The following is a 55,859-nucleotide window of genomic DNA, read 5'->3' on the forward strand; positions in this document are numbered from 1 at the left end:
TTGGCGGTTCCGGACAGGCGGGATCGGACACAGCCGCCCTGCTGCGGCGCTGGCATCCGACCCTGCCGCTGACGATCGCCGGTCGCGATCTCGACCGTGCCCAGCGGGTCGCCGACGACCTCGGCACCGCCACGGCGGTCACGATCGACCTGCGCCGCCGTGATCTCGGTCTGCCGACCGACGCCACCTTCGCGGCGGTGGTCGCCACCCTGTGGGACGACCGGCTCAACGGCCTCGGCTACGCCCAGGACCACGGGCTGCCCTACCTGAGCATCTCGAGCGGCCTGCTCGACATCGGACCCGAAGTCGTCACCGGCGCCCGACGGGCAAGCGCCGCACCGATTCTGGTCGCGAGTCACCTGCTCGCCGGACTCGCCACGCTCGCCGCCCTGGCGGCCGCGCGCGAGTTCGACCGGATCGACAGCGTCCGGCTCGCCGCGATCCTGGACGAGACGGATACCGGTGGGCCCGCGGGGATCGCCGACCTGGAACGGTGGTCGGCGGTGACCGCGGCGGGCCTGGTGCGCCGCGACGGGGTCTTCACCTGGCTGGCCGCCGAGGACGCGCAGGTGGACGTGCCCGCCGTGGACGGCTCCCGGCTGGCCGGACAGAGCGTTCCCGTCCTCGATGTGCCGAGCCTGGCGCTGGCGACCGGAGCACCGGAGGTCCGGGTGGATCTCGCGGTCGGCGAATCGCCGGGCCGGCGTCGGGGCGACGCGGCCTCGATCGAGATCCGCATCGAACTGGACGGCGCCGACGCGACGGGATCGCCGCTGCGCCGGCGCCGCTACCTGGTCCATCCCGCGGGCCAGCGACCGCTCACCGCCCTCGGCATCGCCCTCGGTGTCGAGCGGCTGATCGGCCTGCGCGGCGACCCGGTGGCCCCGGGGACCCATACCCCGGAGTCGCTGATCGACCCCGGCTACGCCGCGCGGCGGATGACCGAGGTCGGCGCCGTCTTCGTCGACGCCTAGCCGCGAACTACAGCACGGCCTGCGTCTGGGTGGTCTTGCCGACGAGTTTGCCCGCGTCGTCGTGGATCTCGGTCTCCACGACGATGAAGCTGCGGCCCGCGTGCAGGGGACGCGCGGTGGCCACGGCATAGCCGGAGCGCACCGCGCGCACGAAGTTCGTCTTCGATTCCACGGTCGTGGTGCCCTGCTTGCCCTCGGGCAGATTGAGGAACGCGCAGACCGCGCCGGTGGCGTCGGCCAGCGACATCAGGACGCCGCCGTGCAGCGCGCCGCCGAGCGTGCACAGGGACTCGTCCCAGGCCAGCCTGCTGCGCACCACCTCCGGCCCGTGTTCGAGGACCTCGACGCCGAGTCGCTCGGTGAACGGCATGGAGGCGTGGAACAGTGTCGTGCCCTCGGTATCGGCCATGATCCGAGCATGCCAGGACCGACCGACGCGTGGTCCTCGAACACGGGTGCCGTCAGCGCAGCGGCCGGAAGAACTCCCGAATGTCGTCGACGAGCAGATCCGGTGTCTCCATCGCCGCGAAGTGTCCGCCGCGGTCGAATTCGGTCCAGCGCACGAGGTTGTTCTGTTTCTCGGCGATACCGCGAATGGTGGTGTCGCCGGGGAAGACCGCGATGCCGGTCGGCACCCCCGAGCTGGGCAGGTCGGCGCCCCACTGCTGGGATTCCTTGTACAGCCGCATCGAGGAGCCCGCGGTGCGGGTGAACCAGAGCACGGCGATCTCGGCGAGCAGGGCGTCGCGATCGAGGGAGTCCTCCGGGAGGGCGGCGGCCGGGTCCTTGTAGGTGTTGACCACGTCGACGACCCAGCCGAGCAGACCGGCGGGCGAGTCGGTGACGGCATGGGCCAGGGTCTGCGGGCGGGTACTGTGCACCGCCGCGTAGGAGGAGGTCTCGTTGCTGTTCCAGTCCTGCAGCGCGGCGAGCTTCTCCTGGTCCTGGGTGGAGTAGCCGGCGCCGTCGTCGTCCCAGGCGGGAATGGTGATGGCGGCGTTGAGGTGCACGCCGGCGACCCGCTCGGTGTCGATCCGGCCCAGCTGCGGGGCGATGAACGAGCCTGCGTCGCTGCCCTGGGCGCCGTAGCGTGCGTAGCCGAGGCGGCGCAGGAGCTGCGCGATCACGGCGGCGGACTGTTCAGTCGCGGCCTGGCCCGGCAGCTGGGTGGGACCGGAGAAGCCGAAGCCGGGCAGGGTGGGGATCACCACGTCGAACGCGTCGCGCGGGTCGCCGCCGTGGGCGGCGGGGTTCGTCAGGGGGCCGATGGTCGCGCCGAAATCGGTGAACGGCCACCCGTGCACGAGGACCAGCGGCAACGCGCCGGGTTCGGGCGAGCGCACGTGGGTGAAGTGCAGTCGCTGTCCGTCGATGTCGGTGACGAACTGCGGTCGGGCGTTGCGCGCGGCTTCGGCGGCGCGCCAGTCGAATCCGGTGCGCCAGTGCTCGGCCAGACCGCGCAGGTAGGCGGTGGGCAGGCCGTAGGTCCAGCCGACGTCGGGCAGGTCGTCGGCCCAGCGGGTCCGGGCGAGGCGGTCGTGCAGATCGTCGAGGTCGGACTGCGGAATGTCGATCCGGAAAGGGTGGATGTCGTTCATACGGACCACGCTACGAACCACTTAGGTCGACATCGGTCCTAAGTCGAGCGCATTCTGGAGGCATGTCCGAGACCTCCGCCCGCCTGCTCCGTCTGCTGTCGCTGTTGCAGACGCATCGCGCGTGGTCCGGTGCCGAACTGGCCTCGGAACTGGACGTCACCGCGCGCACGGTCCGCCGTGACATCGAGCGGCTGCGCGGTCTCGGCTATCCGGTGCAGGCCTTGCAGGGGGCGGCGGGATATCGGCTGGGCGCCGGGGCGTCGATGCCGCCCCTGCTGCTCGACGACGAGGAGGCGGTGGCCGTGGCGGTCGGTCTGCGGACCACCTCGGGCGGCACCGTCACCGGCATCGAGGACGCGTCGCTGCGCGCGCTCGCCAAGCTGGAACAGGTGCTGCCCTCCCGGCTGCGCCACCGGTTGACCACCCTGCAGCAGTCGATGGTGCGGGTCGCGGCCGAGGCGCCGCGAGTCAGTCCGGCGACGCTGCTGGCGATCGCGGAGGCGTGCCGTCGGCACGAACGTCTCAGGTTCGACTACACCGATCACGCGGGCCGGGTGTCCCGGCGCGACACCGAACCCGACTCGCTGGTCAATGTCAGCAGGCACTGGTATCTGGTGGGCTGGGATGTCGATCGCGCGGATTGGCGGTCGTTCCGGGTCGACCGGCTGGTGCCGCGCGTCCCGACCGGGCCGCGCTTCACGCCGCGCCCACCGCCCGACGGTGACGCGGCCACGTATCTGTCGCGCAGGCTGTCGGTGGCCTCGTGGCCGTGGCGCACCGTCGTCACCCTGCACTGCCCCGCGGCCGACGTGGCCGAGCGGCTCTGGCCGGGGACCGGGGTGCTCGAAGCGGTCGACGACGCGACCTGCCTGCTGCGTCTGGGCGCCGACTCCCCCGCCTCGCTGGCCTGGATGATCACCGCCCTCGACACTGACTTCACCGTCACCGGCCCGCCCGAACTCCTCGCGGCCCTGGAGCGTCTGAGTGTGCGCTGCCGCGACGCCATCCCCATCGCACCTGATGCGTAGTTGCATCGACTGCCGAAACGGGGTGGCGCGTCACGGCTCGTCGACGACTTCCTGGAGCCGGAGCGCGAATGCCGCGGGATCGCCGACGAATCCGGTGTGATCGCCGGGGAACAGCACCGGCTCGCACCGCAGTTCGGCGGCCAGCGCGCGCGAGGTCCGGTCACAGAACTGGCCCGCCGAATCGGCGCCGATCCCGACGATCACCCGGGTGGGCACGGCACGCAGCAACGGCGGGTCGGGCACCCAGCCGGTGGTGGCACGCAGTTCGTGGTCGAACCAGTGGCGTTCACTGGCGACCTGCCGCGGATCGCGGTCGCCACCGAACATGTGCTCCACCACCTCGTCCGGGATCGGCAGGGCGGCCTGGGCGAAGAACTTCTTCCACGCGCCGACCACGTCACCGAGGTCGTAGGTGGCGATGATCTCCTCGGTGACGGCGCGCTGCACGGACGCGTCGGGCAGCAGTTCCCGCAATGGCGGTTCGTGGGCGACGACGGTGGTGACCCGATCGGGATTGGTCTGGGCGAGAGCCAGCGCGCTGACGGCGCCCCCGCTGGAGCCGAAGACGACGGCGGGACCGGCGTCGATGTGAGCGATCAGGCGGGCGAGGTCGTCGGCGCGGGCGAGCACCGTCGAATCCTGCTGCGGATCGTCGAGGGGGCTGGCGAAATGGCCACGTGGATCGGTGGTGAGGACGGTGTTGGTGGCGGCGAGCTGCTCGGCCGCGGCCGCGAACGAGGCGGCGTTCATCGGCGCGCCGACGAGCACGAGCAGTGGCCCCGCCCCGCGGACCTCGTAGTACAGGCGGGCATCGGGCACCTCGAGGGTACCGGTGGTGACGGCGGAACTGGCGGTCATGCGACTCTCCCGGATCTCGGCTACAGGTAGCACTCATTGAGACGGGGCCCGGTCGGTGAACTCATCGCTGCGCGCGAAATCTTTTTCGCACCCGCCGCTTCCGCAGGTCAGGAGGCTTTCGTCGGTGCGAGCCGGGCCGTGGCCAGCACCAGCAGCCCGCAGACCGCCACCACCGACCACCCGATCCGGGCGGAGTGGGCGCCCGCGATCAGCCCGCCGGCTGCCGCGATCCCGACCGCCGCGCCCACCTGGCGGGCGGTGGAGGCGATCCCGCCCGCGACACCGGCCCGGTCGGCGGGTAGCCCGCTCACCGCGGTGTTGGTGATCGGCGCGTTGGCGAATCCGAATCCGATCCCGATCAGTGCGAACGCGATCAACAGCACCGCGCTGCTCGCCTCGTCCCCGGCGGCCACGAGCACCACCCCACCGGCGGTGAGAAAACCACCGGCGAACAGCAGCGGTGTCCTGGCGCCGACCCGGCCGACCAGCACGCCCGACAGCGGCGCGCACAGGGTGGCGGCCACGGCCAGCGGCAGTGTGAAGGCACCGGCCGCGACCGCGCTCAGGCCCCGATCGTGTTGCAGCTGCCAGGTACTCAGCAGCAGCGTCGTGGTCAGCGCGACGAAGACGACGACCGCGCCGGCCACCGCGGCGGTGAACGGCGGCCGCCGGAACAGCCGCAGATCCATCAGCGGCGCCGCCACCCGGGCCTCGACCCGCACGAATCCGACCACCGCGACAACGATTCCGAGGTAGGCCGCGAGTGCGAGCGGCGAGGTCCACCCGATCCGTTGTCCTTCGATGAGCACCGCGATCACCCCGCCCACCACGACGACCAGCAGCGCCTGGCCCACCACATCGATCCGGCGTGTCCGCCCCCGCGACTCCGGCACGACCAGCCACGTCAGCCCGAGCGCGACGACCACGACCGGCACCGCGATCCAGAACACCGACCGCCACCCGAACCAGTCGACCAGCGCGCCCCCGAGCGTCGGCCCGACCGCCATGCTCAGCCCGAACACCGCCGCCCACACCCCGATCGCCTTCGCCCGCTGCCGCGGATCGGCGATCGCGGCGACCACGATCGCCAACGCCACCGGGCTCAGCATCGACCCGCCGATCCCCTGCGCGACCCGCGCGAGAATCAGCACCTCGACCGTCGGCGCGACCGCGCACACCGCCGAGGCGAGCCCGAAGACGGCGAGCCCCAGCCGGAACACGCGCCGCCTGCCGAACCGGTCGGCGAGCGCGCCCGCGGTGATCAGGAAACTCGCCAGGGCCAAGGTGTAGGCGTCGACGATCCACTCCAGTCCCTGGGTGCCCACGTCCACCCCGGCCCCGATCGACGGCAGCGCGACGGTGACGATGGTGGCGTCGAGCCCGACGACGAACAGGCTCAGCGAGCACACGGCCAGCACCGTCCAGGGACGGACGGCACCGGCCGTGGTGTGGGCGCGGGTGGGATTGTCCAGCATGGGAAGACCTCCTCGGAGCAGCGCCCGAGTATCACCACCGCCGCGCCGGGGTGACCAGATTCCTTGCTGGAACGGCAAATCCGAGCCTAGGCGGCGTCGTCGACCACCGCACCGTGACACACCGCCATCCGCTGTCCGCTGAACCGGCGGCGCAGCTGCCGATCGTGGGTGACGATCACCAGCGCGCCCCGGTAGTCGTCGAGGGCCTGCTCGAGTTCCTCGACCAGGGCGGGTGCGAGGTGGTTGGTCGGTTCGTCGAGCAGCAGCAGATCGGCGGGTTCGGTGACGAGGCGGGCGATCTCGATCCGCCTGCGCTGCCCGTAGGACAGCTCGCCGACCCGCAGCCCGAGTTCGGCGGGACGGAACAGGCCGAGCCCGAGCAGCGTGTCCACGTGCTCGTCGGGATGCCCGGGCCTGCCGGTGGCGAAGGCGCCGAGCACGGTCGCCGACGCCGGGTAGCGCGGCGCGTCCTGACGCAACCAGCCGACTCGGCCCGCGATGCGCGCCGACCCGGTGTCGGGGCGCAGATCTCCGGCGAGCACACGCAGCAGCGTCGTCTTGCCCGCACCGTTCGGCCCGGTGACGAGCAGCCGGGCACCCGGTTCGATGCGCAGGGCGGGCACCCGCAGCCGGTCACCGATCCGGAGGTCGGTGAGCTCGGCGACCGGCCCGGTCGGTGTCGGCGCCTCCGTCGCCACGGTCGCGTCGAACCGCAGCGGGTCGACCGGCGCCGCGACCGGATCGGCGTGCAGGCGGGCGACGCGCTCCTTGGCATTGCGGATGCGCGACATCGTCCCGTGTCCACGGCCTCGCGCACGGAAGGGTCCCGCCGCGAACACCGCCAGCGGCAGTTTCCGCGGGATCGCCTCGAGCCGGATCACATTCGATTCGGCCAGCCGCCTGCTGCGCGCCAGTTCGGCCCGCCACTGCTCGTATTCCTGGGCGGCCCGGCGACGTTGGGCCGCCTTGGCCGCCAGGTACCCGCTGTAGCCGTCGCCGAACCGGGTGACCTTTCCAGCGTCGACCTCGACGATGGTGCCGGTGATCCGCTCGAGGAACACGCGGTCGTGGGTCACCGCGACCACGGTGCCCCGGTGGGCGCGTAGCTGCTGTTCGAGCCAGGCGACCGCGGCATCGTCGAGATCGTTGGTCGGTTCGTCGAGCAGTAGCAGTTCCGGGGCCGAGGCCAGGGTCGCCGCCAGCGCGAGTCGTGCCTTCTCCCCACCGGACAGGGTCGCGAGCGTGCGCGCACGGTCGAGCCCGGGCAGGCCGAGCGCGGCCAACGCGATGTCGACCCGGGTGTCGGCCCGGTAGCCGTCGCGCGCCTCGAACCGGGTCGATAGGTCCGCGTACGCGTCGAGCACGGCCGGATCGCCGTGTGCCAGTTCCCGCTCGGTGTCGCGCAACCGCGTTTCGATGGCACGCAGTTCGGCCAGGGCGTGATCGATCGCGTCGGCGACGGTGGCGGTCTCCGGTAGGTCGAGTGCCTGCGGGAGGTACCCGATTCCGCTCGGCGCGACCACGGTGACGCTGCCGTTGTCGGGCTGCTGGACTCCGGCGAGCAGCCGGAGCAGGGTCGATTTCCCCGATCCGTTCTCGCCGATCACGCCGACGGTGTCGCCGGGCGCGATCGACAGGCAGACGGCGTCGAGGACGGTGGTGGCGTCGTAGCGCACGGTGACGTCGTGGAGGGTGAGTTGGGCGGTGCTGGTCATGGCAGCTCCTGTTCTCGGCCGTATCCGGCCGCACGAAAGTCCCCGTGGCGGGGCTGGATCGAGAGGGAACGCACACGCTGCGGGAGAGTGCGTGCGGTGGCGGAACGCGGAGCTCAGCTCGACGCGTTTCGCGCGATCACAAGAACAGGAAACCGATACCCATGAGGTCTCCGACCCTAACGACACCCGACACGGTCCGCCACCCCTATTTTCAGCGCCCGGCGAGGGCTTCGGTGCGGAGCCATCGGAGCAGGGCCGGGGTGTCGGTGGTGGTGATGACGCCCACGGTCCGGTGGATGTGCCGGTCGTCGTCGAGCAGGGCCAGCAGGTAGGCGGCGAGGTCGACGCGGGCGGTGAATCGGCCGTCGGCGTGTCCGTCGACGACCGTGTAGTCGGTGGGCGCGGCCAGGTGATACAGCCCGCTCGGGCGCACGATCGTCCAGTCCAGTCCGCTGTCACCGACCAGCTGTTCCATCCGCCGCATGTCGTCGTAGAGGGTGCGGCCCGCTACCCGCGTCACGTACGGCATCAGTACCCGGTTGAACAGGAACCCGCCGTCGGAGTAGGGATGCGGGTCGACGCCGCTCGAACTCACCACGGCGAGACGGCGGACCGCGTGCCGTCGCATCGCGGCGACGATCGCCGCCGTGCCCTGCGAGTAGGTGGTGATCGGTTCCTTGCCCGGGGGAACTCCGAGCGTCGAGAGCACGGCGTCCTGTCCGGCGATCACCGCGTCGACGGCCGTCGGATCGAGCACGTCGGCGCCTGCGACCCGGAGCCGATCATGGCGCAGCGGAAACGATTCCGGCCGTCTGGTCACCGCCGTGACCTCATGTCCGGCGGCCAGTGCCCGACCGGTCAGCAACCTGCCGGTGGGACCGTTCGCCCCGAAGACGGCGATCCGCCGCGCGACCCCACCTTGTTCCCTGATCTCGTGCTCCATCTCGGTTCTCCTGTCCGCGTATGTGCTGGATGACCACGAGTAGCCCGCGCCCCGGCAGCTGTGACACCACCGTGGTGTGAGCAGCGCCACGCGCCGCCGATGTCACAGAACAGCGGTCGCGGACCACTCGTGTACGACACCTGTCGACACCGTGGAAAGGACCGGCATGAGGGACAGCGAACGCGCCACCGCGGCCTTCGTCGCCCAGCGCAATCTGCTCTTCACCGTCGCCTACGAGATGCTGGGCTCGGCCGCCGACGCCGAGGACGTCCTGCAGGAGACCTGGCTGCAGTGGGCCGCAGTCGACCTCGGTGAGGTCCGCGACGAGCGCGCGTTCCTGGCCACCATCACCACCCGCCAGGCGATCCGGCGCCTGCGTGTCCTCGGCAGGCGCCGCGAATCCTATGTCGGGCCGTGGCTGCCCGAACCGTTGCTGACCGCCCCCGACATCGCCGAGGACATCGCGCTGGCCGACAGCGTGTCGCTGGCGATGCTGCTGGTCCTCGAGACGCTCGCCCCCGTCGAACGCGCGGTGTTCGTGCTGCGCGAGGTCTTCGACCTGGCCTACGACGAGATCGCCGAGGCCGTGGACAAGAGCCCGGCGGCGGTCCGCCAGATCGCCCACCGCTCCCGGGTGCACGTGGCCGCGCGCCGGCCACGCGGAGCGGCGTCACCGGATCAGACCAGGGCCGCGCTCGGGGCGTTCCAGCGGGCCGTCGACACCGGTGACCTGCAGGGCCTCCTCGATCTGCTGGCGCCCGATGTCGTGTTCCTCGGTGACGGCGGCGGTGTCAGACAGGCACTGCTGCGTCCGGTGGTCGGTGCCGACCGGGTGGCCCGCGTGCTGGCCGGTGGTTCGGCGTGGATGGGTGGCACCGCCTCGGTGGAACCGGCGCAGATCAACGGCAGGCCCGCGCTGATCGTCCGGCTCGACGGCGAGATCGACGGCGTGGTGGCACTGCGGATCGACGACGGCCTGATCACCGGCCTGTACTTCGTCCGCAACCCGGCCAAGCTCGCGAATGTCCACCGCGAAAGGTCGCTGGACCGGCACGGAGCACGGCGATGACTGCATCGGGTGCCGCGCGGCGAACGGCCGTGCGGCACCCGATGCGATGCGGAGATCAGTTGTAGGACTTGGCCACTCCGTCGAGCAGGTGCTCGAGGGTGTCGTAGGCGGGGGCGTCGACGACGTCGATCAGGTCGGCGGGCACCGGGACGTTGCGCTCGGCGGCGATCGCCGTGAACTGGGCATTGTCGCCGGTGCGGAAGCCGTGGACGGCGGCGAGGCGGCGCAGTTCCGGGTTCTCGGTGAGCAGCTTGCCGATCTTGTCGCCGGTGCCGGTCAGCGGGACCAGGGTGTGGCTCGACAGCACGGTCGGGGTCGGATAGGTCAGCACCATGTCCGGCTTGATCCTGCCCTTGCCCGCCGCCTCGACGAACTGGGCCTCGTAGATGCACACCAGCGGGGTCGGGCCCATCCCGTTGGTCAGGTACTGGGTGAACGGACCTTCGCTGCTGTTGTCGGTGTAGCCCTGGGCGAGGAACAGTTTCGACAGCGCGGGCAGCACATGCTGTTCGGCAGTGGCGCCGCGCACGATGGTGTGGTCGTTGGCGACGTAGCTCGCGATCGACAGGTACATGGCCGCCGAGTTGGAGCTGCGCGGATCGGTGGTCGAGACGAGGATGTTCTTCTCGACCGGGTAGACGGTGTTGTCGGGCAGGTCGTCCCACTGCACGCCGGTGCCCGCCAGTTCCAGGTACCGGTTCATGTCGAAGGTCGCGACCGGGCCCGGCTTGATCACGCCCGCCGCGGTGAGCAGATCCGCGATCGGCCGATAGGTGGCGATCGCGATCGGCGAGGCGAACGGGGTGTATTTGGTGGTGACATTGCGCTGCCGCTGGATCCGTTCGGCGGCGGGGCTGCTCGACGGGAACGCGAAGTCGTAGCGGTCCAGGTCGACGGTGGTCGCGATCTGCCGCGACCCGGCCGGCTCGACCTCGACCCGGATGCCGTTGTCGGCGAGGACCTTCACCACCTGCTCGTCCTGGAAGAAGGACACCTTCTCCGACCCGACGACACCGCGCACGACCGTCACCGGAGCGCCCGTCGGCGCGGCGGCCGGGGTGTCGCCACCGCCGGGTAGCAGGATCACCGCGGCCGCGACGGCGGCGACGACGGTGACGGCACCGATCGACAGCGGCAGCACGCCACGCCTGCTCACCAGCTGCCCGGCCCGTTCGGCGGCCGAATTCTCCGGCTGCGCGGCGGGCGCCGGTTCGGGTTCGGCGGCCCGGACACCGGCCGCCGGAGCGGGCACCCGCACGGTCGGGTCGGGATCGGCCAGTTCACTGCGCACGATCCGTTCGACCAGAATCGGCACGAACTCCCGGATCGGCTTGCCCGCGAAACGATGGTGCGCGGCACCCACCGCCGAGGTCACCTGGTCGGCGGGGACGTTCTCGGACAGGTCTTCGACCAGACTCTCGGTCATGCGCCGCATTGCCAGCTCTTCACGCTGGACGGTATCGGCGGCTTCGCCGGGGGTTACGCGCGACACCACATTTCTCCTGGGCTCACTTCGGGCTGCGGACGACGGCGCGCGTCCACCGGGCCCTCCCGTGCGCACGCCGCGGGCCACGCTACCGGCGCGCAGCACAGTTACCCAGCGGTGAACGGCCGGGCACGCAGTGTTCAGCACCCGCTCCGCTGCCCGCAATGTCGCGTTGTCCGCGCGTTCGCGTAAACATCGAAACACGCTCTGCGAGTGTGGGATTCACTACCATCGCCCGGCCGTGGCCGACCCGGGGACGGTGCCGGTGTCCGGCTGCGAACGCCGCACACCGCGCAGTGCCGTACGCAGCATCCCACCCGCGAGCTGTTCCAGCACGCCGATCACCACCAGCGCACTGCCGGCAACCGTGGCCAGTCCCGTGACGGTCTCGAACTTCATCGCGATCATGGTGATCCCGATCGCCGTGGTGCCCAGTCCGCAGATCTCGTGCAGCCAGCCGTCGGTCACCTCGGTGTCCCAGGCCGCGACCAGGGCCTGCACGATGCCGCGCACCGACCAGCCGATCCCGATCCACAGCGCCAGCAGCTCGATGTTCCCGCCACCGAAGGCCAGCGCCGCCAGGATGACGGTCAGCACGGCACTCACCACCACCAGGGCCCGCAGCACCAACGCGATCCGCGCCACCACCGCGAGATAGGCCTGGATTCCGGCGCTGAGCAGCAGGGAAACACCGAACAGTAGGGCCAGCGTGGATTCGCTGCGGCCGGGCCACAGCAGCGTCGCGATGCCGAGGACGAACGAGCACCCGCCGGCGATCACCATCGCCTGCCGGGTTCGGTCCGGTACCGGATTCCCCTCCCCGTCGTTCACGGGCATTCCCTCACGATAGGCGCGCCACACCCGATAGCCGCAGATTTGCCCGGCGCGCCGCGCGGTTCACGTCAGCCGCTGCCGCAGAAAGGGCGCGGTCCGGCTGACCGGATCGGCCGCGACCTGCTCCGGTGTGCCCTGCGCGACGATCCGGCCGCCCTTGGCCCCGCCGCCCGGCCCCAGGTCGACGACGTGGTCGGCCTGGGCCACCACGGTCATGTCGTGTTCGACGACGATGACGGTGGCGCCGGAGTCGACGAGCGAATTCAGCTGGGTCAGCAGGACGTCGGTGTCGGCCGGGTGCAGTCCGGTCGTCGGCTCGTCGAGCAGGTAGACCGTCCCCGCACGCCGGGCCCGCTGCAACTCGGTGGCCAGCTTCACCCGCTGCGCCTCACCGCCGGACAGCTCGGTCGCGGGCTGACCCAGCCGCAGATAGCCGAGCCCGACCTCGGTCAGCGTGCGCAACGCCCGGGCGACCACCACGACGTCGGCGAGGAATTCCGCGGCCTCGTCCACCGACATGGCCAGAACCTCGGCGATGGTGGCGTCGTGGTAGCGGATCTCGAGCGTTTCCGGGTTGTAGCGGGCGCCATGACAATCCGGGCACGGGGTGTAGGTGCTGGGCAGGAACAGCAGCTCCACCGTGATGTACCCCTCGCCCTGGCAGGTGGGACACCGCCCCTCGGCGACATTGAACGAGAACCGGCCGACGCCGTAGCCGCGCGCCCGCGCGGTCGCGGTATCGGCGAACAGTTTGCGGACGGTGTCGAACAGGCCCGTATAGGTGGCGAGGTTCGAGCGCGGCGTCCGCCCGATCGGCGCCTGATCGACCTCGACGACGCGCACGATCGTCGGATCGGCAGCGGCGGCGGTCGAGATCGCGTGCAACAGGCTCGACTTCCCCGATCCGGAGACGCCGGTGATCGCCGTGAACACCCCGAGCGGAAGATCAGCGTCGAGGTCGCGCAGGTTGTGGCTGGTGACCGCGCGCAGTTCGAGCGTGCCGTTGGGCGTGCGGCCGGCTCGCGGTGGCCGGGTGACCTCGTCGAACAGATAGGGGCGGGTGACCGAATCGGTGACCGTGCGCAGCCCGTCGACCTCCCCGCAGTACAGCACGCGCCCACCGTGCACGCCCGCACCGGGACCGATATCGATCAGCCAGTCCGCGTGCCGCACCACCTCCAGGTCGTGCTCGACGAGGAACACGCTGTTGCCGGACGCGGTGAGCCGGCTCAGCACCGTCGTCAGCGCGGCGGTGTCGGCCGGATGCAACCCCGCCGACGGTTCGTCGAGGATGTAGACCACGCCGAACAGTCCGGAGCGCAGCTGCCCCGCCAGCCGCAGCCGCTGTAACTCGCCACCGGAGAGCGTCGGGCTCTCCCGGTCGACGCTGAGATAGCCGAGGCCGAGTTCGATCAGGACCTCGATGCGCGCGAGCAGATCCTGGGTGAGCACCGCGGCCGCGCCCGTGCCCTCGGTGTAGGGGCGCAGCACCGCGACCATCTCGCTGAGCGGCAACCCGGCCAGCTCGGTGATGTTGTGGCCAGCGAACGTCACCGCCAGCGCTTCGGGTTTGAGCCTGTGTCCGTCGCACAGCGGGCACGTCGCGGTGTGCAGGTACTCGGCCGCGCGTTTGCGGGTGGCCTCACTCTTGGACTCGGCGTGCGCGCGCAGCAGCAGCCGTTCGGCGCTGGTGTAGGTGCCCTGATAGGGCCGGTGGATCCGATGCGGTTCCCGCTCTGGTTCCACCGTGACCACCGGCTTCTCGTCGGTGAACAGGATCCACTCGCGGGCCTGCGGTGACAGTTGCCGCCACGGCCGGTCGATGTCGTAGCCGAGCGCGGCGAGCACGTCGCGCAGGTTCTTCCCCTGCCAGGCGCCGGGCCAGGACGCGATCGCGCCGTCGCGGATGCTCAGCGACGGGTCGGGCACCATCGACGCCTCGGTCGCCTCGTGGACGACACCCTGACCGTGACAGCGCGGGCACGCGCCCTCGACGGTGTTGGGCGAGAACGCATCCGAATACAGCCGATTCGTGCCCGCCGGATAGTGACCGGGTCCGGTCCTGGCCGGGCCCTCCGGGTAGTCGCCCTCGCGCGACATGAGCAGCCGCATCGAGTTCGAGATCGCGGTGACCGTCCCGACCGTCGACCGCGACGACGGCGAGGATCGGCGCTGCGCAAGCGCCACCGTCGGTGGCAGCCCGGTCACGTCGTCGACATCGGGCGCTTCCACCTGGTGCAGCAAGCGCCGGGCATACGGTGCGACCGACTCCAGATAGCGGCGCTGCGACTCCGCGTACAACGTGCCGAAGGCCAGGGACGACTTGCCCGAACCCGAGACACCGGTGAACACGACCAGGGCGTTCCTCGGCATGTCCGCGTCGACGTCACGCAGATTGTGGACCCGGGCGCCGCGCACCCGAACCGAAGGATCGACCTCGTGCGAATCCACAGCTACCCAGAGTACGCGGCCCGGCCACGCGTTCGCGTGCCCATCAGAAGAACCAGCCCAGCTCCGGCGCGCGCTCGGAGGTGAACGCCGCGTCGAGATCCCGTAGCGCAGCGGCGTCGTCGACCCGGATCCGGTGCGCGGCGGCCAAGCTCGCCGCCCGATGCGCACCGAAGTACAGCGCGCCGAGGACATTGATATCGAGTCCGAGCGCGGCCGGGCGGGTGGTGGGTTCGCACTCGGCGACACCGTCGCGCACGCGCAGGGCGAAGGTGCCACCGGCCGACCGGAACGGGTCGTGCACGGCCAGGACCGTGTCCAGGTCGTGCCGGTAGCGGCGGGCGGTGAGGGCGGCGGGCACATCCATCAGCCGCGCCCACAGCGAATCACCGCGATCGATCACGCGCGCCGCGCGGGAATCGGCGAGCAGGTACGGCAGCGGATCGTCGTCGGCGATCTCGACATCGATGGTCTCGACCAGGTCCAGCCCGAGCAGCACCCGCCACAGCGCGGCGTGCGCGTCCGGGGTGAGCGCACGGTACTCCCACACCGACGCGGTGGCCCGGCCGTCCCGCCAGCGCCGCCGATACAGGGCGTACCCGTCGGGGTGAACCAGGGTGAACAGGGTGGTGGCACCGTCGCGATGGCGTTCCACGTCGGCGAAGAACAGATCCCACTTGGCGTCGGGGCGCACCTGGGCACCCGGCACCGTGGCCTGCCAGCGCTCGTAGACCGCCCGGATGTGCGGCGCGGCCTCGGCCAGGGTGGACATCTCGACGCCACCGGGATCGGGCGTGGTCGAGCGGAACTCGGCGCGGCGACGGTCGATGGAGATCGTGGTGGACAGGATCGCCGGGTCGTAGCCGAACCGGCCATAGATCGTGGCCTCGCTGGCGGTGAAGATCGTCAACGGCAGGCCGTCTGCCTCGGTGCGGGCGTGCTGGGCGGTGTAGAGCTCGCGCAGGATGCCCCGCCGCCGATGCGTCGGCGCGACCGCGACACCCGAGACTCCGCACGCCCGCACCTGCCGATCCCCCGGCACGGTCACCGTCATGGTCCGGTCGACGGTGTGCCCGACGACCCGGTCACCGTCGACCGCGACCAGTGACCGTTCGATCGGGAACAACTCCCACCGATACGGGAGCTCATCGGCCCCGTACCGCATCCCGAACCCGGTCTCCTGCAATCCGATGATCGCGTCCGCGTCCGCACTGGTAGCCGATCGCACGATGATGCTCTTCGCCGATGCCATCCCCGTACCCTCCCACGCCGACCCGGCACGGCACATCTCCTTTTCCCGGAACTAGCCCGGCAGCAGCGCGACCACCTCGACCGCGGCCCGCTGGTCCCCGCCCAGCTCGTAGGGCGCGGCGACAGACCCCGGCGCACCGGACGGCCGCCCCGAAGGAGAACGCGGAAACCGCAGGACAGCGCCCGCGGAACCGAGCGGCACCTCGGTCGCCGTGTCACTGTCGACCGCGGCACCGAGGCCGATGCCACTCGGTAGGATCTCGGCCGGCGTCACCAGGACCGACGGGTCGGGCGTGTCGCTGTGGTTCTGCGCCTGCGCCACCGCACGCCCGCTCAGCAGTTCCACCACCGCCGCGAGGGCGACCGGATCGGCGGTACCGTCGTAGATCCACCGCCTGCCGAGCACCCCGTGCTCAGTGGTTCCGACCAGCGCACGGTCGCCGTCGAGCAACGGGGCACCGCGATAGGTCAGCGGCACGTTGTACAGCACCGGGCCGTCGGTGGAATCGTCGACGACGAGCAGGAACTCGATACCGACCGCACCCGCGGGATCGTCGAGCCGGAACCCGCCCACCTTGCGCAGGCGCGGCGCCTGGCCTCGATACCACGGTCGCCGGGGCAACAGTGTCTCGATCAACGCGAGTTTGCTCGGAGTCAGGGTGGTGCGGTGGATGACGGCCATGCCGAAGGCTACCCGTGGTCGGTCATCGCCCGCAGATCCGGCAGGGAGCCGATGCGCTGGGTGATCGGACGACCCGGCGCCGCGGTCTGCGGTGAGCCGGTGGCGCGCAGCAGCGCCCGAACCTGGTCCGGGGTCGCCCGCCCCGGACCGGTGGCGCGGATGCCTTGGTACGCGGCGACCGCGCCGACCACGATCGGGGACGCGCTGGAGGTGCCGCTGAATTCGTCGGTGTACCAGAGGTCTTCGTCGGCGCCGCCCTGGAGGTCGCCGTAGCCGGTGGTGGTGACCTCGCGGCCCCAGCCCTGGACGTCGAGGCGGGCACCGTAGTTGGAGAACGGGAGCCGCGACCGCGCTGGGCCGTGGTCGCGGCCGTGCAGGCCGGGCGGAGGTGCCCCCGCGCCGACCACGACGGCACCGGAGTCGGTGTCGCCACCGCGGAACGGGTTGTGCCAGGTGGCGGGGAAATCGCCGGGGCGCGCGTCGTAGACGGGGTCGTCGAGGTTCTCGTTGCCGTTACCCGCGGCCTCGACCACGACGATGCCGCGCCCGACGGCGTAGCGGATGGCGGCGAAGTCGTCGGGCCACCATTCGACGGCGATGTAGCCGCGCTGATCGGGTCGGCCCGCGTAGTCGAATCGGGGTCCGGGACGGTGGAGTTCGATGAGCAGGACGTCACCGGGGTCGAGCGCGTCGGCGGCCGAGCGGATCGCGGTCGCCGAGCCGATCCCGAAGATCGAGATCGCCCTGATGTGCGCCTCGGGCGCGATGCCGGTGACGCCGAAACCGTTGCGGTCGCCGCTGATCTCCCCGGCGACGGCGGTGCCGTGATTGCGCCAGCCGAGATCGGCCGACGCGGTGCCGCCGATGACCCCGCCCTGATTCTGCCGCAGGTCCTCGTGCGTGAACCGCCAGGCGCCCTCGACATCGATCACCCGCACCCCGGTCCCGAGTCCACCGGGCCGGGTGTGTGCCCAGGTCGCGTCGATCCCGGTCGGCGCCGGGTCCAGGTAGCCCTGTCGGTCGCGGAAGTCGGGCGTCGCCGCCGGTGCGTCCGGTGCGAGGGTGTTCTCGGCCAGCGGGGCCAGGGGTGGTTCGGCGGCCGGCTTCACATAGGCGGCCGCGACCGTGTCGTCCCGGCGGAGCCGATCCGCGAGTTCGGCGAGATCACCCACCTGCCCGCGCACGGTGTAGTAGCTCAGGTATTCCCCCGCGACCGGTGCCTGCGGCGTCTCGGCCAGCCGCCCCGCCAGGCGGTTGTCCGGCCCGAAGATCGGCACCAGGTAGGTGTCGGCGGGCAACAGCTCGTCGACGCGGGCCCGCACGGAGCGGTTCTCCCGCAACGCGATCGGCGTGATCTCGGGACCGGTCGCCGTGGTGACGACGACCAGTTCCGCCGGCGACACCGCGGGGCCGGGAACCCCTGGTCGTCGCTGCCTGCTGGGTCGAGCGGTGGGAGCCATGGTTACCAGTCCACAGGGCGCCCGGCCCGGCCGCCACCATTGCGCCGCAACCGGATTCGCGACACGCCGTGCCCGATCTTCGCGACGCACCGGCGACGCCGAAATCGCGACGACGACCGCGGTTTCGCACAGCCCCCGCGTACGGCCCGATTCTTGCCGTTTCTACCTGTCGGCCCGGCCGGGTAGGGTGCCCATCGTCGGCGAATCACGGTGTGCTGCTGAGTGTTTCGCTTAGAATGAGTGCAGGGTGAGATCCTCGGTCACCCGGTACCGATTCTCGGGTACCAGCGTAACCCCGCCGCCGTCGCGCGGGGTGCGAGCGTGAACCATGCCAACGGATATGCAGTCATGCAGGGGGTCAACCATGTCCACAGCTGTCGATTTCGCCGCCCGTCTCATCGATCCGGCCGCCATCGCCGCGGCCGGGCACTCGGCGGTCCTCGCCTATGTCGCGCCGAGCAGGCCCGGCGCGAACTTCGGCGCCAAACCGATCACCGCCGACTACGCCCGCGCGCTGGAAGCCGCGGGGCTCGACATCGTGTCGATCTGGCAGTACGGCAAACCGGGCGATCCCACCCCGTCGGACTGGACCACCGGTTTCGACGGCGGCAGGCGGATGGCCGAGCAGGCGCTGGCCACCCATCTGAGCCTCGGCGCGCCGCGCCGCGCGCCGATCTTCTTCGCCGTCGACGAGGACATCGCGCTGTCGCAGTGGAACAGCACCGCCGTCGAGTTCTTCCGTGGCGTCAACGCCGTCCTCGGCACCGATTGGACCGGCATCTACGGGCATTCCCGGGTGTGCGCCTGGGCGATCGAGGACGGCGTGGTCGGCGGCCGCGGCGGATTCAGCTGGGTGTGGCAGACCCGCGCCTGGTCGGGCACCGAGCGCGAGCCACGCGCGGTGCTCTACCAGCGCGTGATCGACACCCCGAGCAATCCGGGCCCGATCATCGACGGCACGCACGTCGATGTCGACGACATCCTCGCCCCCGATTTCGGGCAGTGGAGCCTGGACCGCACCGTGGCGATCCCCGAGTTCACCGAACTCGACCGGCGCGGTCCCTCGCATTCCTCCCGCGACGGTGCCCGGATCACCAACTTCATCCTGCACACCCAGGAGGGCAACGGCACCGCGGAATCACTGGCCGCCTACCTGAACAATCCGGCCAACGGCGTCTCCTACCACTACACGCTGCGCGACGCGATCCTGGTGCGGGTCGTGCCCGAGGAACGCGCCTCCTGGTCGGTGCTGTCGGCCAACCCGTTCACCGTGAACCTGTGCTTCGCGGGCAGCCGGGTCGCCTGGTCCCGCCAGGACTGGCTGGCCATCGACGACGACCTGCGCATCGCCGCCTACATCGCCGTGCGCAGCGCCCACCGGCACGGGTATCCGACCGAGGTGATCGCCCCCGACTATCACGTCGCCGACGGCATCACCGACCACAACTATGTGACCAGGGCACTGGGCATCGGCAGTCACACCGACGTCGGCCCGAACTTCCCGTGGGACGTCTTCACCGCGCACGTCGCCGCGTTCGCGGGCACCGCCCCGAACGCCATCGACGACCGCGCCGCCGCGTCCCCGTGGCTGGGCGCGCGCCGCACCGTCGGTGAGATCCCCACCCCGGACGGGGTGGGCCGATTCGCCGAGTTCGAGCACGGCTACATCTACTGGCACCCGGCCACCGAAGCCCACGCCGTCCCCACCGCGATCATGACCAAGTTCGCCGAACTGGGCTGGGAGGCCGGACCGCTGGGCTACCCGATCGCCGAACACACCGAACTCCCCGACCCACGCGGCACCGGGCCGGGCCTGGCGCAAGCGTTCCAGGGCGGCGCCGTCTATCGGCGGGCCGGTCGGCCCGGCTACCGCGTGCACGGCGCGATCGGCGCGCGTTGGTCGGCGGCCGGGTTCGAGAACGGTCAGCTGGGCTGGCCCGCCTCCGACGAGATCACCCACGACGACGGGAAATACCAGGAGTTCGAGTTCGGCCGCATCTACTGGGTTCCCGACCAGATCGTGGCCCTGCGCAACTCCGGCGATCCCGACACTCCGCTCGCTGGCCCGGCGTAGGTCAGGACAGCAGGATCGCGAGGGTGGTGGCGCCCGCACCGAGGACGAGGGCCGCCACCACCAGGGTCGCGATCATCCGGATCCGCGGTGACGGACCCGTGTAGGTGTCCTCGTCCTCGTTCAGCATCGCGGCGAGGTCGACGGCGGCGAACTCGCGGGTGGACTCCAGTGGTCCCGGCTGTTCGGTCATGGCGCTGACGCTAGTCCAGTGCGCCGCTCCCCGCGCCGGTTAGCCCGTTCACCTCGACCGGCGATCGGGTCGCGGCCAGCAGTTCGTCGAGTTGCCGTTCGGCGCGTTCGGCACGGGCCAGGGTCTGGGTGCGCGCGTCGTCGAGCGCGGCGAGCCGTTGCGAGGTCTCGGCCCTGACCCGGTCCAGCGCGGCCGCCGATTCGGTCCGCCAGGTCTCGGCGTCGGCGGCAGCGGTGCGGCGCAGGTCGGCGAGTTCGGCGCGCGTGCGATCCAGCTCGGTCCGGGTTGTTTCGAGTTCGCTTCTGGCCCTGCGCCATTCCTCCCGCGCCTCACTCGCGGCTTCCACCCGTTCGGCGGCCGCCGCTTCGGCCCGCTCGGTCGCCCGGTCGGCGTCGGCGGCCCGCTGCACCGCCAGATCGCGTTCGGCCTGGGCGGCGTTGACTCGAGCCTCCGACTCGCGGCGGACCTGCGTTATCTCGGTGTCGGCTCGCTGTTCGGCCCGCGCGGTGTGCTCGGCGGCCTCCTGCCGGATCCGCTCGATCTCCTCGGCGGCGTCGCGGTGCGCGGCGCGTACGTCGGCCTCGGCCGCGCTGCGCGCCGCGAACACCTCGTCGGCGGCCTGCTTCGTCAACCGTTCCACCTCGGCCAGCGCCTCGTCGCGAGCTACGTGCGCCGCGGCGATCAACTGCTCGGCGTCCTCGGCCGCGCCGGCCGCGTCCTCGGCCGCCGATTCGGCGAGGGCCCGCGCTTCCTCCGCGTCCCGGCGCGCCTGTTCGGCGGCGACCGCTTTCATGTCGGCTTCCGCGATCCGCCGTGCGGCATCGGCCTGCACCGCCTGGACCTGGGCCTCGGCCACCGACGGGTCACCGAGCGTCGACAGTTCGGCCACCGCCGCATTCAGCGTCGTGCCCAATTGCTCGGCCAGGCCACGGAACTGACCGAGCAGCTCATCGGCCCGCAACCGCGCCACGGTCACCGGACCCTGAGTCGTCACAGTGACGGTTTCGGCCCCACTCTCCGACTCCTGTTGCAGGCGCTGCCTTTCCCGCCACGCGCGCCATCGCGTGTGGTCCGGGTGATCGCAGTATTCGGAAGGGCGACCGGGGCCGCCGCCGCGAGTGATGGGACGGGCACAGCCCGGATAGTTGCAGACGCTCGACACGGGAGAATCGTAACGTTGGTTTCGTCATTTCAATACGTATTAGACGAAACGAAAGCCGTGTCGCTCCTTCGGGACTCGGATTGGAGGGTTCGGCTTCTAGCCGCCGATAAGTGAACATTATCGGGGGTCAGACTTCCGGGCAGATCCAAAGTACCTCGATCTATTTCCGTTTACGTTTGGTCACTGCCAACGCAACGTAACTGCTACGGAACCATGTGAGAACTGTGGTCGGTGGTACTTCCGTACCATTCCTGAGAACAATGACGAGATTGTCGAGATCGGGAGACTCCTGCCGTCCGGCCAGACCTCCCCCACCGTCGGGCGCTGCTTGGATCACTCCGCAACGAGCCGGGCCAGGCGACGCCGAGTGCGGGCGGTGATGTGGCCGAGGCATTCGCGGTCCGAGTCTCGTTGCGGTTGGATATCGCCGCCGAATGCTGAACATTGCCCAGAGCGGGACTGCGCACCTGAGTAGCGGCGCGATCGACGCGGATCATCACAACTATCTGGGCAAATTTCCATGCCCGCCGATTAGCTGAACAGTCGCCAGGCGCACAGTCTGGAGTTTGCTGAAGATTTCGTGATCGCTGCGGGTGCGATCCCGAACAGCTATGTTTCCCGCATGGACACCTCAGAAACCGTGACATCGGCGACGAGGGTCGGCCGCCGCCTGTCCTATCCGATGTTCGCGCTGATCGTGATCGTCTATCTCGCGATCATCCAGCTCGGCGGGCTGCTGATGACAGCGGTCAGCGGCGAGGACGACTTCCTCTCCACCCGCGCGGTGTTCTTCGGCATGATCATCCCGCTGGGCGCGGCCCTGGCCTTCACCTATGGCGTCATCAGCTATCTGGGCTGGCTGCGGCCGGTCCTGCACGACGATCGGCCGACCCGGTCGTGGGTGCGGATCGTGCCGATCGTCTTCATCGTCGCGATCGTCTTCGGGATCAACTACAGCGCGTTGGCCGACAAGGGCTTTCTGTATGTCCTGGTGTTGCTGATCGCCACACAGTTCGTGGGGTGGGGCGAGGAAGGCATGTTCCGTGGCATCGGCGTTCTGGTGCTGCGCGATCACGGGCTCACCGAGGGCAGGGTCGCGTTGTGGTCGAGCATCGTGTTCGGCGCGGTGCACCTGGCCAACGGGGTCACGCACGGCATCAGCGCGCTGCCGCAAGCGATCATCGTCAGCCTGGCCGGCTACTTCTTCTATCTGACCCGCCGGGTCAGCCGCGGCAACACCGTCAACTCGGTGCTGCACGGCCTGTTCGACTTCACCCTGCTCACCGGGACCGTCATCCTCGCCGATCAGACCATGTATCCGGGCACGCTGCTGCCGATTCTGGTCTACCCGCTGCTGGCGATCGTGCTGCTCGTCAAGCGTCACAGCATCGAGCCGACCACGCATCCGGCGTCCTGACCCGCACCGCCGCGGTGTCGCCCCGAACGATCACGGAGTCCCCATGGGTACACATCAGCGAGAATCCGAACAGGCTTTCTCGGAGCGGTATTTCGACCCGGGCGACCGCTGGGTCCCCGTCGACCGCCGCCGGCTCGGCATGGACAAGCGGACCATCCTGCCCGCACTCATCGTGCTCGCCCTGGCCTTCGTGCAGGGTGTCCTGCTGCCACAGATCGATGCGGCGATCCCGGAGAAGGACGTCACCACCACGGGCGAGGTGATCGCGCTGCAGGGACAGGTGGGGTTCACCGCCGCAGGCGGCTGGTCGCTGATCGCCGGCGAACGGCGAGAGGACGAACCCAGCGGTCAGGGCTATCCCCCACAGGCGGTGCTGGCCCGCGGCGGATCCCAATTCGTGGTCCGCACCGGCACGTTCGACGGCGACCCCCGCGCCCTGCTCGCCCAGATCGAACGCACCGACGAACTTCTCGACACGGGCTTGACCGCGTCCGGCGAGCCGACCGCCATCACCACGCGCGGCGGCGTGGACGGTGTCATCACCCGGTATGCGGCCGCCACTGTCGACGGTGTGCTGGCCGCCTTCGTCGTCGACGGCACCGGCATCGAAGTCGTCGCCGTCGGACCGGCGCAGCCGGGTCAGGATCTGCTCGGCGAGGTCGCCGACATGATCGCGAGCATCGACCGCATCGGAGCCACACGATGACCACCTTCGACTCGGCACAGGCCAGGTTCCTCGCCATCGAGAACTCCGGTTGGGGTCGCGGTTTCACTTTCTACCAGCCGCGCAATCTCGCGTTCTGGGTGTATGTGCTGATCACCGGTTCCGGTGCACTGCTGTTCGTGTCGCGGATCGCGAGCAGCTACCCCGCCTACGGCCGCGCGATCGCGGTCACCGCCGCGGTGTTCGCCGTCTACGGTGCGCTGTTCTGGTGGTTCGTCGCCCATATCGACCGCTATGCCCGCCAGCCGACGAAACTGCTCGTCGCCGCGTTCTGCTGGGGCGGTTTCGCCGCCACCTGGGCGATGGCTTCCTACGCCAACGACGCGCTGATCGGCATCTACGCCAAGGTTTTCGGCCACGCGTGGGCGCAGGACTGGGGTGCGAGCCTGGCCGCGCCGTTCACCGAGGAGACCGCCAAGGGGTTCGGTCTGCTGCTGATCATCGCCCTGGCGCCCCGGTTGATCCGGACCGCGTTCGACGGCTTCATCGTCGGCGCGTTCCTCGGTCTGGGCTTCGAGATCATCGAGGACATCGCCTACGGCATGAACTCCGGTGCTTCGCAGTTCGGCGCCAATCAGGTCGACGCGTCTATGAGCACCGTCGTCCTGCGGGTGGCCACCGGCGCCACCGGCCACCTGCTCTACACCGCGCTGTTCTGCGCCGGGCTGGTGTATCTGCTGGGACGTCCGGCCGAACCCCGCCGGGTGGGCCGCGGCGCCGCCCTGATCGCGATCGCCATGCTGCTGCACGGATTCTGGGACTCGATGGCCAACTTCGCCGGCAACAGCGCGCTGGGCGGAATCGGGGTCATCGTGGGCACCATGATCGTCGCCCTGTCGATCGCCGCCGCGGTCTTCCGCACGACGGTGCCCCGCGAGCGGGAGTTCCTGGCCCAGATCCTGGCCCCCGAGGTCGAGAACGGCACGATCACCGAGAACGAAGCCGCGGCCGCGTGCGCCGACGCCAAGGGCCGCAGGGCCTTCCGCAAGACCGGCGCGGGCCGGGCGGGCCGCGCCCGCAACGACCGGGTACTCGACGCGATCTACGACCTGGCCGACGCACTGGCCGCGGACCGGGGCGCCGAGACGCCGCGCGTCGAATTCGCCCGTTCGGAGATCACCCGCCTGCGCGCCGGGCGCCCGCCCACCGAGGCCCAGCTCCCGGTCGAGGTGTGAGATGTTTGCGGTGACGTGGGCCGGGGGATCCGAACGGCAGCCGGCCGCAGCCGATCGACCAGGAGCAGCACATGCCCGGAGCAGTCCCCCGCACCACTCTCACCCATGTCACCCTCGGTCTCGGCTGGGATCCCGTGCGCTCGGGCAAGTTCCGGCGCCGCGCCAAGGACATCGATCTCAATGCGGCCGCGCTGTCGTTCCGCGGACAGGACTTCGTCGACATCGCCTATCACGAACAGCTGACCTCGCGTGACGGCGCCATCCGGCACCTCGGTGACAGCGTCGACGGCGTCGGTGACGGCGACGACGAACTCATCGTCACCGACCTGACCCGGCTCGACCCAGCCGTCACCACCATCGTCTTCCTCATCACCTGCTACACCGGCCAGCCCTTCGACCGGATCGAGAACGGTTTCTGCCGTGTCCTCGACAGCGTCACCGGCACCGAACTCGCCCGCATCGACCTGGCGACCGCCCACTCCCACACCGGTCTGGTGCTCGGCACCCTCCACCGCGCCGACCGCGACTGGACCTTCACCTATGTCGCCGAGCCGATCACGGCCCAGCACGTCGCCGACGCGGTCCCCCACCTCACCGCCTACCTGAACTGAGCCGCACGGCACCGTCGAAAAACCTGTTGGCGGACGACGGCAGCCACTGCTACCTTTCCGGAAGCCGTGGGAGAGAACGAGGAGGTGGTACCCGTGAACGCAGTTTCGACATGGGTGCTCCCCTCCGGGGTCACGGTCGGACGATAGGTCGTCCGGGAGCGCCGCACAGCACTCCCGAAAGGCACGACCATGCACTTCACTTCCGAACGCCGCCTCGACGACGGTGTCCTCGAACGCCACTTCACCCTCGGTGAGATCCCCGGCATCCTGTGGACGCCCGCATCCACCGCCGCACCGGCGCCGTTGATCCTCGTCGGCCACCCCGGCGGACTACCCGCCCTGTATCCCCGGCTCGCGGACCGGGCGAGACATACGGTGACGGCGGGCTTCGCCGCGGCGACCATCGAACTCCCCGGCGCCGGTGCGCGTCCCCGCTCCGCCGCCGCGGACCAGGCACGCGCCGACCTGCGGCGAGCCATCGAGGCCGGCAGGCCGGTCGACGACGAGATCGTCGACCGGCTCGTTCTGCCGCTGGTCGAACAGGCGGTCCCGGAATGGCGGACCGCCCTCGACGCCCTGCTCGCGCTACCCGGGATCGGTGGCCCGGTCGGGTTCTCGGGCGGGGTGATCTCGATCGGCGTCCGCCTCGCGGCGGTCGAACCCCGGATCGCCGCCGCCCTCCTGTTCGCCGGTAGTTTCGTGCCCCGCGCCATCGTCGAGGAGGCCCGGCAGATCACCATTCCGCTGCAGGTCCTGCTCCAGTGGGACGACGAAGGAAACGACCGGCAACAGGCCCTTGACCTGTTCGACGCCTTCGGTTCGAAGGAGAAGACACTGCACGCGAACATGGGTGGGCACACCGGAGTCCCGCGGTTCGAGGGCGACGCGGGGAACCGGTTCTTCGCCCGTCATCTGAGGTGAGCCGGGTCGACCACCGAGGATAGGAGCGATCGCCCGGGACGCCGATCGTCGACAACGATCGGCGTCCTCTGGGCGCAGCCGACCGTCCGGCAGGACCGGTTATCCGCTCGCACACCGACCGATCGGCGCGTTTGCGTTCCTCGACTTCCGTTGCGGCGCTGATAGTTTCAGTGCATCGAGGGACGCTGACCTAGGGAAAGCGAGCACTGCGTGGACGTCGGACCTGCGATCCGTACGGCAGCGGGCGTCGTGCGCGGGCGCTGGGATGGCGCTGTCGCGATCTTCCGGGGAATCCCGTATGCCCAACCACCGGCCGGCGCACGGCGGTTCGCCGCCCCGGTGCCCGCCCGGTCGTGGGACGGAGTTCGCGATGCGGGGCGGTTCGGTCCGCCGGTTCCGCAGGTGCGGAACACCGGCTCGGTGATGTCGTCGGTGTCCGGCCGGACAGAGGACGGATCCGAGGATTGCTTGACCCTCAACGTCTGGTCACCCGACCTCGGTACCGCGGAACTGCCGGTGATGGTCTGGATCCAGGGCGGCACCTATCTGGAGAACAACACCGCCAACCCGCACTACGACGGCGCGTTGCTGGCCGCGGCCGGTGTGGTGGTGGTCAGCATGAACTATCGCGTCGGGGTGGACGGGTTCGCCCATCTCGCCGGTGCCCCGGACAATCGCGGACTCCTCGACCAGATCGCCGCCTTGGCCTGGGTTCAGGACAATATCGCCGCGTTCGGCGGTGACCCGGCCGCTGTCACCGTCTTCGGCCAATCCGCCGGTGCCGCCTCCATCGCGGCCTTGCTCGTCATGCCGAGGGCGGCCGGACTGTTCCGCCGGGCGATCAGCCAGAGCATGCCCGGCACCTACTTCACCCCACAACTCGCCGCCGCCATCTCGACCACGATCGCCGCCCGTCTCGGCGTCCGAGCCACCCGCTCCGACCTCCTCCGGTTACCACCACGCGCCCTGACCGACGCGACCACCGCGGTGATCGCGACAATGCCGGACTTCGTGGATATCTGGGGCCCGATGGCGCTCACGCCCACCCCGTTCTCGCCCGTCGTCGACGGTGACGTGCTGCCGTGCGCACCGTGGAGTGGAGTCGCCGACGGCGCCGCGCGTGAGGTGGACCTGCTCATCGGCCACACCCGCGACGAATTCCGGCTCTACTCGTCCCGGCCCGGCAGCGAACCGACTCCGGCGGCCATGACCACGGCGTTCGACCACCTCGCCCCGGGTACCGACGGCAACCGCTGTTACCGCGCCGCCTACCCGGACGCCACACCCAGCCGACGATTCGAAGTCCTCCACACCGATTGGCTGTTCCGAATGCCCAGCCTCCACCTGGCCGACGCCGCCCACACCGGCGGCGGCCCCGTCTGGCTCTACGAACTGGCATGGAGCTTCAACGCCGACCAAGGCGCCTCGCACTGCCTGGACTTCCTGCTCCTCTTCGGCACCCTCACCCCCGAAGAAATCCGCGCCCACCGCTCGGCCCACCCGAACGCCGCGAACGAATTCCCGCACGTGGCCCAGCACATGCGCGGCGACTGGGTGCGGTTCGCGACCACAGGCGAACCAGGCTGGGCACCCTACGATCCCCAATCCCGAACCACCCGCGTCTACGACAGCGAACCGGTCACCCAGTCCTACCCCGAGGAACTCTCACGCCGCATCTGGGCTGATCACCGATTCGACACCCTGGACCTGCCGAATGAGAGTCGCGACAGGTCGGCCGGCAACGGTGACCGGTAGCCGTCGAGACCCCGGACCGTTCAGCCAAGGGTCCCTGTGGCTCCGATCAGTCCACCGAAGTCCTCGCGAGGAGGGTATTTCGGCCCTCTCCGGTCGGTGATCGGGCGCGCGAGAATCGGCTGCGCTATCCCCTGGCCGAGCAGTGAGGCAGATCCGATGTCAGCATCGAACAGCGATCCCGTCGTCGTCGGCGTCGACGGCTCCGACTGCGCGCTCGGCGCGGTGCGGTGGGCGGCCAGGACCGCGGTACTGCGGGGTGCATCGTTGCAGGTGGTGTACGCGATGAGTTCGGGGTGGGATCTGGGCAGGGCGGGCATCGTGTCGATCGACGATCAGAGTTTTCGTGACGCGGGTGACGTCGCGGTTGCCCGGGCCGCATCGATTGCCGTTGCCGAAGCCGCACCGCGTCACCTCGACGTGGAGACGTCGGTGGTCAGCCCGGGTCCGGTCGCGGCCCTGCGCCGCCGTGCCCGCCACGCCCAGCTGCTCGCTGTCGGCACTCGCGGTCTCGGCACCTTCGAGCGCACGCTCCTCGGTTCGGTCAGCACCGCCCTCGCGCGACGACCACTCTGTCCGCTCGCGGTCATCCCCCAACCCGGCCATCCCGCGTCCGATCGGCTGCCCGTGCTGGTGGGGCTCGACGGTTCACCGGGCAGCGAACACGCGCTCGACATCGCGATCGAAGAGGCGGCCCGGCGGGGTGTCGGCCTCGTCGCGCTGCGCGCGTGGGGGGAACCTGCCCCCGGACTGCGGGAATCCCAGATGACCGAGCACACGCATCGGCTCCTCGGGGATACCTTGGTCGGGTACGGCGAGAAGTATCCGGGCGTACCGATCACCAGGATTGTCACCGGCGACGATCCGGCACAGCGGTTGCTCCGTGAGTCGGCTCGCGCGCAGCTGCTCGTGCTGGGCAGTCACCGGCGGGGCGAACGCGACGGCTTCGGGTCGGTCAGCCGAACCGTCTTGCACGCCACCGAGATCCCGCTCATCGTCCTCGACCGCCGCTGAGACACCCGTCCCGCGAGTCAACGACGATGCCGCGCGAGCAGCCGCACGCCCGCGACGATCTCGGGTTCGATGGCGACAACGGTATCCATCACCCGGCCGACCCACGGCCGCAGCAACCGTTCGTAATGCGCGACCCGCACGGGATCGGTCACGGTGCGCGCCAACCCGGTGACCGTGACCGACCAGCCGATCCGCCGGACCGGATCGATATCGTCGACCTCGTAGGCCACGACGACCGGCGAATTGCCGGCCACCGCACCGGTCAGCCGCGCGGTGAGCCGCGTCCGGACGATGATCACGCCGTCCTCGTCGACGAGGTGGTTGACCGGGCGGATCGCGGGCAGCGCGTTGCGGGTGAACACCACCCGCCCGAACGGCGCCTCCGCCACCAGCCGCATGGCTTCGGCGCGGTCCAGGTCGACGACATCCCGACCGCCCATCTCGTCCCCCGCCGGCGCGCTCACGACCGGTCCTCCGGGTCGTGGAGGGGCTGCACGATGGCCAGATCGCCGTCGTAGCGGCGGTAGAGGAGGTGTCCACGACCGCTGTCCGCGTCGGTGAAGAACACGTACGGCAACCCGAATCGGCACACCCGGCTCGCGGCGTCGGACTCGGTCAGCCGCGGTGCCGGATGCGGATTCACCGTGAGCGCGGGCGCGTCGGGTAGTCGCGTGAGGTGCTGCCGCGCCAGTCGCACGCCCAGCGGACCGGCCCAGTAGACGAGGGCGTCCTCGCCGGATTCCGCGTCGACGAATAGGTGCGCGTCGTAGTCCAGGGCGTCCATCGACCGGGTCGCGGTGGTGGGGTCCGCGCTGCGCAGCACGCAGCGCTTGCGCCGCACGATCGGCCGGTCGCCGGTGATCGAGGTCAGTGGCGGTCGCGCCGGATCCGGCCATCGCCGCACCGGTCCCGCCGGCCGCGATCGGGAGATGGCCCGGTCGAGTCGTTCGGAGACGATCGTGGCCACGAAGCCGGCCGGGCCTTCCACCTGCACCCGGACCGCCTCGGCCGCACGGCCCGCGTTGACCTGCGCGAGCACCGATCCATCGCGGGAAGGTGTGGTGGACAAGCGAATTCGGGCCGGACCGTCGATGCGCTGGGATCGCAGTACCGCGGCGACCGCGCGCGCTGTCCGGGAGACGTCCGCCGTGTCGACAGCGCCGCCGGTCGTCACGCCGATCTCCCGACCGGCCCACCGTAGTTCAGGAGAACTCACGTACTCCGACCTCGCTTCCGCTGCTGCTCACTTCCCGCACAAGGGGCTTCGAGCAATAGCACCACTCCGGCGTGTCCGTGCTTAGGGGCGAAGGTCCCGGTGCGTCGTGACCATCGACCCGAAGTTGCGCGGCCGGGTCGCGGGAGCGGGTTCAGGCCCGCAGGAGCGCCGCCTGTACCTGGCGCAGACGCTCGACATCGCCGCGGAAGCCGGCGACGGCGTCGTTGTACAGGAAGGCTTCCCAGAGCCGGACCAGGGCGTAGGCCAGGGTGCCGCGGTCGATCGGCGGCACGTAGCCCTGGTCTTCGGCGCGGGCGATCAACCCTTCGACGACGGCGACCGCGGCCTGGTGGACGGGGCCGTCGCTGCGGGTGATCAGCCGCAGGGCGGCGGTGGATTCGTTGTCGAAGTAGGTGCGCAGGGAATCGTCTTCGACCAGCCAGTGGATGCAGCGGTCGAGGATCTCGTTGAGGCGTTCGGCGCCGGTGGCCTCGCTGGTGCGGTCGGCATAGGCGACCATCCGCTCGAGTTGGCTGGCGATCGCGGCGCCGAGCAGGCCGTCGCGGGAGCCGAACCAGCGGTAGATGCTGGTCCGGCCGAGGCCGAGGTGGACGGCGATGGCGTTCACGTCGATGCGGTTGCCGGACAGGAACACCTCGACCGCGGTGCGCAGCACATCGTCACGGCTGGCGGCGGCGGGGCGTCCCGGCGCTCGTGTCCCCTCGGCTCGCGTCACATCGCACAGCATAAAGGCTCCCTCGCGACCACCATTTGAAACATATCGATCTCTGTGTAACATACTCGACCATGCAATTGGCACTCACCGAGGACGAGCTCGCCTTCCGCGACGAGCTACGTGCTTTCTTCCGGCGCGAAATCCCCGCCGACATCCGCAATCGGGCCAGGCACATGGCCGAACTCTCCAAAGACGACTTCGTCACCACCCAGCGCATCCTCAACGCCCACGGCCTCGCGGTCCCGCACTGGCCCGTCGCCTGGGGCGGCCGCGACTGGACACCCATCCAGCGCCACCTCTGGCACGACGAGATGCAACTGGCCTCGGTGCCCGAACCACTCACCTTCAACACCAACATGATCGGGCCGGTCATCGCCCAGTTCGGCTCCGAAGAACTCAAGGCCCGCTTCCTCCCGGCCACCGCGAACCTCGACATCTGGTGGTGCCAGGGCTTCTCCGAACCCGACGCCGGCTCCGACCTCGCCTCGCTGCGCACCGTCGCCGTCCGCGACGGCGACCACTACGTGATCAACGGCCAGAAGACCTGGACCACCGCCGCCCAGAGCGCCGACTGGATGTTCTGCCTGGCCCGCACCGACCCGGACGCCCCCAAGAAGCAGGCAGGCATCTCGATGCTGCTCTTCCCCCTGGACTCCCCCGGCGTGACGGTCCGCCCGATCGAGCTCATCGACGGTGGATTCGAGGTCAACGAGGTGTTCCTGGAGAACGTGCGGGTGCCTGCCGACCAGCTCGTCGGCGCCGAGAACCAGGGCTGGACCTACGCGAAGTTCCTGCTCGGCAACGAGCGCACCGGCATCGCCGCCGTCGGCCAGACCAAGGTGCGGCTGTGGCTGGCCAAGGAATACGCCAAACAGACCCGCCTCGACGCGGGCACCCTGCTCGACGACCCGGTCTTCGCCGCCCGCATCGCCGAACTCGAGAACGAGCTGCTCGCACTGGAACTCGTGCAGATGCGGGTCGTGGCCGGCTCGGCCGACGGCGCCCCCAACCCGGTGTCCTCGATTCTGAAGCTGCGCGGCACCGAACTCCAGCAGGCGGTCACCGAACTGCTCGTCGACATCGCCGGACCCGACTCCCTCCCCCGCGAAGGCGACACCGGCGACTGGGCCCGCCGCAGCACCGCCACCTACCTCAACTACCGCAAAACATCGATCTACGGAGGATCCAACGAGGTGCAGCGCGGCATCATCGCTTCGACGATCCTCGGATTGTGAGACACCGTCATGGATTTCGAACTCACCACCGAACAGAACATGCTGCGCGACACCGTGCGCAGCGTGCTGACCCGCCACTACACCCATGAACGCCGCACCGAGGTCATCGGCACCGACCCGGGCTGGGACCCGCAGGTGTGGTCGACCTTCGCCGAGATCGGACTACTCGGGCTCACCATCGCCGCCGACGACGGCGGCATGGGCGCGGGCCCCATCGAAACGATGCTCGTGCTCGAGGAACTCGGCCGCGTCCTGGCGCCGGAGCCGGTGCTGGACTGCGCGTTGCTGCCGGGCGCGCTCATCTCCAGGGCCGGATCGGCGATCCAGCGCAAGGAGATCCTGCCCGAAGTCGCCGCGGGAGAACGCCGCATCGTGTTCGCGCACGGCGAGCCCGGTGTGCGCCCGGTGACGGCGCACGCCACCACCCAGGCGACGCCGGTGGGCGACGGCTGGCAGGTGACCGGACGCAAACACCCGGTGGCCTACGGCGATGACGCCGACCAGTTCATCGTCAGCGCGGCACTGCCCGACGGCGGTACCGGACTGTTCCTGGTCGAACCCACCGATCCGGGCGTAACTGTCGCCGGATTCCGCACCCACGACGGCAGGCGCGGGGCCGACCTCACCTTCGCCGGCGCGACCGCGGTGCCACTGGGCACACCGGCCGACGCGACCGATGTCATCGCCGACATCCTCGTCACCGCGCAGGCCGCGCTCTGCGCCGAAGCGGTCGGCGCGATGTCGGAAGCGCTGCGGCTCACCACCGACTACCTGACGACCCGCAAGCAGTTCGGTGTCCCGCTGCGCAGCTTCCAGACACTCACCCAGCGCGCCGCCGACATGTACGTGTCGCTCGAACTCGCCAAGAGCATGAGCCTGTACGCGTCGATGTCCCTGGCCGACGGCATCGCCGACCCCGTCGTCGCGGCCCGCGCCAAGCTGCGCATCGGACGCTCCGGCAGGCACATCGGGCAGGAAGCGATCCAGATGCACGGCGGAATCGGCATGACCGCCGAATACCCGGTCGGCCACTACACCGCACGCCTCACCGCCATCGACCACACCCTCGGCGATTCCGGTGACCACCTGCGCTACCTCGCCGCCCACGTCGCCGACCACCAGCTGGCCGAGATCTGAACCCACCGCTCGACATCGCCGCACCACAGCGAGCGCGGCGATGTCGAGCGGCCACCGTCGAATCGCTGGGTGCTGTGCGGGAGTAGGTTTGCGGGAATGAGTTTCCGGCTGGCCGCCTACGCCGTGTGCATCGAGGACGGTCGGGTGCTGCTGGCCCGTCATGTATCGCGGAACGGCGAATCCACCTGGACGCTGCCGGGCGGCGGGGTCGAGCGCGCGGAGGATCCGTTCGATGCGGTGACCAGGGAACTCACCGAGGAAACCGGCTGCCACGGGGTCGTCGAACGCTTGCTCGGGGTGGACTCGAGGGTCATTCCCGCTGCCGTGGCACGCGCCGGAACCGACCATCAGAATGTCGGGATCTTCTATCGAGTCCGCATCACCGGCGGTCACCTCAGGCCCGAACCCGACGGCGACACCGCCGAGTCGGTCTGGACTCCGATGACCGACGTCGCGGGCCTGCGCCGGTCATCCCTCGTCGACATCGGACTCCGCCTGGCCCGGACCCTTCCCGCCTCCGGGCACGTCGATCCCGTGCCGGTCAGCGGGTTGATCCAGCACTGAGGACCACCGGCGGGCACGGCGCGATCAGTCGATCGGGCTGTGGCCCAGCAGCACCCGACCGCTGAAGCGGGTCTGCTTGGCGCGGGGCAGGGGATGGAACTGGCAGCCGTGGATGTCGCGGTAGAGGCGCTCGAGGTCGCAGGCGCGGGAATAGCCTGCGCCGCCGGTGGTTTCGATGGCCAGGCGGACCGTGGTGATGAGCGCGTCCGCCGCGACGGTCTTGCGGCTGAGGGTGCGGGCCGCGTAGGCGTCGGTGTTGGCGAAGGTCAGGTCCTCGGAGTCGGCGAACATGGCGGTGATCAGGTCCGAGGCGGTCGTGTAAGCGTTGAGCATCTCACCCGCCGACTGCACCGTGTGCGCTTCGCTGCGACCTTCGAGCATGTGGGCGGTCAGGTCGACGGCGGTGTCGGCGACACCGAGATAGGCCGCCAGCACCAACGGCAGCGCCGCGCCGATCACCACGTTCAGCACCGGCGGCCACGGACCGGCCGGACGGATCAGCGAGATCGCGGCGTCCGGGACGAACACCTCGTCGAGCACGACGGTGTGCGATCCGCTCGCGCGCAGGCCGAACGAATCCCAGGTCTTGTCGATGCTCACACCGGGCGCGGTCATCGGCACGGCGAAGTGCAGGACCTGATCCTCGAAGCGGACGCTGGTCACCAGGACGTCGCCGACCTCGCAGCCGCTCGCGGGCGCCTTCCTGGCACTGACCGAGTAGCCGCCGTCGACGCGCGCGGCCGTGCCGTTGGAATCGACCCAGTCCGACGCCCCGGTGCTGACCAGGATCGCGCCCGCCGCCACCTTGGCGAACACCGCGGACGCGTCGACGCCGTGCTTGTGCCGCCAGACCTGCGCGGCCACCAGATGCGAATGCATGGCGAAGGCGACGGCCGTCGACGGATCATGGCGACCGAGCTCCCGCAGGATCTCCCCCATCTCCCGATGGGTGGCGCCACCGCCGCCGAACTCGACCGGCACGAGCGCGGCCGAGAGTCCATCGGCGCGGAGCCGGTCGAACGCGGCGACGGAGATCTCGCCGGTGCGGTCCCGCTCGGGGACCTCCGAACGCAGGGATTCACCGATCGCGCGGGCCAGGGCGACGCGGTCGGTACGGGACGTGGTGTCGGAAAATGTGGAAGTCATGTTTCGAAGGTAGGAAGCGCCGCGATAACCAGATAGTCCAGAAAGTGGACTCTCCCGGTCCAGGAAATGGACCCCGTCGGCGAGGTGACCATGACTGATACGACCGCAGGCTACGGCCAGTACTGCCCGATCTCCCGCGCGCTCGACGTGCTCGGCGAACGCTGGTCGCTGCTCATCCTGCGCGACCTCTACCTGGGCACCACCCGCTTCAACGACCTCGCGCGCGGTCTGCCCGGCCTGTCCCGCAGCCTGCTCGCCAAACGGCTGCGCCAGTTCGAACGCGCCGGGCTGCTCGACAAGATCGGTGCCGACCACCTGCTCACCGAAGCGGGCACCCAGCTCCAGCCGATCCTGTTCGGCCTGGGCGAATGGGGTGCCCGCTGGACCTTCAGCGCACCACAGCACGAGGAACTCGACCCCGCCCTGCTCGTGTGGTGGATGCACACCCGCGTCGACACCTCCGGATTCCCGGGCAGGCGGCACGTCCTGCAGGTCCGGTTCACCGACGACGTCCGCCGATTCTGGATCGTCGTCGAGGCGGGCACCCCCTCGGTGTGCGAGGCCGACCCCGGCTACCCGGTCGATGTCGCCATCGTCGCCGACGTGGCTGCCCTCTACGAGGTCTGGCTCGGCCGCATGCCGCTGACCCACGCCCAGCGCACCGGACGGGTCACCTTCGCCGGTCCGGCCGCGCTGACCCGCCGCATGCCCGGTGTCCTCCAGCTGAGCCCGGTCGCCGGCTACGTCAGCGAAGCCGCCCTCGCCGAGAACCCCACCGCGCGCGCGTCCTGACGACGAGCCTCACGGCCACAGGCGTTCGCGGACCCAGGTGTCGTCCGCGCCGCGGTACCGCAGCCGGAGATGCCGTCGGTCGTGGCTCGCCTGCCAGAACTCGACCTCGACCGGCGCGATCAGGTAGCGCGTCCAGGTGTCCGGTGCCGTGCTGGGGTTCTCGTCGACCCAGTGTTCGGCCTCCCGGGCCGCCTCTGTCAGCTCCGCCGGATCGTCGAGCACCTGGGACTGCCGTCCGATCAACGCCTCGACCCGCGAGGCCGGTGGCCGGGCGAGGAAGTCCGCGGCGGAGACGTCCGGCGCGGCGGGAGTCACCGAGCCGCGCAGGCGGACCTGCCGACCGCGCCCCGGCCAGAAGAACGTCAGCGCCGCGTGCGGAGTCTTCGCCAACTGCCGCCCCTTCGGGCTCTCCGAGCTGGTGGCGATCGCCCACCCCGACGGACCGACATCCTTCAGGATCACCACGCGCGCGTCGGGCGTGCCGTCGGCGTCCACGGTCGACAGCGTCACCGCGTGCGGTGCCAGCACGTGCTCCCCGGCCTCGGTCAGCCAGTCCAGGAACAGCTCGTGGGGTGTCGGCGGTGCCGAGTCCGGGTCGAACGCCGGGAGCTCGTCGGGAAAGGAGGCCCAGCCACGCAACGAAACCATGCCCCGACGGTACGGCCTCCTACCCACGCCCCGATCATCCACCCGCTCTGAAAACGTGGCGGTTATCACTACCGGGCCCGCCTTGTTGGCGGCGGCCGTAATCAAAACGTTAAGGTTCAGGCATGGTTCGTCACGGAGCAGCGCACACCGACCCGGATGTGCCGAATGTTCCTCTCCCCCAGCAGTATCCGGCACGTCTCGCACCCGTCGACGAACCCGCCGGCGCCCCCGAAACCGCATCGGACCACGTCGACGACCATTTTCCGCGACTCGGCGACACCAGCTTCCTCACCACCGCGGCCCGGCATCGGCTCGCCGCCTACATCCACACCAAGCTCGCCGAACTGGCCGAGATGCCATGACAGTCCGCCGATGACCTAGGCTCGAACGCCAGGAGTCATCGGCGACAGACTGATTCACGCGAGGAGCGGCGACGTGAGCGGCAGCGACGCAGCGGTCGTCCTTCCCGAACAGGTACGGACCGAACTGCGCCGCGGCGTGCGCAGCGTCCTCGTCGACACCGCCGCGCTGCGCCTGGTCCGCGAACGATTCGACGACGGCCAGGCCGACGCCCTGCGCCGCTACCTCGAAGCCTCCCAGTCGGCGAACACCCTGCGCGCCTACCGCACCGACTGGATCGCCTGGGCGGGCTGGTGCGCCGCCGAACACCGGCAGGCCCTGCCCGCCGACCCGCTCGACGTCGCCGTGTACCTCGCCGCGGCCGCCGATGCCCGCCGCGACAACGGCACCTGGGCGTTCAGCCCCGCCACCCTCGACCGCAAGTCGGCCGCCATCGCCGCCGTACACGCGGCCAACGGACTACCCTCGCCGACCCGCTCCGACGTCGTCCGGCTGACACTGCGCGGCATCCGGCGCACCCGGCGCACCCCGCCGACCCGCAAACGCCCCGTCCTGCTGCACACCCTCGACCAACTGCTCGCCGAACTCCCCGACCCCGGGTGGCCCACCGAACCCGCCCGGCGCCGCGACGCACTCGCCCTGCTGGTCGGCTTCGCCGGCGCCCTGCGCCGCAGCGAACTCGCGGGCCTGCGCGTCAGCGACGTTCACGTGCGGACCGATCACACCACCGGCGAACCACTGCTCGTCGTCCATCTGCCGACCACCAAGACCGACCCCACCGGCGTCGCCGAGCAGCGCATCGCCCTACCGCGCGGCAAACATCCCCGCACCTGCCCCATCTGCGCCTTCGCCGACTGGATCCGGCTCCTGGAGGTGCACGCGGCGGCTGGTGACCACGGCACCCGCACCTGGACGGCCGACCATCCAGTGCCCGACACGACGATCCATCGCTGCCACGGCTTCACCGGCACCCCGCTCGCCGCCGACGTCGACCGTCCGCTGTTCCCCACGATCAACCGGCACGGCTCCGTCGGCGCGGCCCCGCTGTCCGGGCGCGCGGTCGCCGAACTCGTCAAACGTTATGCCGCCCGCGCAGGCCTGGACCCCGACCTGTTCTCCGGCCACTCACTGCGCGCGGGCTTCGCCACCCAGGCAGCCCTCGGCGGCGCCAGCGACCGCGAGATCATGCGCCAGGGACGCTGGGCGAACCCCCGCACGGTGCACGGCTACATCCGTACCGCGAATCCGCTCGAGGACAACGCCGTCACCAAACTCGGGCTCTGATGCGGTTGTGACATCTATCCCGTTGTCCGAAAAGGCGATTCATGTCCCGAACCACGTCGGGTCAGCCGAGCCGTCGTCGTGACCTGCGATATGTCGAAATCGCTGCGGTTATCGGTGAAATCGAGGACCGAATTCGACTTTTCCGTTGCATGAAAAGATTCTTTATGGCCGCCGAAGCACGCCGATACCGTCCGCCGCATGGAGTGGAATTTCCGATCAGCCGAAGAACTCGCGACCGCCCTGCGTGCCGGTGAGGTGAGCTCAGCGGAACTGACCGAAGCAGCGATCGCCGGTATCGAACGCGACGACACGTCGATCAACGCGATCTGCCTGCGGACCTTCGACCGCGCCCGAGCCGCCGCGCAGCGGGCCGACCGAGCACGCGCCCGCGGCGAAGACCGCCCGCTGCTCGGTATCCCGGTGACGGTCAAAGAGTCCTACAACATCGCCGGGCTGCCCACGACCTGGGGCATGCCGCAGCACGCGAACTACCTACCGACCGAAGACGCGCTCCAGGTGACGCGCCTCGAGGCCGCGGGCGCGATCGTGCTCGGCAAGACCAATGTGCCGCTCGGACTGCAGGACATCCAGAGTTTCAACGAAATCTACGGCACCACCAACAACCCGTGGGATCACGCGCGCACGTCGGGCGGCTCCTCCGGCGGATCGGCGGCAGCTCTGGCGTCCGGATTCGGCGCGCTGTCCATCGGCTCCGACCAGGCCGGTTCGCTGCGTACCCCCGCGCACTTCTGTGGCGTCTACGCGCACAAGCCGACCCGCGGGCTGGTGGCACCGCGCGGAATGGTCCCGCCGTCCACGCCCGCATGGCCGGTCGACCTCGATCTCGCCGTCGTCGGTCCGATGGCGCGCACTGCCCGCGACCTCACGCTCCTGCTCGACGTCATGGCCGGACCGGATCCACTGACCCTCGGTGTCGGGTTCGATCTCGCCCTCCCGCCCGCCCGTCACCGACAGCTCGGCGACTTCCGCGTCCTGGTCCTAGACGACCATCCACTCATTCCCACCGGGTCCGCGGTGCGAGCGGGGGTGAACCGGGTGGCCGACGCGCTCGTCGACGGCGGCGCCCACGTCGCACGGCACAGTCCGCTGCTGCCCGATCCCACCGAGGCCGCGACGCTCTACATGCAGCTGCTGTTCTCGGGTTCCGTCGCCTACTTCCCCGTCGACGAGTACGAACAGCTCCGCCAGCGCGCCGCCGAACTGGACGCGGACGACAAGAGCCTGGACGCGACCCGGCTACGCGCGATGGTGTTCAGCCACCGTGACTGGCTGGCGGCGAACAACCTTCGCGAACTCCACCGGCACCGCTGGCGGCAGCTCTTCACCGAGTACGACGCCGTGGTGTGCCCGATCACGCCGACGCCCGCGTTCCCGCACGACCATCACCCGCAGCCCCTGGAACGTCGACTCGATATCGACGGCACCGCGTACCCGTACTTCGACCAACTCGTCTGGGCCGGTGTGGCGACCATGCCCGGCCTCCCCGCCACCGCCATACCGGCGGGCCGCTCACCCGAGGGCCTCCCGGTCGGCGTACAGCTCATCGGCCCCATGTTCGAGGACCGCACCCCGCTGCGGCTGGCCGAACTGCTCGAACAGCAGATCGGCGGCTTCCGGGCACCGTAGCGTCCACCACCTCGGACAGCGCAACGGTGCCGAGCGCGGCCCGAACCGGGACCGGCCGTGGAAGGGGATCCGGTACGACCTCGGGTCAGTCGGCGATGCGATCCAGCCGGAAGATGCGGAACTCGCGGCCGCCGGAGCGTTCGAACTCCATCTCGTAGCCGGGCCAGAATTCGACGGCCAGATCCCAGACCCGCTTGCGCTCGACGCCGGTGATCTCGGCGACCGTCACCGGGAAGGCGGAACTGCTGTTGTAACGCACCGAGGCGGTCCGGGCCGCGCGCAGATTCGCCGACCACGCGGGATGTTCCGGCTTGCCCCAGTTCGAGCCGACGAGATAGAAGCCGTCACCGTCGGGGACGCACAGCAGCGAAGTCGTCCGCGGCTGGCCGGACTTCCGGCCGACCACGGTGACCTCGATCGACGGCAGGCCGGCCAGATCCAGAACTCCCCACCGGCCACCGCTGAGCCTGCGCAGCAGTCGTTCGGCCGGCAGCACGATGCCCGCACCGCGCATGACCCAGGGCTGTGCGGCGAATTCACGTGCGAGGGCAGGTAAGGGGTTCCGCGGCATCTTGAAATCCTGTCTCGAGCGAAACGGATACCTCGACTCGGAACGGCCCGCTGAGAGACAACTCACTCGCCCACCCGGAGCGCCGCCGCGACATGCGGGCGACAGTGACCCTCGCCGTCAATGCAGTAGAGCGGTGCTGACGTTCGGACATGTAGAGAACTGGTGTGGGGTCCGGAGGTGAAGGTGACATTACATGTTTAGATGCGCATATCTACGTAACCACATGTAGTAATCGAAGGTCGGGTTGGTGCGACGCCGCACCGGCGGGATTCCCGGAATCCGCCGTCTGGATGACGCACACTGGACAACTCCCCCACCTTCCCTTCAGGAGTGAGTGTCATGCCCTCCCCCAGCGGTCGCCGATTCCTCGCCACGGTCGCCTTGACCACCGCGGCACTCCTGACGACAAGCCCCTCCCCCGCTCTCGCCCGCCCGCAGGCACCGGCCCACCTCGCACCCCTCGGGCCCGAATTCCTCTGGGGCGTGGCCGCTTCCGGATTCCAGGCCGAAGGCGATGCGCCGGACAGCAATTGGCGTCGCTACGCCGCGTCCGGCGCCACCCAGGACCCCTACCTGAACTCGGTGGACTTCCACACCAGGTACCGCTCCGACATCGCACTCGCCGCGGATCTCGGTGTGCGCGTCTACCGCATCGGCATCGAGTGGGCGCGGGTGCAGCCACAGCCCGGGGTCTGGGACGAGAGCGCCCTCGCCTTCTACGACGACGTGGTCCGCACGATCACCGACGCGGGCATGCGCCCGATGCTCACCCTCGACCACTGGGTGTATCCGGGCTGGGCCGCCGACCGTGGTGGCTGGCGCGATCCCGAGATCGTGTCGAACTGGCTGGCGAGCGCGCGGGTGGTGGTCGACCGTTTCGCCGGTGCGGACCCGCTGTGGGTGACCTTCAACGAGCCCACGTTCTACCTCGTCAACGAGGTACGCAAGGGCGGGATCGGCGTGGCCGACGTCCCGGCCATGGGTGACCGGATCGCCCGGGCGCACAACAGCATCTACGACTACATCCACTCGGTGCAGCCCGGCGCCCAGGTCACCAGCAATATCGCCTTCATCCCCGGCGTCGACGACGCGGTCAGCGGGCCGCTGCTCGACCGGATCGCCGCCCGCCTCGACTACATCGGTATCGACTACTACTACGGCGTCTCCCCCACGCAGCTCACCGTTCCCGACTTCGACCGGCTCTGGACGCTGCCACTGCAATCCGAGGGCATCTACTACGCACTCGACCACTACGCCCGCCGCTTCCCCGGCAAGCCGCTCTACATCGTCGAGAACGGCATCCCCACGGAGAACGGCCGCCCGCGCGCCGACGGCTATACCCGCGCCGACTCGCTGCGCGACACCGTCTACTGGCTACAGCGTGCGGTCGCCGACGGCATTCCGCTCATCGGCTACAACTACTGGAGCCTGACCGACAACTACGAATGGGGTTCCTACACACCGCGATTCGGCCTGTACACGGTCGACGTGCTGACCGACCCGACACTGACCCGCACCCCGACCGACGCCGTCGCGGCCTACCGCGCGATCACCGCGAACGGCGGGGTCCCGGCCGACTACCGCCCGACCCGGGCGCCGGTCCCGTGCTCGCTGGTCGACGCGGCGACGAGCTGCACCGATCCCGTGTCGGTCCCTCGGTAGCGGTTTCCGCGCGTGCCGGGTGCTCTACACTCGGGCGGGTGTCGAGCGCAACGTCACGCCCCTCCAGCGCCGTGAGCGGCAGACAAGCCCGATGGCAGCCGCACAACGACAGCCGCCGGGAGCGGATCGTGCTGTCGGCGGTCGAGTTGATCGAGCAGGCACCCGCCGGCGTCGAGGTGCCGATCGTCCAGATCGCCGAGAACGCCGGCCTGGCGAAGTCCGTGGTGTATCGGCAGTTCGCGGGCCGGGACGAGCTCGACCGGCGGATCCGCAGCGATATCGCCGACCGTTTCGTCGCCGACATCGAGGATGCGCTCGATATCGCCGACGGGTCCATCCACAGCATTCTCGTGCGCACGGTCGGCGCCGTGGTGACCTGGATCGAGGACCATCCCCGGCTGCACGAGTTCCTGCGCACCGGCCCCTCGGACGACGATTCCGAGATCGACGCCATGAGCGCGCTGATCGGGACCATCGCGGCGTCCACCAGAGCCTTGGTCACCGGTCTCGCCGGTGTGGTCGGCGTGAGCGACGACGGCTCGGCCGACACGATGACCTTCGCCATCGTGTCCATGACCGAGGCCACCGTCACGCGCTGGGCCAACGACCCGAACCCGGTGCTGACCAGGGACCAGCTGATCGAGGAGGTCGCCTCCTACGCCTGGCACGTGGTCGACGGTGTCGCCCGCCGCCACGACCTGACCCTGGACCCCGACCAGCAGCTGGTCGAGATCATCACCCAGCTCGCCACGGGCTGAACACCGCTCAGGCGACCCGGCGATGTCCGCGTTCGGGCTCGCTGCGATAGCGCGAGGCCGGACCGTCGACGCCGAGCGTGCGCCACAACCGCCGGGCGATCGGGTTCATCAGACCGAGGTCGTCGGCCAGCTTGCGCATGTCACCGAAGTAGCCCGACAGGATCTTCTGCGAGTGCTCCGACTTCCAGAACGCCTGCTCGATCACCTCGCGGGGAATGTCGAACTCGCGCTCGAACGAGCGCGGCGGCGCCATGATCTCCCCGGCCAGCCAGCGCATGGCGATCGGGAACGCGACCGAACACGCGCCGCGATTGAACTTGCCCATCCGGCCGACGTGCGCGGCCAGGAACTCACCGGCGAAGGAGATGTGGCGCGCTTCCTCGGCGATGTGGATCTCCATGGTGCGCAACACCATCGGCGGCATGGACGCGCCCTCGCGGATGACGGCCTTCTGATAGTGGTCGATCGGTTCCTCGCCACCGAGGATGCCGATGAACAGGATCGTGTGGGCGTAGCCGCCCGCGACCCCGATCAGCGGCGAGAGCACCTTGAACATCGGGCGCATCCCCGGCACGTCCACACCGATGCGGTTCACCAGCTCCTGGAACATCTGGATGTGGTTGCACTCTTCGGTCATCTCGTGCAGGCAGTACCGGAACTCGGGCGAGCCGTTCGGCAGCTTCATGATGTACTGCATCATTCCGCGGATCAGGATGCTCTCGAAGGCCGCGCCGACCTTGATGGTGTTCGAGATCCGCCACTTCCCGATGGCGATCTGCCGGTCCAGCGGCTGGTCGCGGTACCACTGCGTGGCGCCCAGCGGGTCGACGTCGGGTGAGAGAACCCAGCGCACGTCGTTCGGGTCAAGGGCGAGCTCCGGCGAATCCCAGTCGATATCGAGGTAGGGATCGAAATGCCGGTCGACGGACCCCTGCGAGAGGGTCGCCAGCGCATCTCGGTACTCCTCGGTGATGAGTCCGCCACGGCTCGATTCGGTCAGCGTCATCGGTGCCTCCTCGGTTCGCGTCCGGTCGGCGGCACTGTAAGCGCCGTCACACCGGTTGATCCGAGAATAACTGAGACTTACGGTCCCACACAACCCGCCACACCGACTTGTGACCGCCGGTCGAGCGCTATTCGACGAGGAGGACGATCAGTTGCCGGGCCAGGTCGGCGTCGCCTGGGCCGCCCAGCCAGACCAGGGGGCGCCGGGGGTCCAGGCGGTCGAGGGCGTCGGGCAGGGAGCCGAAGACGCGGTCGGCGCGCACGACACAGACCTGCGGGACCACTTCGGAGACGTCGGGGCCGCCGTCGACGTCGAGGGCGAGGGAGCCGGTGGAGGCGTCGCCGGCCACCGCGTCGCGGACCACGGCGTCGCCGGACGCCGAGGCACCCGAGCCGCGGTGCACGACCTCGTGGCCGGGAGCGCTCGCCCAGTGGTCGAGCCAGGCGGGGCCCGGTTCGACCGCGGCCAGGACCGAGCGCACGCTCATGCCGTAGAGGACATCGGCGACCGCCGCGGGCAGGCCGGCGAGGTCGACGGAGCGGACGAGCGAGCCGTGTTCGCGCAATCGCGCGGCGAACTCGGCGAGGACGGCGGCCCGCTCGGCGGGATCGACGTCCTCGCCGTTGCGCGACGACCGCCGCATGGGCACCCGACGCTCGTCGTCGGGAAGGTCCAGCAGCCCGTCACGGACGCGACGCAATATCTCCTCGCGTGAATTCACTCGGGCACTCCCGTTCGTTGGCGACACCGGTGGGCGTCGCCGGATACACATCTCTCTTTCCACATACCGTGGGAATCAGCTCGATCGCTACGGTACCGACCGGTCCACACTAGGCGGTCCGCCACACCGAACCGAACAGCTAGTTCACGGCAACGTTCGCGAACCCGAGCATCCGGAGCATCTGGTCGATCTGGAGTTCGAACACTTCGGCCCGGTCGGCGAAGGTATCGCGGCCGTACATGTCGAAGACGTCGAAGTTCACCGCGCCGAACAGAGTCGTCCAGGTGGTGAGGCCGGCCACGATCAGCCAGTCCGGGGCAGCCATGCCGAATTGCCCGCGAATTGCGGTGAAATCCGCCGACGCCGCCGGTGACACCACCGGCTCGACGGCGGGAGCGCTGAGCCGTCCCGCCCGGAAGGCACTGTCGATGATGCCGAGCAGGGTCGCGATCACCCGGATTCCGGGTGTCTCGGTGTCCTCGGCGGGAGCGGCGTAGCCAGGCACGGGGGTGCCGAACAGCAGGCCGTACCAGGCCGGCTCGGCCAGTGCCCAGGTGCGCACGGTCCGGGCGACCACGCGGAAGCGCGTCGCCGGGTCGTCGGGCGCATCGGCCAGAGCCGCGTCGACGGCATCGCCGAGCGCGTTGTAGCCGTCCACCACGAGCAGGGTCAGCAACTCGTCGCGGCTGCGCACGTACCGGTACACCGCCGACGACACGACACCCAGGTCGCGGGCGACGGCGCGCAGCGACAACGCCGCCGCGCCCTGCGAGGCGAGGTGCTCGCGGCCGATCCGTTTGATGTCGGCGAGAGTCTGGGCGCGCGCCAGTGCCCGCGGCCCCGGTCGGTCGGTACTCATCTCCCGATCATCGCGCACCCGCGGCACGGTCCAGCCGCCGCCGGTCGGCTGTGTCGGCGACCGGCTCGACGACGCCGGCCGCGCGTTCGATCTCGGCGGCGAAGGTCGCGCCGCCGACCTCCCACGCCATGGCCAGGAACTGCTCGCGGAACCGGCTCAGGTCGACGCCGACGTCCTCGCCGCCGTACCCCGTGCCCGCGGCGGCGCGCACCGTGCGCACCACGTCGTCGGCCAGGTCGGCGATCCGCTCCCGGATCAGGGTGCGCAGGACGCCGCTGAGGGTGATGTCGGTGCCGACGTCGTAGAGCACGAGCGCGCCCTTCAGCATCGGGCGGTCGGGCACGAACCAGGTGTCGTCCCGACGCTCGAGGTAGCCCGCCGCGATGAGCTCGGCGAGGACATCGGTGCCGCGATCGCCGAGCAGTTCGGTCAGCTCGGCGTCGTCGACGATCACCGTCCGCTCGCCCGCCTGCACGGCGCGCGGATCGAACAGCGTGCGCCAGTCGCCCGCACCGGGCGACGGCTCGGCGTCGAACACCTCGCGGATGGCGTCCAGGCGCAGCCCGCGGGCCTGCATGGCGACGATGTCGCGGAGCCGGTCCAGGTGCGCGTCGGAGTAGACGACCTCCTTGCCCGCGCGGCCGGGTTTCGGCAGCACGCCGAGCGAGTGGTAGTAGCGGATGGTGCGCGCCGCGACGCCGCTGACGTCGGCGAGTTCCGCTCGGGTGTATCGGGGCACCCGACCAGCATAGGGCCGCCCGCGCCGGACTTTGACAGCTCTGGCTGTCGACGTTAGCGTTACCGACGTCACTGTCGACACCGATCGAGGAGCCCTCGTATGTCCGATCGCACCACCGACTTCGACGTCTTGATCGTCGGCTCCGGCTTCGGTGGCAGTGTCACCGCGCTGCGCCTGGTCGAAAAGGGCTACAAGGTCGGCATTCTCGAGGCGGGTCGCCGGTTCGCCGACGACGAACTGCCCAAGACCAGCTGGGACCTGCGCAAGTTCCTGTGGGCGCCCAAGCTCGGCTGCTTCGGCATCCAGCGCATCCACCCCCTGCGCGATGTCCTGATCCTCGGCGGCGCCGGCGTCGGCGGCGGTTCGCTGAACTACGCCAACACCCTCTACGTGCCGCCGGAGCCGTTCTTCCAGGACGCCCAGTGGCGCGACATCACCGACTGGCGCTCCGAGCTCACCCCGTACTACGAGCGGGCCCAGAAGATGCTCGGTGTGGTGCGCAACCCGCACATGACCCCCGCGGACGAGATCTTCAAGGCGGTCGCCGAGGACATGGGCGTCGGCGACACCTTCGTGCAGACCCCGGTCGGCGTCTTCTTCGGTGAGCCGGGCCAGACCGTGGCCGACCCGTACTTCGGTGGTGCCGGACCCGAGCGCACCGGCTGTGTGGAGTGCGGCGACTGCATGGTCGGCTGCAAGTTCGGCGCCAAGAACACCCTCGTCAAGAATTACCTCTACCTGGCGGAAAAGGCCGGGGCGCAGATCATTCCGATGACGACGGTCACCGCCTTGCGCCCGCTGCCCGACGGCACCTGGGACGTCGCGACCGAGCGCACCGGCGCGTGGGTGCGCAAGGACCCGAAGACTTTCACGGCCGGACAGGTCGTGCTGGCCGCGGGCACGCTCGGCACCCAGAAGCTGCTGCACTCGATGCGCGATCAGGGTGTGCTTCCGAACCTCTCGGACACGCTGGGCCTGCTGACCCGCACCAACTCCGAGTCCATCGTCGGCGCCGCGACCAAGACCCTCGCGCCCGGCCAGGACTTCACCAAGGGTGTCGCGATCACCTCCTCGATCCATCCGACGCCCGACACCCACGTCGAGCCCGTCCGCTACGGCAAGGGCTCGAACTCGATGGGCCTGCTGCAGACCCTCATGGTCGACGGTGGTGGCAAGGTCCCGCGCTGGCTGCGCTTCCTCGGTATCGCGCTGCTGCATCCGCTGTTGCTGCTGCGCTTCCTGAGCGTGAAGAACTGGAGCGAGCGCACCATCATCTCGCTGGTGATGCAGCACCTGGACAACTCGATCACCACCTACACCAAGCGTGGCCTGTTCGGCGGGCGCAAGCTCACCTCCAAGCAGGGCCACGGCGAACCGAATCCGACCTGGATTCCGGCGGGCAACGATGTCACCCGCCGGGTCGCGGAGAAGATCGGCGGTGTCGCGGGCGGCACCTGGGGTGAGGTGTTCAATGTCCCGCTCACCGCGCACTTCCTGGGTGGTGCCGCGATCGGCGCCGACCGCGAGCACGGCGTGATCGACGCCTACCACCGCGTCTTCGGCTACCCCACCCTGAGCGTCGTCGACGGCGCCGCCGTCTCGGCCAACCTGGGCGTGAACCCGTCGCTGACCATCACCGCCCAGGCCGAGCGCGCCGCCGCCTACTGGCCGAACAAGGGCGAGGTCGACACCCGCCCCGAGCAGAGCGCCGGCTACACCCGGATCGCCCCCGTCGCCCCGCAGCAGCCCGCCGTCCCCGCGGGCGCGCCCGCCGCCCTGGTGCTGCCGATCGTGGAGATCCGCAGCAAGGAGCAGACCGCGGGCTGACCCCCGCCGCGAAATCCGGCCCCGGACAACGGTTCACACCGCTGTCCGGGGCCGTTCCCGTTCTCGGGTTTCCGCGAATCGCGTGACCTCGATGCCGTCCGGCGCCCAGGTACCAGCAGACTCAGAGGGCGTTGATCCGAGCGAGGGCTTCGAAGGCGAGGTCGGCGGCCTGCCACAGCGCGGTGACCTCCGCGCGGACCGTCGGGGCGAGGGCGGGGTCCTGGAGGGCCAGACCATTGGTGAAGATGACGGTGTTGGCGCCGAGATCGGCGGCGATGAGCAGCTGTTCGGTGGCCACACCCGCGCCGAAAAGCTGGTCGAGTCCTTCACCGACGAAGTAGAAGCGCCACAGCGGGCCGAGGTCGGCGCCGTAGGCCGCCTTGGTGCGGTCGACGATGAGGTCGCCCGCGGCGGCGATGGTGGCGACGATCTCGAAGTAGTCCTGCGCGTTCTCCGGTCGGCTACCCACGGCCGCCACCGAATACGTCAGATCCACGGTCAGGTGGGCGTTGTAGCCCGCCATCGCGGTGCGCGCGCGAGAGGCGCCGCAGTCCTGCGCGAGGGCGAAATAGTGCGCCCACTGCGGCTCGGTGACACCGCCGGTGAATTCGGCGTGCAGGTTGTCGAGGAAACGGCGCAGCAGTTCGGTGCTGATCGCGTGCGCGTACTCGCGATTCACGAAGGCGCCGGGATCGCGCTGCAGCGGCATGACGGCGGCGTATTCGACCGCGTCGAGCCCGATCGCGAACAGGCCGCGCAGGTCGCGGTGCTCGACGAGGATCTCGGTGATCCGGTGATGGCGGGCGACGGCGTCCTCGAGCCGGGCCAGCGCATCGGCGCCGGAGATCGTCGACGTGTCCGAGAGACGCGCGATCTCGGCGATGTTCCCGCCCGACAGTGTCGACCCGCAGGCAGTGTCGCGGACCGCGCCGCTCGCCGGTGCCGCGACGAGCGCGGGCAAGGTCATGATCACGGCCGCAGTGACAGCGGCGATCCCGCTCGATACACGCACCCGCAGATTCCACCATCCGCGCGGCCGAACCGCAGAACGCGACACGGCGACCGGCGCGTCCCTCCGCGCACCCCGGGTGCAATAGCCTGGGCGGATGCCGGAAACCATTGCGATTTCAGGGGCCAGTGGACAGATCGGCGGGCGGGTCGCCCGGCTGCTCGCGGACTCGAGCGCGCCCTTGCGGTTGCTCGGCCGGCGTCTCGACCGCCTGCCGTCGATCGCGGGGGCGAGCACGGCGGTCATCGACTACGCCGATCCGGACACGGTGGCCGCCGCGCTGGCGGGCGTGCAGACCTTCTTCTTCGTCTCGGCCACCGAGAGCGCCGATCGCGCCGCGCAGCAGTCGACGGTGGTCAACGCGGCCCGCGGCGCGGGTGTGCGGCGCATCGTGTACCTGTCGTTCGTCGGTGCCGCGCCGGACTGCACCTTCACCTTCGGCCGCGATCACTGGTTCACCGAGCAGGCCATCCGGCAGTCGGGCCTGGACTTCACGTTCCTGCGCGACAACCAGTATCAGGACATCATCCCGCACTTCGCCGACGCCGACGGCGTGATCGCGGGGCCCGCCGGTGACGGCACCGTGGCCGCGGTGACCCGCGCCGATGTGGCCGACTGCGCCGCCGCCGTGCTCACCACGACCACCTATACCGGCGAGACCTTCGACCTCACCGGTCCGCGGGCCTTCACACTGTCGACCGCTGCCGCCGAGATGACCGAAATCCTCGGCCGCCCTTACCGTTTCGTCGATCAGACCGTCGACGAGGCGTACGCCACGCGGGCGAGCTACGACGCGCCGCGGTGGGAGGTCGACGGCTGGGTGAGCACCTACACCGCCATCGCGCAGGGCGATCTCGCCCAGGTCTCCGACGCGGTGGCCACCCTCACCGGTCGCCAGGCCACCGACTTCCGCGACTATCTGGCCTCCTTGCCGCACACGCCCTGATCGCGGCGACGCGGGTCACGCCGCGTGGATCGGCTCGGCCGGTGCCGCCGCGGTTGTCGTGGGCGACGTCGGCCACCACACGCGGTCGCCGAGCAACGCGAACAGCGCGGGCACCACCAGGGTCCGCACCACGAAGGTGTCGAGCAGGATGCCGATTCCGACGACGATGCCCAGCTGGGTCAGCGTGATCAGCGGCAGCACGCCGAGGACGCAGAACACCGCGGCCAGAACGACACCCGCGCTGGTGATGACGGCCCCCGTCGACGCGACGGCCCGCACCATGCCGCGCGTGGTGCCGTGCGCCCCGGCCTCCTCGCGGGCCCTGGTGACCAGGAAGATCGTGTAGTCCACCCCCAGGGCGACGAGGAACAGGAAGCCGAACAGCGGAACATTGGTGTCCAGGGCGGGGAACCCGAACACCGTGCCGCTGATCCAGCTCCCGGCACCGAGCGCGGCGAGCGCGCTGAGCACCGTCACTCCGACGAGCAGCAGGGCCGCCGGGACGGCCCGCAACAGCACGAGCAGGACCAGCAGGACGACGGCGAGGATCAGCGGGATGACCAGTGCCTGGTCCCGGCGGGCGGCGTCGCGGATATCGAGCGCCTCGGCATCGGACCCGCCGACGAGCGCCTCGGCGCCGGGTACCGCGCCGACCGCCGACCGGATCGCCGCGATGGTGGTGAAGGCCTCCGCCGAGCCGGGCGCGGCGTCCAGCACGACCGACCAGCGGGTGCTGCCCGCGTCGGCGACGCCGGTGGCCGTCGCACGCGAAACACCGTGCACGCCTTCGATCTCCCGTCGCACGTCGGCGTCCGCGGTGGTGCGGGCGATCACCACGGCCGGATCCGAGGAGCCGGACGGGAAGTGCCGTGCCAGGGTCTCGAGCCCGTCGACCGATTCCGCCTCGACCCGGAACTGCTCGGTGCGCGCGAGTCCGATATCCGTGGTCGCCAGCCCGGTGGCGAGCACCACCAGGACCGCCGACGCGACTCCGGCCACCAGCGCGGGCCTGCGCACGACACGGTTCGCCACGGCCGACCAGACGCCGTGCGCGGCCGTATCGCGACCGTCCGCGCGCGGCACGAACGGCCAGAACACCCGTCGCCCGCACAGCGCGAGGGCCGGGGGCAGCGCGGCGAGGACGAAGACCAGCGCGACGACGAGACCCGCCGCGGCGAACGCGCCCAGGCTGCGCGTGTTGGGCAGCAGGGCGAGCAGCAGGGTCAGCAGGGCGAGCACGACGGTGATGTTGCTGGCGACGATGGCGGGCGCGGCGTGCCGCACCGCCGCCCGCAGGGCCACCCGATGGTCGGTGTGCCGGTGCAGTTCGTCGCGGTAGCGCGACACCAGCAGCAGGGCGTAGTTGGTGCCGGCGCCGAAGACCAGCACGCTGGTGATGCCCGAGGTCGACCCGTCGAAGGTGAGTCCGGTGAGCTGGGCCAGCGCGGTGCCGACGCTGGTGGCGACCCGGTCCGCCAGTCCGACGACCGTCAACGGGACCAGCCAGAGAACCGGTGACCGGTAGGTGACGATCAGCAGGACCATCACCACCAGCGCGGTGACGAGCAGCAGCAGCGCGTTCGCCCCGGAGAACGAGTCGGCGATGTCCGCGCCGAAGGCCGGTCCGCCGGTCACCTGCACGCGCAGCGGTTCGGGCAGGTCGGTGGCGAGCGCGCCGCGCAGCTCCTCGATCCGGTCGGTGAGCGCGAATCCGTTGAGCTCGGCGGACACCGGAATCTGCGCGAGGACGGCCCGGCCGTCCGGTGCGGGCACGACGCGCGGTCCGTCGGAGGCGGGCACGCCCGCCCGGGTGAGGGCGGCCTCCAGCGCCGCGAGATCCGGCGGGGCGAGCACTCCGTCGTCGACCCGCGTCGCCACCATGATCGCGGCGGCGGTGCCCGCATCGGGGAACCGCGCGGCCGCCTCGGCCGCCCGCGCCGATTCCGCCGACGCGGGCAGGGACACCGGCGCCTGCCCCGCGCTGTCGTTGCCGCCTGCCCAGCCCATCATCGCTATCGCGGCCACGAGCACGGCCAGCAGCACCGCCCACGATCGCCGACCGGTCACCAACCCGGCGAACCGGTCCCATCCCTGTCCGTCGCTCCCTCGCATCACGGGGGAGACTATTTCAGAAACTTAACTAATGGGCAATGGCGGGCCGTCCGGGCGCTAAGCTCGCAGCCGGGTAGCGAGAGGAGACAACGCGTGGGCGAGGACAGCGTGACCACCGATCCGGCCGTCGACCGGGCGGGGCTCCAGACCGAGATCGCCCGGGATCTGCGCGCGCTGACCGCGATCTCGGAGCAGATCGGGCACGTCTTCGCACGCTCGAACAACTTGCGCCCGAACGATTTCCGCGCCCTGATGCATGTGGCGACCGCCGAGGCCGAGGGCACGCCGGTGACCGCGGGTCAGCTGAGCAAGCTGATGGGCGTCTCCGCGCCCGCGGTCACCTATCTGGTGGAGCGGATGATCGAGTCCGGCCACCTCGAGCGAGTGCCCGATGCCACGGACCGGCGGCGCGTGCACCTCGGCTACACCGAGGACGGCATGGCCGTGGCGGCCGGGTTCTTCGGACCGCTCAGCGCCCGGACCCGATCGGCGCTCGCGGACCTGCCCGACAGCGATCTGGCGGCCGCCCACCGGGTGCTGGTCGGGGTGACGGCCGCCCTGCGCGAGTTCTACGCCGACCTGCCCGAACCCGGATAGACCGGCACCGCAGACGCGTCGATCAGGTCTCGTCGACCGTCGGCTCGGCCGCCGTCGAGGTCGAGGGCAGTACCGAATAGGCCAGGCAGACGATCGCGAAGAAGGCGTACCCGAGGGCCACCTGCGGCGCGGCCGCCCACTCGACCGCGTGCGCGTGGATGAGCCCGATCCAGCTCAGTGCCGCGCCGATGAGCGCGGCGAGTCCCGCTGCGCGGAACCGTTTGTCGAGGATGAACGTGACGATCGCGCCGAGCACGAGACCGGCCAGCACCGCGCCGGAGCCGAACGTCTTCAGCCCGTCGTACACCACGCCGGCCTGGCCCAGCGCCGCCGAGCCGACCTTGTCGGCCGAGGTGCCCGCCGCCGACAGCGCGTTGTCGATCTGGGTCACCGCCCACTCCGCGAGGTTGGGCAGCAGGGCGGCGACCACCGCCACCGCGTGCAGCCGGGGGACGGCCTGGAACGCTTGGGCGCCGATCAGCAGGCCGATGTAGAGCAGGATCGGCACGATCGCCGGAATCGGCAGCACCGTCGCCAGCACGCCGAACAGGCCGAGCAGACACATGACGCCGATGGTCAGCCCACTGGCCAGCGAGTACCCGGTACGCCCACCGGCGTCCTTCCAGCCGGGATGGCCGATGTAGACCGCGGGCGGGAACGGTGAGCCGAAACCGGCCCCGATGACCGCGCCGAACCCGTCGGCCAGCAGGACGCTGCGCAGGTTGTAGTTGTCCCCCGCGGCCGCGGCGCTCTCGACATTGCTCATCGCCTCGGTGAAGTTGTAGATGCCGAGGGGAATGGCGGTGGCCAGCAGCGGTGCCAGATTACCCAGTCCGTCGAAGAGCAGATCCAGGCGCAGATCCGGCAGGCCCAGCGCGATATCGCTCGCCGCCTGCGCCACGTCCGGTGCGGACAGATAGCCGCCGATCCAGCCGATCGCCGTACCCACCAGCAGCGCCACCAGTCCGACCGGGATATTGCCCGGCAGTTTCACATCGGTGAAGAAGCCGATCAGGATGATGGCCAGCACCGGCAGACCGATCCAGGCCGCTTCCCACATCTGCGCGGCGGGCCGCATGGCGATGAAGGTGATCGAGATACCGGCCAGCGTGCCGAGCATGGCGGCGCGCGGGGTGACCCGCCGGATGTAGGGCCCGACGAAGGCGCCGATCATCACGATGACGCCGATCATGAAGGCCCAGGCCAGCCCGGCGGCCCACGCCTGCAGGGGATCTCCGGTCTTCAGATAGATCGGCAGCATCACCACGAACACGACGATGAACATGTGCGGCACACTCGGCCCGTACGGCAGCGCGGTGACATCGCCACGATTCTCCCGCCGGGCCAGCCGCCGCGCGAGGACCATGTAGTAGAGGTTGCCCAGGACCAGCGCGACCCCGAGCGCGGGCAGCACGGTGCCGAGCACATCGCCGCTCGGGATCTTCACCACGGCGATGGTGAGCGTCGTGAGGGTCAAGACGTTGACGAGGATGTTGAACGCCAGGCCGAAGAAGGCATTGGTGTCACCGCGCGTCCACCACGGAAGGACCAGGGGCGCAGGGGGTTCGGGAGCTTTGCTGGTGGTGGTCGTGTCGACGGACATGGGTGTTCCTGTTCGCTAGGCCGTGACGGGGGAAGCGGTGGTGGTTGTCAGCGCGCCGACGACGACGGCCGAGTCGGCCACCCACCCGAAGATCCCGCCCTGGGCGGCGATCATCGCCAGCCCGACGCGCTGGAACTCGGGGAAATAGGAGCCGACACAGTCGGCGACGACCAGGCACTCGTAGCCGCGGTCGTTGGCCTCGCGGACGGTGGTGTGCACGCACACCTCCGTGGTGACCCCGGTGACCAGCAGCGAGGTGATCGCGAGCCGGTCCAGCACCGCGCCGAGCTCGGTCGCGTAGAACGCGCCCTTGCCCGGCTTGTCGATCACCACCTCCCCCTCGATCGGCGCGAGCTCGTCGACGATGTCGTGCCCGTACTCGCCGCGGATCAGGATGCGGCCGAACGCGCCGGGATCGCCGATGCGCTGGGCGGGGTTGCCCCGTCGCAGTTTCGCGGGTGGACAGTCCGAGAGATCCGGCAGATGGCCTTCCCTGGTGTGGATCACCGGCACGCCCGACGCGCGCGCGGCGGCGATCAGCCCGGCCAGCGGGTCGATGACCGCGCGTAACAGCGAGACATCGTTGCCCAGGCTCTCGCCGAAGCCGCCCGGGAGCAGGAAGTCGCGCTGCATGTCGATCACGAGCAGCGCGGTCGTGGCCGGGTCGAAGGGGAACGGTACTGGGGTGGCGGGGATCTCGGTCATCGGTGGTCCTCGAGAACGGTGGAGCGGGACGGGGTGACGGCGCGCGGTTCGTCGAGCAGGCGGGCGGCGGCCGTGAGGACGGTGTCGTCGGCGAGGGCGGGCCCGAACACCATGAGCGAGACGGGCCTGCCGTCGCGGGTGGTGCCCGCGGGCACGGCGACCGCGGTGAGGTCGAGCAGATTGCCGAAGTGGGTGTAGTGCCCGAGGACGGTGTTGGTCGCGATCGGGTCGGCCAGGACCTGGTCGACGGTGAAGGTGGTGCCGATGGTCGGCACCACCATCACGTCGAAGTCCGCCCACAGCAGGCCGACACGGGCGCGCAGTTCCTGTAACCGCTGCTGGGCGCGGAACACGTCGACCGCGGTGAAGCGCTGTCCGCCGGTGAGGATCTCGCGGATCACCGGCAGCAGCGAGTCGGGCCGTTCGGCGAGGAAGGTCTCGAACTCGACGAGCCGTTCGGCGACCCAGGGGCCCTGGTAGAGCAGGGACCCGGCGTCCAGGAACGGCGCGAGCGTGGTCGCCACGCAGTCGAAACCGGAGCGCGGCAGGCGATCCCGGGCCGCGAGGTGGGCGACGCGCATGGCGTCGTCGCCGAAGAAGTCGAGGTCGGTCTCGGCGGGCAGGCCGACCCGGATCGGCGTGCCGCGGTAGCGCGGTCCGCGGGCCCGTGTCCACGGGTCGTCGTGGTCGACCCCGGCGATGATGTCGAAGACCAGGTCGAGGTCCTCGATCGTGGTGCCCATCAGGGTCAGGCAGTCCAGCGACTTGCAGGCGGGCACCAGCCCCACGGTGCTGATCAGCCCGCGCGACGGCTTCCAGCCGACGATCCCGTTGAGGGCGGCGGGCACCCGGCCCGAGCCCGCGGTGTCGGTGGCGACACAGAACGGCACCTGGCCGAGCGCGACCGCCAGCGCCGACCCGGAGCTGGAGCCGCCGGAAATCAGGTCGCCGCCGAAGACGCTGCGCGGCATCGGATACGGCGTCCTGGTGCCGTTGAGGCCGGTCGCGAACTGGTCGAGATTGGTCTTCCCGACGAACAGTGCGCCCGCGTCGAGCAGCCGCTGCACGGCGGGGGCTGTCCGGGTCGCGGTGTAGGCGTAGTCCGGGCAGGCCAGTGT

The 55,859-nt window shown here is 70.2% G+C and carries 52 protein-coding genes (2 of these 52 cut by a window edge); 23 read left to right on the forward strand and 29 right to left on the reverse strand.

Going from position 1 to position 55,859, the window contains the following annotated elements:
• Nucleotides 1-974, forward strand: partial view of a saccharopine dehydrogenase gene (locus ACFVW6_RS27060; protein WP_378825941.1) — the 3' portion only. Its footprint begins 28 nt before the window's first position; the window shows 974 of its 1,002 coding nt (coding positions 29-1,002); the start codon falls outside the window, past its left edge; its stop codon occupies nt 972-974.
• 7 nt (nt 975-981) lie between these two features.
• Here ACFVW6_RS27060 and ACFVW6_RS27065 read toward each other — a convergent pair whose 3' ends face one another.
• Together ACFVW6_RS27065 and ACFVW6_RS27070 are read right to left on the reverse strand one after the other, a co-directional pair.
• Nucleotides 982-1,383, reverse strand: coding sequence for a PaaI family thioesterase (locus ACFVW6_RS27065; RefSeq protein ID WP_378825943.1), 402 nt, complete (start codon nt 1,381-1,383; stop codon nt 982-984).
• 52 nt (nt 1,384-1,435) lie between these two features.
• Complete coding sequence (locus ACFVW6_RS27070) at nt 1,436-2,572, reverse strand: epoxide hydrolase family protein (protein WP_378825945.1); 1,137 nt, start codon at nt 2,570-2,572, stop codon at nt 1,436-1,438.
• A gap of 62 nt (nt 2,573-2,634) precedes the next feature.
• Here ACFVW6_RS27070 and ACFVW6_RS27075 point away from each other — a divergent pair, with 62 nt between their 5' ends.
• Complete coding sequence (locus tag ACFVW6_RS27075) at nt 2,635-3,600, forward strand: helix-turn-helix transcriptional regulator (protein WP_378825947.1); 966 nt, start codon at nt 2,635-2,637, stop codon at nt 3,598-3,600.
• A 30-nt stretch (nt 3,601-3,630) separates the two neighbouring features.
• Here the strand turns inward: ACFVW6_RS27075 and ACFVW6_RS27080 are convergent, their stop codons facing one another.
• The 4 genes from ACFVW6_RS27080 to ACFVW6_RS27095 form a co-directional block, all read right to left on the reverse strand.
• The gene (locus tag ACFVW6_RS27080; RefSeq protein WP_378825949.1) at nt 3,631-4,458 is read right to left on the reverse strand and encodes an alpha/beta fold hydrolase; all 828 of its coding nucleotides are present in this window, start codon (nt 4,456-4,458) and stop codon (nt 3,631-3,633) included.
• Between the two features lie 107 nt (nt 4,459-4,565).
• Complete coding sequence (locus tag ACFVW6_RS27085) at nt 4,566-5,933, reverse strand: MFS transporter (protein ID WP_378825951.1); 1,368 nt, start codon at nt 5,931-5,933, stop codon at nt 4,566-4,568.
• A gap of 86 nt (nt 5,934-6,019) precedes the next feature.
• On the reverse strand, nt 6,020-7,648 hold the full coding sequence (locus ACFVW6_RS27090) for a TlrC/CarA/OleB/SrmB family ABC-F type ribosomal protection protein (protein ID WP_378825953.1): 1,629 nt from the start codon (nt 7,646-7,648) through the stop codon (nt 6,020-6,022).
• Between the two features lie 211 nt (nt 7,649-7,859).
• Nucleotides 7,860-8,591 carry an NAD(P)-dependent oxidoreductase gene (locus ACFVW6_RS27095; protein WP_378825955.1) on the reverse strand — a complete coding sequence of 244 codons (732 nt, stop codon included), beginning with the start codon at nt 8,589-8,591 and terminating at the stop codon, nt 7,860-7,862.
• A gap of 166 nt (nt 8,592-8,757) precedes the next feature.
• Here ACFVW6_RS27095 and ACFVW6_RS27100 point away from each other — a divergent pair, with 166 nt between their 5' ends.
• A complete protein-coding gene (locus ACFVW6_RS27100; RefSeq protein WP_378825957.1) occupies nt 8,758-9,660 on the forward strand; it encodes an RNA polymerase sigma-70 factor in 903 nt (300 codons plus the stop codon).
• A 55-nt stretch (nt 9,661-9,715) separates the two neighbouring features.
• On the opposite strand, the gene ACFVW6_RS27105 is transcribed toward ACFVW6_RS27100, so the two are convergent.
• The 6 genes from ACFVW6_RS27105 to ACFVW6_RS27130 all read right to left on the reverse strand — a co-directional run bounded on the left by ACFVW6_RS27105 (nt 9,716) and on the right by ACFVW6_RS27130 (nt 17,821).
• Nucleotides 9,716-11,095 (reverse strand): three-helix bundle dimerization domain-containing protein, encoded by a 1,380-nt coding sequence (locus tag ACFVW6_RS27105; protein ID WP_378827006.1) that lies wholly within the window; start codon nt 11,093-11,095, stop codon nt 9,716-9,718.
• A gap of 276 nt (nt 11,096-11,371) precedes the next feature.
• Nucleotides 11,372-11,983, reverse strand: coding sequence for a DUF308 domain-containing protein (locus tag ACFVW6_RS27110; RefSeq protein WP_378825959.1), 612 nt, complete (start codon nt 11,981-11,983; stop codon nt 11,372-11,374).
• Nucleotides 11,984-12,043: 60 nt separating this feature from the next.
• The gene (locus ACFVW6_RS27115; RefSeq protein ID WP_378827009.1) at nt 12,044-14,353 is read right to left on the reverse strand and encodes an ATP-binding cassette domain-containing protein; all 2,310 of its coding nucleotides are present in this window, start codon (nt 14,351-14,353) and stop codon (nt 12,044-12,046) included.
• A gap of 121 nt (nt 14,354-14,474) precedes the next feature.
• Nucleotides 14,475-15,680, reverse strand: coding sequence for a GNAT family N-acetyltransferase (locus ACFVW6_RS27120; RefSeq protein ID WP_378825962.1), 1,206 nt, complete (start codon nt 15,678-15,680; stop codon nt 14,475-14,477).
• A 51-nt stretch (nt 15,681-15,731) separates the two neighbouring features.
• Nucleotides 15,732-16,361 carry a 1,4-alpha-glucan branching protein gene (locus tag ACFVW6_RS27125; RefSeq protein ID WP_378825964.1) on the reverse strand — a complete coding sequence of 210 codons (630 nt, stop codon included), beginning with the start codon at nt 16,359-16,361 and terminating at the stop codon, nt 15,732-15,734.
• An 8-nt stretch (nt 16,362-16,369) separates the two neighbouring features.
• Nucleotides 16,370-17,821 carry a S8 family peptidase gene (locus ACFVW6_RS27130; RefSeq protein ID WP_378825966.1) on the reverse strand — a complete coding sequence of 484 codons (1,452 nt, stop codon included), beginning with the start codon at nt 17,819-17,821 and terminating at the stop codon, nt 16,370-16,372.
• A gap of 364 nt (nt 17,822-18,185) precedes the next feature.
• Here ACFVW6_RS27130 and ACFVW6_RS27135 point away from each other — a divergent pair, with 364 nt between their 5' ends.
• Nucleotides 18,186-19,895, forward strand: coding sequence for a glycoside hydrolase domain-containing protein (locus ACFVW6_RS27135; protein WP_378825968.1), 1,710 nt, complete (start codon nt 18,186-18,188; stop codon nt 19,893-19,895).
• A 1-nt stretch (nt 19,896) separates the two neighbouring features.
• Here the strand turns inward: ACFVW6_RS27135 and ACFVW6_RS27140 are convergent, their stop codons facing one another.
• Both ACFVW6_RS27140 and ACFVW6_RS27145 read right to left on the reverse strand, forming a co-directional pair.
• Nucleotides 19,897-20,085: a hypothetical protein gene (locus ACFVW6_RS27140; RefSeq protein ID WP_378825970.1), complete on the reverse strand. Its 189-nt coding sequence runs from the start codon at nt 20,083-20,085 to the stop codon at nt 19,897-19,899.
• A gap of 10 nt (nt 20,086-20,095) precedes the next feature.
• A complete protein-coding gene (locus ACFVW6_RS27145) occupies nt 20,096-21,079 on the reverse strand; it encodes a hypothetical protein (RefSeq protein ID WP_378825972.1) in 984 nt (327 codons plus the stop codon).
• 790 nt (nt 21,080-21,869) lie between these two features.
• Here ACFVW6_RS27145 and ACFVW6_RS27150 point away from each other — a divergent pair.
• From ACFVW6_RS27150 to ACFVW6_RS27180, 7 genes are all read left to right on the forward strand, one after another.
• Nucleotides 21,870-22,664 carry a type II CAAX prenyl endopeptidase Rce1 family protein gene (locus tag ACFVW6_RS27150; protein ID WP_378825974.1) on the forward strand — a complete coding sequence of 265 codons (795 nt, stop codon included), beginning with the start codon at nt 21,870-21,872 and terminating at the stop codon, nt 22,662-22,664.
• 43 nt (nt 22,665-22,707) lie between these two features.
• Entirely contained in the window at nt 22,708-23,370 is a 663-nt protein-coding gene (locus tag ACFVW6_RS27155) for a hypothetical protein (protein ID WP_378825976.1), read from the forward strand.
• Nucleotides 23,367-24,563 carry a PrsW family intramembrane metalloprotease gene (locus tag ACFVW6_RS27160; protein WP_378825978.1) on the forward strand — a complete coding sequence of 399 codons (1,197 nt, stop codon included), beginning with the start codon at nt 23,367-23,369 and terminating at the stop codon, nt 24,561-24,563. The genes ACFVW6_RS27155 and ACFVW6_RS27160 overlap by 4 nt, the downstream gene beginning before the upstream one ends.
• A 71-nt stretch (nt 24,564-24,634) precedes the next feature.
• Entirely contained in the window at nt 24,635-25,174 is a 540-nt protein-coding gene (locus tag ACFVW6_RS27165) for a TerD family protein (RefSeq protein WP_378825980.1), read from the forward strand.
• Nucleotides 25,175-25,363: 189 nt separating this feature from the next.
• A complete protein-coding gene (locus ACFVW6_RS27170; RefSeq protein WP_378825982.1) occupies nt 25,364-26,095 on the forward strand; it encodes a dienelactone hydrolase family protein in 732 nt (243 codons plus the stop codon).
• Nucleotides 26,096-26,305: 210 nt separating this feature from the next.
• Nucleotides 26,306-27,850, forward strand: a complete 1,545-nt coding sequence (locus ACFVW6_RS27175; RefSeq protein WP_378825984.1) for a carboxylesterase/lipase family protein — start codon at nt 26,306-26,308, stop codon at nt 27,848-27,850.
• Between the two features lie 156 nt (nt 27,851-28,006).
• Nucleotides 28,007-28,861, forward strand: a complete 855-nt coding sequence (locus tag ACFVW6_RS27180; RefSeq protein WP_378825986.1) for a universal stress protein — start codon at nt 28,007-28,009, stop codon at nt 28,859-28,861.
• Between the two features lie 17 nt (nt 28,862-28,878).
• Here the strand turns inward: ACFVW6_RS27180 and ACFVW6_RS27185 are convergent, their stop codons facing one another.
• From ACFVW6_RS27185 to ACFVW6_RS27195, 3 genes are all read right to left on the reverse strand, one after another.
• Nucleotides 28,879-29,301 carry a pyridoxamine 5'-phosphate oxidase family protein gene (locus tag ACFVW6_RS27185; RefSeq protein WP_378827011.1) on the reverse strand — a complete coding sequence of 141 codons (423 nt, stop codon included), beginning with the start codon at nt 29,299-29,301 and terminating at the stop codon, nt 28,879-28,881.
• 20 nt (nt 29,302-29,321) lie between these two features.
• Nucleotides 29,322-30,077, reverse strand: coding sequence for a sigma 54 modulation/S30EA ribosomal C-terminal domain-containing protein (locus ACFVW6_RS27190; RefSeq protein WP_378825988.1), 756 nt, complete (start codon nt 30,075-30,077; stop codon nt 29,322-29,324).
• 151 nt (nt 30,078-30,228) lie between these two features.
• Nucleotides 30,229-30,813 carry a QsdR family transcriptional regulator gene (locus ACFVW6_RS27195; protein WP_378825990.1) on the reverse strand — a complete coding sequence of 195 codons (585 nt, stop codon included), beginning with the start codon at nt 30,811-30,813 and terminating at the stop codon, nt 30,229-30,231.
• 71 nt (nt 30,814-30,884) lie between these two features.
• On the opposite strand from ACFVW6_RS27195, the gene ACFVW6_RS27200 reads away from it, so the two are divergent.
• The 3 genes from ACFVW6_RS27200 (at nt 30,885) to ACFVW6_RS27210 (ending at nt 33,749) form a co-directional block, all read left to right on the forward strand.
• Entirely contained in the window at nt 30,885-32,048 is a 1,164-nt protein-coding gene (locus ACFVW6_RS27200) for an acyl-CoA dehydrogenase family protein (RefSeq protein ID WP_378825992.1), read from the forward strand.
• A gap of 9 nt (nt 32,049-32,057) precedes the next feature.
• The gene (locus ACFVW6_RS27205; protein WP_378825994.1) at nt 32,058-33,185 is read left to right on the forward strand and encodes an acyl-CoA dehydrogenase family protein; all 1,128 of its coding nucleotides are present in this window, start codon (nt 32,058-32,060) and stop codon (nt 33,183-33,185) included.
• Between the two features lie 96 nt (nt 33,186-33,281).
• Nucleotides 33,282-33,749: an NUDIX hydrolase gene (locus ACFVW6_RS27210; protein WP_378825996.1), complete on the forward strand. Its 468-nt coding sequence runs from the start codon at nt 33,282-33,284 to the stop codon at nt 33,747-33,749.
• A 24-nt stretch (nt 33,750-33,773) separates the two neighbouring features.
• Here ACFVW6_RS27210 and ACFVW6_RS27215 read toward each other — a convergent pair whose 3' ends face one another.
• Complete coding sequence (locus tag ACFVW6_RS27215; protein WP_378825998.1) at nt 33,774-34,895, reverse strand: acyl-CoA dehydrogenase family protein; 1,122 nt, start codon at nt 34,893-34,895, stop codon at nt 33,774-33,776.
• Nucleotides 34,896-34,985: 90 nt separating this feature from the next.
• Between ACFVW6_RS27215 and ACFVW6_RS27220 the strand changes: the two genes are divergently transcribed.
• Nucleotides 34,986-35,687: a winged helix-turn-helix transcriptional regulator gene (locus ACFVW6_RS27220; RefSeq protein WP_357347204.1), complete on the forward strand. Its 702-nt coding sequence runs from the start codon at nt 34,986-34,988 to the stop codon at nt 35,685-35,687.
• Nucleotides 35,688-35,696: 9 nt separating this feature from the next.
• On the opposite strand, the gene ACFVW6_RS27225 is transcribed toward ACFVW6_RS27220, so the two are convergent.
• Entirely contained in the window at nt 35,697-36,335 is a 639-nt protein-coding gene (locus ACFVW6_RS27225) for a pyridoxal 5'-phosphate synthase (protein WP_378826000.1), read from the reverse strand.
• Between the two features lie 122 nt (nt 36,336-36,457).
• Here ACFVW6_RS27225 and ACFVW6_RS27230 point away from each other — a divergent pair, with 122 nt between their 5' ends.
• The 3 genes from ACFVW6_RS27230 (at nt 36,458) to ACFVW6_RS27240 (ending at nt 39,626) form a co-directional block, all read left to right on the forward strand.
• On the forward strand, nt 36,458-36,697 hold the full coding sequence (locus ACFVW6_RS27230) for a hypothetical protein (RefSeq protein WP_378826002.1): 240 nt from the start codon (nt 36,458-36,460) through the stop codon (nt 36,695-36,697).
• Between the two features lie 73 nt (nt 36,698-36,770).
• A complete protein-coding gene (locus ACFVW6_RS27235; protein ID WP_355271966.1) occupies nt 36,771-37,979 on the forward strand; it encodes a site-specific integrase in 1,209 nt (402 codons plus the stop codon).
• Nucleotides 37,980-38,177: 198 nt separating this feature from the next.
• Nucleotides 38,178-39,626, forward strand: a complete 1,449-nt coding sequence (locus ACFVW6_RS27240; protein WP_378826005.1) for an amidase — start codon at nt 38,178-38,180, stop codon at nt 39,624-39,626.
• A gap of 85 nt (nt 39,627-39,711) precedes the next feature.
• Here the strand turns inward: ACFVW6_RS27240 and ACFVW6_RS27245 are convergent, their stop codons facing one another.
• Nucleotides 39,712-40,197: a nitroreductase family deazaflavin-dependent oxidoreductase gene (locus tag ACFVW6_RS27245; RefSeq protein WP_378826007.1), complete on the reverse strand. Its 486-nt coding sequence runs from the start codon at nt 40,195-40,197 to the stop codon at nt 39,712-39,714.
• 339 nt (nt 40,198-40,536) lie between these two features.
• Here ACFVW6_RS27245 and ACFVW6_RS27250 point away from each other — a divergent pair, with 339 nt between their 5' ends.
• On the forward strand, nt 40,537-41,859 hold the full coding sequence (locus ACFVW6_RS27250; protein WP_378826009.1) for a family 1 glycosylhydrolase: 1,323 nt from the start codon (nt 40,537-40,539) through the stop codon (nt 41,857-41,859).
• A 38-nt stretch (nt 41,860-41,897) separates the two neighbouring features.
• A complete protein-coding gene (locus ACFVW6_RS27255) occupies nt 41,898-42,617 on the forward strand; it encodes a TetR/AcrR family transcriptional regulator (protein WP_378826011.1) in 720 nt (239 codons plus the stop codon).
• A 7-nt stretch (nt 42,618-42,624) separates the two neighbouring features.
• On the opposite strand, the gene ACFVW6_RS27260 is transcribed toward ACFVW6_RS27255, so the two are convergent.
• From ACFVW6_RS27260 to ACFVW6_RS27275, 4 genes are all read right to left on the reverse strand, one after another.
• Nucleotides 42,625-43,623, reverse strand: coding sequence for a diiron oxygenase (locus ACFVW6_RS27260; RefSeq protein ID WP_355271956.1), 999 nt, complete (start codon nt 43,621-43,623; stop codon nt 42,625-42,627).
• Nucleotides 43,624-43,750: 127 nt separating this feature from the next.
• A complete protein-coding gene (locus ACFVW6_RS27265; protein ID WP_378826014.1) occupies nt 43,751-44,344 on the reverse strand; it encodes a hypothetical protein in 594 nt (197 codons plus the stop codon).
• Between the two features lie 139 nt (nt 44,345-44,483).
• On the reverse strand, nt 44,484-45,203 hold the full coding sequence (locus tag ACFVW6_RS27270) for a TetR/AcrR family transcriptional regulator (RefSeq protein WP_378826016.1): 720 nt from the start codon (nt 45,201-45,203) through the stop codon (nt 44,484-44,486).
• 7 nt (nt 45,204-45,210) lie between these two features.
• Nucleotides 45,211-45,942, reverse strand: coding sequence for a MerR family transcriptional regulator (locus ACFVW6_RS27275; RefSeq protein ID WP_365011618.1), 732 nt, complete (start codon nt 45,940-45,942; stop codon nt 45,211-45,213).
• Nucleotides 45,943-46,041: 99 nt separating this feature from the next.
• Between ACFVW6_RS27275 and ACFVW6_RS27280 the strand changes: the two genes are divergently transcribed.
• Nucleotides 46,042-47,769, forward strand: coding sequence for a GMC family oxidoreductase (locus ACFVW6_RS27280; RefSeq protein ID WP_355271948.1), 1,728 nt, complete (start codon nt 46,042-46,044; stop codon nt 47,767-47,769).
• Nucleotides 47,770-47,890: 121 nt separating this feature from the next.
• Here ACFVW6_RS27280 and ACFVW6_RS27285 read toward each other — a convergent pair whose 3' ends face one another.
• Entirely contained in the window at nt 47,891-48,781 is an 891-nt protein-coding gene (locus ACFVW6_RS27285) for a DUF5995 family protein (RefSeq protein ID WP_378826020.1), read from the reverse strand.
• A gap of 94 nt (nt 48,782-48,875) precedes the next feature.
• Between ACFVW6_RS27285 and ACFVW6_RS27290 the strand changes: the two genes are divergently transcribed.
• The gene (locus ACFVW6_RS27290) at nt 48,876-49,724 is read left to right on the forward strand and encodes an NAD(P)H-binding protein (RefSeq protein WP_378826022.1); all 849 of its coding nucleotides are present in this window, start codon (nt 48,876-48,878) and stop codon (nt 49,722-49,724) included.
• 15 nt (nt 49,725-49,739) lie between these two features.
• Here the strand turns inward: ACFVW6_RS27290 and ACFVW6_RS27295 are convergent, their stop codons facing one another.
• Nucleotides 49,740-51,836 (reverse strand): MMPL family transporter, encoded by a 2,097-nt coding sequence (locus ACFVW6_RS27295; RefSeq protein WP_378826025.1) that lies wholly within the window; start codon nt 51,834-51,836, stop codon nt 49,740-49,742.
• A gap of 93 nt (nt 51,837-51,929) precedes the next feature.
• Between ACFVW6_RS27295 and ACFVW6_RS27300 the strand changes: the two genes are divergently transcribed.
• Entirely contained in the window at nt 51,930-52,433 is a 504-nt protein-coding gene (locus ACFVW6_RS27300; protein WP_378826027.1) for a MarR family winged helix-turn-helix transcriptional regulator, read from the forward strand.
• A 22-nt stretch (nt 52,434-52,455) separates the two neighbouring features.
• Here ACFVW6_RS27300 and ACFVW6_RS27305 read toward each other — a convergent pair whose 3' ends face one another.
• The 3 genes in view from ACFVW6_RS27305 to ACFVW6_RS27315 are tightly spaced (at most 15 nt apart) and all read right to left on the reverse strand, a layout consistent with a single transcriptional unit that may run on beyond the window.
• Entirely contained in the window at nt 52,456-54,036 is a 1,581-nt protein-coding gene (locus tag ACFVW6_RS27305) for a regulator (protein ID WP_378826029.1), read from the reverse strand.
• 15 nt (nt 54,037-54,051) lie between these two features.
• Entirely contained in the window at nt 54,052-54,741 is a 690-nt protein-coding gene (locus ACFVW6_RS27310) for a cysteine hydrolase family protein (RefSeq protein ID WP_378826031.1), read from the reverse strand.
• Nucleotides 54,738-55,859, reverse strand: partial view of an allophanate hydrolase gene (locus tag ACFVW6_RS27315; protein ID WP_378826033.1) — the 3' portion only. 264 nt of this gene lie beyond the right edge of the window; the window shows 1,122 of its 1,386 coding nt (coding positions 265-1,386); the start codon falls outside the window, past its right edge; its stop codon occupies nt 54,738-54,740. The genes ACFVW6_RS27310 and ACFVW6_RS27315 overlap by 4 nt, the downstream gene beginning before the upstream one ends.

It is taken from the genome of Nocardia sp. NPDC058244, assembly GCF_042882065.1.
Lineage (GTDB): Bacteria > Actinomycetota > Actinomycetes > Mycobacteriales > Mycobacteriaceae > Nocardia.

What these genes read in the sequence shown, in the direction of transcription:
- ACFVW6_RS27115 (WP_378827009.1), bottom strand. Translation starts at nt 14,353, where the DNA reads ATGCCGAGGAACGCCCTGGTCGTGTTCACCGGTGTCTCGGGTTCGGGC.
- ACFVW6_RS27095 (WP_378825955.1), bottom strand. Translation starts at nt 8,591, where the DNA reads ATGGAGCACGAGATCAGGGAACAAGGTGGGGTCGCGCGGCGGATCGCC.
- ACFVW6_RS27130 (WP_378825966.1), bottom strand. Translation starts at nt 17,821, where the DNA reads ATGGCTCCCACCGCTCGACCCAGCAGGCAGCGACGACCAGGGGTTCCC.
- ACFVW6_RS27200 (WP_378825992.1), top strand. Translation starts at nt 30,885, where the DNA reads ATGCAATTGGCACTCACCGAGGACGAGCTCGCCTTCCGCGACGAGCTA.
- ACFVW6_RS27295 (WP_378826025.1), bottom strand. Translation starts at nt 51,836, where the DNA reads ATGCGAGGGAGCGACGGACAGGGATGGGACCGGTTCGCCGGGTTGGTG.
- ACFVW6_RS27070 (WP_378825945.1), bottom strand. Translation starts at nt 2,572, where the DNA reads ATGAACGACATCCACCCTTTCCGGATCGACATTCCGCAGTCCGACCTC.
- ACFVW6_RS27205 (WP_378825994.1), top strand. Translation starts at nt 32,058, where the DNA reads ATGGATTTCGAACTCACCACCGAACAGAACATGCTGCGCGACACCGTG.
- ACFVW6_RS27280 (WP_355271948.1), top strand. Translation starts at nt 46,042, where the DNA reads ATGTCCGATCGCACCACCGACTTCGACGTCTTGATCGTCGGCTCCGGC.
- ACFVW6_RS27215 (WP_378825998.1), bottom strand. Translation starts at nt 34,895, where the DNA reads ATGACTTCCACATTTTCCGACACCACGTCCCGTACCGACCGCGTCGCC.
- ACFVW6_RS27250 (WP_378826009.1), top strand. Translation starts at nt 40,537, where the DNA reads ATGCCCTCCCCCAGCGGTCGCCGATTCCTCGCCACGGTCGCCTTGACC.
- ACFVW6_RS27075 (WP_378825947.1), top strand. Translation starts at nt 2,635, where the DNA reads ATGTCCGAGACCTCCGCCCGCCTGCTCCGTCTGCTGTCGCTGTTGCAG.
- ACFVW6_RS27080 (WP_378825949.1), bottom strand. Translation starts at nt 4,458, where the DNA reads ATGACCGCCAGTTCCGCCGTCACCACCGGTACCCTCGAGGTGCCCGAT.
- ACFVW6_RS27305 (WP_378826029.1), bottom strand. Translation starts at nt 54,036, where the DNA reads ATGTCCGTCGACACGACCACCACCAGCAAAGCTCCCGAACCCCCTGCG.
- ACFVW6_RS27180 (WP_378825986.1), top strand. Translation starts at nt 28,007, where the DNA reads ATGTCAGCATCGAACAGCGATCCCGTCGTCGTCGGCGTCGACGGCTCC.
- ACFVW6_RS27270 (WP_378826016.1), bottom strand. Translation starts at nt 45,203, where the DNA reads ATGAGTACCGACCGACCGGGGCCGCGGGCACTGGCGCGCGCCCAGACT.
- ACFVW6_RS27085 (WP_378825951.1), bottom strand. Translation starts at nt 5,933, where the DNA reads ATGCTGGACAATCCCACCCGCGCCCACACCACGGCCGGTGCCGTCCGT.
- ACFVW6_RS27105 (WP_378827006.1), bottom strand. Translation starts at nt 11,095, where the DNA reads ATGCGGCGCATGACCGAGAGTCTGGTCGAAGACCTGTCCGAGAACGTC.
- ACFVW6_RS27135 (WP_378825968.1), top strand. Translation starts at nt 18,186, where the DNA reads ATGTCCACAGCTGTCGATTTCGCCGCCCGTCTCATCGATCCGGCCGCC.
- ACFVW6_RS27230 (WP_378826002.1), top strand. Translation starts at nt 36,458, where the DNA reads ATGGTTCGTCACGGAGCAGCGCACACCGACCCGGATGTGCCGAATGTT.
- ACFVW6_RS27170 (WP_378825982.1), top strand. Translation starts at nt 25,364, where the DNA reads ATGCACTTCACTTCCGAACGCCGCCTCGACGACGGTGTCCTCGAACGC.
- ACFVW6_RS27125 (WP_378825964.1), bottom strand. Translation starts at nt 16,361, where the DNA reads ATGGCCGTCATCCACCGCACCACCCTGACTCCGAGCAAACTCGCGTTG.
- ACFVW6_RS27110 (WP_378825959.1), bottom strand. Translation starts at nt 11,983, where the DNA reads ATGCCCGTGAACGACGGGGAGGGGAATCCGGTACCGGACCGAACCCGG.
- ACFVW6_RS27140 (WP_378825970.1), bottom strand. Translation starts at nt 20,085, where the DNA reads ATGACCGAACAGCCGGGACCACTGGAGTCCACCCGCGAGTTCGCCGCC.
- ACFVW6_RS27245 (WP_378826007.1), bottom strand. Translation starts at nt 40,197, where the DNA reads ATGCCGCGGAACCCCTTACCTGCCCTCGCACGTGAATTCGCCGCACAG.
- ACFVW6_RS27090 (WP_378825953.1), bottom strand. Translation starts at nt 7,648, where the DNA reads ATGACCAGCACCGCCCAACTCACCCTCCACGACGTCACCGTGCGCTAC.
- ACFVW6_RS27210 (WP_378825996.1), top strand. Translation starts at nt 33,282, where the DNA reads ATGAGTTTCCGGCTGGCCGCCTACGCCGTGTGCATCGAGGACGGTCGG.
- ACFVW6_RS27225 (WP_378826000.1), bottom strand. Translation starts at nt 36,335, where the DNA reads ATGGTTTCGTTGCGTGGCTGGGCCTCCTTTCCCGACGAGCTCCCGGCG.
- ACFVW6_RS27150 (WP_378825974.1), top strand. Translation starts at nt 21,870, where the DNA reads ATGGACACCTCAGAAACCGTGACATCGGCGACGAGGGTCGGCCGCCGC.
- ACFVW6_RS27310 (WP_378826031.1), bottom strand. Translation starts at nt 54,741, where the DNA reads ATGACCGAGATCCCCGCCACCCCAGTACCGTTCCCCTTCGACCCGGCC.
- ACFVW6_RS27160 (WP_378825978.1), top strand. Translation starts at nt 23,367, where the DNA reads ATGACCACCTTCGACTCGGCACAGGCCAGGTTCCTCGCCATCGAGAAC.
- ACFVW6_RS27120 (WP_378825962.1), bottom strand. Translation starts at nt 15,680, where the DNA reads ATGGCATCGGCGAAGAGCATCATCGTGCGATCGGCTACCAGTGCGGAC.
- ACFVW6_RS27165 (WP_378825980.1), top strand. Translation starts at nt 24,635, where the DNA reads ATGCCCGGAGCAGTCCCCCGCACCACTCTCACCCATGTCACCCTCGGT.
- ACFVW6_RS27065 (WP_378825943.1), bottom strand. Translation starts at nt 1,383, where the DNA reads ATGGCCGATACCGAGGGCACGACACTGTTCCACGCCTCCATGCCGTTC.
- ACFVW6_RS27220 (WP_357347204.1), top strand. Translation starts at nt 34,986, where the DNA reads ATGACTGATACGACCGCAGGCTACGGCCAGTACTGCCCGATCTCCCGC.
- ACFVW6_RS27185 (WP_378827011.1), bottom strand. Translation starts at nt 29,301, where the DNA reads ATGGGCGGTCGGGATGTCGTCGACCTGGACCGCGCCGAAGCCATGCGG.
- ACFVW6_RS27260 (WP_355271956.1), bottom strand. Translation starts at nt 43,623, where the DNA reads ATGACGCTGACCGAATCGAGCCGTGGCGGACTCATCACCGAGGAGTAC.
- ACFVW6_RS27290 (WP_378826022.1), top strand. Translation starts at nt 48,876, where the DNA reads ATGCCGGAAACCATTGCGATTTCAGGGGCCAGTGGACAGATCGGCGGG.
- ACFVW6_RS27240 (WP_378826005.1), top strand. Translation starts at nt 38,178, where the DNA reads ATGGAGTGGAATTTCCGATCAGCCGAAGAACTCGCGACCGCCCTGCGT.
- ACFVW6_RS27100 (WP_378825957.1), top strand. Translation starts at nt 8,758, where the DNA reads ATGAGGGACAGCGAACGCGCCACCGCGGCCTTCGTCGCCCAGCGCAAT.
- ACFVW6_RS27155 (WP_378825976.1), top strand. Translation starts at nt 22,708, where the DNA reads ATGGGTACACATCAGCGAGAATCCGAACAGGCTTTCTCGGAGCGGTAT.